The organism is Streptococcus sp. HF-2466, assembly GCF_015594645.1.
GTDB classification, from domain to species: domain Bacteria; phylum Bacillota; class Bacilli; order Lactobacillales; family Streptococcaceae; genus Streptococcus; species Streptococcus anginosus.
In genome coordinates this window covers 57672-104291 of sequence record NZ_JADNQU010000007.1, presented here as the reverse complement: position 1 = coordinate 104291, position 46620 = coordinate 57672, and the positions used below count along the sequence as shown (strand labels likewise).

Annotated in this window: 48 protein-coding genes and 5 pseudogenes (1 of these 53 cut by a window edge); 39 read left to right on the top strand and 14 right to left on the bottom strand. The window is 37.5% G+C overall.

Annotated features, from left to right (window positions below):
• From IYQ91_RS06990 to IYQ91_RS06955, 8 genes are all read right to left on the bottom strand, one after another.
• Positions 1-158, bottom strand: a 158-nt coding sequence (locus IYQ91_RS06990; protein ID WP_195673440.1) for a helix-turn-helix domain-containing protein, incomplete at its 3' end; no start/stop codon positions are given.
• Positions 159-370: 212 nt separating this feature from the next.
• Complete coding sequence (locus IYQ91_RS06985) at positions 371-2002, bottom strand: FtsK/SpoIIIE domain-containing protein (RefSeq protein WP_062201009.1); 1632 nt, start codon at positions 2000-2002, stop codon at positions 371-373.
• Positions 2003-2008: 6 nt separating this feature from the next.
• Complete coding sequence (locus tag IYQ91_RS06980; RefSeq protein WP_002922355.1) at positions 2009-2419, bottom strand: DUF961 family protein; 411 nt, start codon at positions 2417-2419, stop codon at positions 2009-2011.
• A 35-nt stretch (positions 2420-2454) separates the two neighbouring features.
• Positions 2455-2769, bottom strand: a complete 315-nt coding sequence (locus IYQ91_RS06975; protein WP_062201006.1) for a hypothetical protein — start codon at positions 2767-2769, stop codon at positions 2455-2457.
• A 120-nt stretch (positions 2770-2889) separates the two neighbouring features.
• Positions 2890-3117: a hypothetical protein gene (locus IYQ91_RS06970; RefSeq protein WP_062201004.1), complete on the bottom strand. Its 228-nt coding sequence runs from the start codon at positions 3115-3117 to the stop codon at positions 2890-2892.
• Positions 3118-3122: 5 nt separating this feature from the next.
• A complete protein-coding gene (locus IYQ91_RS06965) occupies positions 3123-3353 on the bottom strand; it encodes a hypothetical protein (RefSeq protein WP_062201001.1) in 231 nt (76 codons plus the stop codon).
• 86 nt (positions 3354-3439) lie between these two features.
• Positions 3440-3718, bottom strand: coding sequence for a type II toxin-antitoxin system YafQ family toxin (locus IYQ91_RS06960; protein WP_062200998.1), 279 nt, complete (start codon positions 3716-3718; stop codon positions 3440-3442).
• Positions 3719-3991, bottom strand: coding sequence for a type II toxin-antitoxin system RelB/DinJ family antitoxin (locus IYQ91_RS06955; protein ID WP_062200672.1), 273 nt, complete (start codon positions 3989-3991; stop codon positions 3719-3721).
• Between the two features lie 150 nt (positions 3992-4141).
• Between IYQ91_RS06955 and IYQ91_RS06950 the strand changes: the two genes are divergently transcribed.
• The 14 genes and pseudogenes from IYQ91_RS06950 to IYQ91_RS10035 all read left to right on the top strand — a co-directional run bounded on the left by IYQ91_RS06950 (position 4142) and on the right by IYQ91_RS10035 (position 14194).
• On the top strand, positions 4142-4309 hold the full coding sequence (locus tag IYQ91_RS06950; protein ID WP_156469071.1) for a hypothetical protein: 168 nt from the start codon (positions 4142-4144) through the stop codon (positions 4307-4309).
• A gap of 645 nt (positions 4310-4954) precedes the next feature.
• Positions 4955-5317: a helix-turn-helix domain-containing protein gene (locus IYQ91_RS06945; RefSeq protein WP_000483806.1), complete on the top strand. Its 363-nt coding sequence runs from the start codon at positions 4955-4957 to the stop codon at positions 5315-5317.
• A 6-nt stretch (positions 5318-5323) separates the two neighbouring features.
• Positions 5324-6175 (top strand): ImmA/IrrE family metallo-endopeptidase, encoded by an 852-nt coding sequence (locus tag IYQ91_RS06940; RefSeq protein WP_070670859.1) that lies wholly within the window; start codon positions 5324-5326, stop codon positions 6173-6175.
• 624 nt (positions 6176-6799) lie between these two features.
• Entirely contained in the window at positions 6800-7555 is a 756-nt protein-coding gene (locus tag IYQ91_RS06935; RefSeq protein WP_062200670.1) for a P-loop NTPase fold protein, read from the top strand.
• A gap of 117 nt (positions 7556-7672) precedes the next feature.
• Positions 7673-8419 carry an alpha/beta hydrolase gene (locus tag IYQ91_RS06930; RefSeq protein WP_049517559.1) on the top strand — a complete coding sequence of 249 codons (747 nt, stop codon included), beginning with the start codon at positions 7673-7675 and terminating at the stop codon, positions 8417-8419.
• Between the two features lie 29 nt (positions 8420-8448).
• A pseudogene (locus IYQ91_RS06925) lies at positions 8449-8613 on the top strand (class I SAM-dependent methyltransferase); the annotation flags it as partial.
• A gap of 92 nt (positions 8614-8705) precedes the next feature.
• Entirely contained in the window at positions 8706-9473 is a 768-nt protein-coding gene (locus IYQ91_RS06920) for an alpha/beta fold hydrolase (RefSeq protein ID WP_004804273.1), read from the top strand.
• Between the two features lie 38 nt (positions 9474-9511).
• Positions 9512-10450: an alpha/beta hydrolase gene (locus tag IYQ91_RS06915; protein WP_049517558.1), complete on the top strand. Its 939-nt coding sequence runs from the start codon at positions 9512-9514 to the stop codon at positions 10448-10450.
• A 55-nt stretch (positions 10451-10505) separates the two neighbouring features.
• Positions 10506-10871, top strand: coding sequence for a hypothetical protein (locus IYQ91_RS06910; protein WP_229311722.1), 366 nt, complete (start codon positions 10506-10508; stop codon positions 10869-10871).
• A 167-nt stretch (positions 10872-11038) separates the two neighbouring features.
• Positions 11039-11857 carry a class I SAM-dependent methyltransferase gene (locus tag IYQ91_RS06905; RefSeq protein ID WP_229311721.1) on the top strand — a complete coding sequence of 273 codons (819 nt, stop codon included), beginning with the start codon at positions 11039-11041 and terminating at the stop codon, positions 11855-11857.
• 148 nt (positions 11858-12005) lie between these two features.
• A pseudogene (locus IYQ91_RS06900) lies at positions 12006-12236 on the top strand (DUF3847 domain-containing protein); the annotation flags it as partial.
• A 13-nt stretch (positions 12237-12249) separates the two neighbouring features.
• Positions 12250-12324 (top strand): hypothetical protein, encoded by a 75-nt coding sequence (locus IYQ91_RS10165; protein WP_080554318.1) that lies wholly within the window; start codon positions 12250-12252, stop codon positions 12322-12324.
• A 104-nt stretch (positions 12325-12428) separates the two neighbouring features.
• A complete protein-coding gene (locus IYQ91_RS06890) occupies positions 12429-13364 on the top strand; it encodes an acyl-CoA thioester hydrolase/BAAT C-terminal domain-containing protein (RefSeq protein ID WP_062200666.1) in 936 nt (311 codons plus the stop codon).
• Positions 13365-13474: 110 nt separating this feature from the next.
• Complete coding sequence (locus IYQ91_RS10035) at positions 13475-14194, top strand: hypothetical protein (RefSeq protein ID WP_062200665.1); 720 nt, start codon at positions 13475-13477, stop codon at positions 14192-14194.
• Positions 14195-14319: 125 nt separating this feature from the next.
• Here IYQ91_RS10035 and IYQ91_RS06880 read toward each other — a convergent pair whose 3' ends face one another.
• Positions 14320-14673 (bottom strand): hypothetical protein, encoded by a 354-nt coding sequence (locus IYQ91_RS06880; protein WP_062200664.1) that lies wholly within the window; start codon positions 14671-14673, stop codon positions 14320-14322.
• A 103-nt stretch (positions 14674-14776) separates the two neighbouring features.
• Positions 14777-15214 carry an AAA family ATPase gene (locus IYQ91_RS06875; protein WP_410468292.1) on the bottom strand — a complete coding sequence of 146 codons (438 nt, stop codon included), beginning with the start codon at positions 15212-15214 and terminating at the stop codon, positions 14777-14779.
• On the opposite strand from IYQ91_RS06875, the pseudogene IYQ91_RS10160 reads away from it, so the two are divergent.
• Positions 15144-15314 (top strand): annotated as a pseudogene (locus tag IYQ91_RS10160) (PLP-dependent aminotransferase family protein); the annotation flags it as partial. The gene IYQ91_RS06875 and the pseudogene IYQ91_RS10160 sit on opposite strands and share 71 nt — an antisense overlap.
• A 647-nt stretch (positions 15315-15961) precedes the next feature.
• Here the strand turns inward: IYQ91_RS10160 and IYQ91_RS06870 are convergent.
• Together IYQ91_RS06870 and IYQ91_RS06865 are read right to left on the bottom strand one after the other, a co-directional pair.
• Positions 15962-16039 (bottom strand): annotated as a pseudogene (locus IYQ91_RS06870) (site-specific integrase); the annotation flags it as partial.
• A gap of 326 nt (positions 16040-16365) precedes the next feature.
• Positions 16366-16947: a TetR/AcrR family transcriptional regulator gene (locus IYQ91_RS06865; RefSeq protein WP_117644824.1), complete on the bottom strand. Its 582-nt coding sequence runs from the start codon at positions 16945-16947 to the stop codon at positions 16366-16368.
• Positions 16948-17407: 460 nt separating this feature from the next.
• On the opposite strand from IYQ91_RS06865, the gene wecB reads away from it, so the two are divergent.
• The 4 genes from wecB to IYQ91_RS06845 all read left to right on the top strand — a co-directional run bounded on the left by wecB (position 17408) and on the right by IYQ91_RS06845 (position 21912).
• The gene (wecB, locus tag IYQ91_RS06860; RefSeq protein WP_324252986.1) at positions 17408-18556 is read left to right on the top strand and encodes a non-hydrolyzing UDP-N-acetylglucosamine 2-epimerase; all 1149 of its coding nucleotides are present in this window, start codon (positions 17408-17410) and stop codon (positions 18554-18556) included.
• Between the two features lies 1 nt (position 18557).
• The gene (locus tag IYQ91_RS06855) at positions 18558-19346 is read left to right on the top strand and encodes a hypothetical protein (RefSeq protein WP_195673439.1); all 789 of its coding nucleotides are present in this window, start codon (positions 18558-18560) and stop codon (positions 19344-19346) included.
• A gap of 143 nt (positions 19347-19489) precedes the next feature.
• Positions 19490-20800, top strand: a complete 1311-nt coding sequence (locus IYQ91_RS06850) for a glycosyltransferase family 2 protein (RefSeq protein ID WP_049534485.1) — start codon at positions 19490-19492, stop codon at positions 20798-20800.
• 8 nt (positions 20801-20808) lie between these two features.
• Entirely contained in the window at positions 20809-21912 is a 1104-nt protein-coding gene (locus IYQ91_RS06845; RefSeq protein WP_106100279.1) for a glycosyl hydrolase family 8, read from the top strand.
• A 186-nt stretch (positions 21913-22098) separates the two neighbouring features.
• Here the strand turns inward: IYQ91_RS06845 and IYQ91_RS06840 are convergent, their stop codons facing one another.
• On the bottom strand, positions 22099-25311 hold the full coding sequence (locus IYQ91_RS06840; RefSeq protein ID WP_195673438.1) for an LPXTG-anchored zinc carboxypeptidase: 3213 nt from the start codon (positions 25309-25311) through the stop codon (positions 22099-22101).
• Positions 25312-25947: 636 nt separating this feature from the next.
• On the opposite strand from IYQ91_RS06840, the gene IYQ91_RS06835 reads away from it, so the two are divergent.
• The 10 genes and pseudogenes from IYQ91_RS06835 (at position 25948) to dnaJ (ending at position 35787) form a co-directional block, all read left to right on the top strand.
• The gene (locus IYQ91_RS06835; RefSeq protein ID WP_195673437.1) at positions 25948-26262 is read left to right on the top strand and encodes a TfoX/Sxy family protein; all 315 of its coding nucleotides are present in this window, start codon (positions 25948-25950) and stop codon (positions 26260-26262) included.
• Between the two features lie 357 nt (positions 26263-26619).
• A pseudogene (locus tag IYQ91_RS06830) lies at positions 26620-26791 on the top strand (transcriptional regulator); the annotation flags it as partial.
• A gap of 111 nt (positions 26792-26902) precedes the next feature.
• Positions 26903-27169 carry an ACT domain-containing protein gene (locus IYQ91_RS06825; RefSeq protein ID WP_126467611.1) on the top strand — a complete coding sequence of 89 codons (267 nt, stop codon included), beginning with the start codon at positions 26903-26905 and terminating at the stop codon, positions 27167-27169.
• 12 nt (positions 27170-27181) lie between these two features.
• Positions 27182-28519: a PFL family protein gene (locus IYQ91_RS06820; protein ID WP_126467609.1), complete on the top strand. Its 1338-nt coding sequence runs from the start codon at positions 27182-27184 to the stop codon at positions 28517-28519.
• A gap of 200 nt (positions 28520-28719) precedes the next feature.
• Entirely contained in the window at positions 28720-29409 is a 690-nt protein-coding gene (locus IYQ91_RS06815) for a histidine phosphatase family protein (RefSeq protein ID WP_106384550.1), read from the top strand.
• A gap of 141 nt (positions 29410-29550) precedes the next feature.
• On the top strand, positions 29551-30246 hold the full coding sequence (locus tag IYQ91_RS06810) for a histidine phosphatase family protein (RefSeq protein ID WP_195673436.1): 696 nt from the start codon (positions 29551-29553) through the stop codon (positions 30244-30246).
• A 266-nt stretch (positions 30247-30512) separates the two neighbouring features.
• Positions 30513-31547, top strand: coding sequence for a heat-inducible transcriptional repressor HrcA (hrcA, locus tag IYQ91_RS06805; protein ID WP_195673435.1), 1035 nt, complete (start codon positions 30513-30515; stop codon positions 31545-31547).
• Between the two features lie 60 nt (positions 31548-31607).
• Positions 31608-32138 (top strand): nucleotide exchange factor GrpE, encoded by a 531-nt coding sequence (grpE, locus tag IYQ91_RS06800; protein ID WP_126467603.1) that lies wholly within the window; start codon positions 31608-31610, stop codon positions 32136-32138.
• Between the two features lie 211 nt (positions 32139-32349).
• Positions 32350-34182, top strand: a complete 1833-nt coding sequence (gene dnaK, locus IYQ91_RS06795) for a molecular chaperone DnaK (protein ID WP_021002037.1) — start codon at positions 32350-32352, stop codon at positions 34180-34182.
• A 468-nt stretch (positions 34183-34650) separates the two neighbouring features.
• A complete protein-coding gene (gene dnaJ / locus IYQ91_RS06790) occupies positions 34651-35787 on the top strand; it encodes a molecular chaperone DnaJ (protein ID WP_195673434.1) in 1137 nt (378 codons plus the stop codon).
• Positions 35788-35799: 12 nt separating this feature from the next.
• On the opposite strand, the gene IYQ91_RS06785 is transcribed toward dnaJ, so the two are convergent.
• Complete coding sequence (locus IYQ91_RS06785; RefSeq protein ID WP_195673433.1) at positions 35800-36279, bottom strand: NUDIX hydrolase; 480 nt, start codon at positions 36277-36279, stop codon at positions 35800-35802.
• Positions 36280-36408: 129 nt separating this feature from the next.
• Between IYQ91_RS06785 and truA the strand changes: the two genes are divergently transcribed.
• The 10 genes from truA to IYQ91_RS06735 form a co-directional block, all read left to right on the top strand.
• Positions 36409-37158, top strand: coding sequence for a tRNA pseudouridine(38-40) synthase TruA (gene truA, locus IYQ91_RS06780; RefSeq protein WP_022526566.1), 750 nt, complete (start codon positions 36409-36411; stop codon positions 37156-37158).
• Positions 37148-37921: a bifunctional hydroxymethylpyrimidine kinase/phosphomethylpyrimidine kinase gene (locus IYQ91_RS06775; RefSeq protein ID WP_195673432.1), complete on the top strand. Its 774-nt coding sequence runs from the start codon at positions 37148-37150 to the stop codon at positions 37919-37921. The genes truA and IYQ91_RS06775 overlap by 11 nt, the downstream gene beginning before the upstream one ends.
• Positions 37899-38366, top strand: a complete 468-nt coding sequence (locus tag IYQ91_RS06770) for an ECF transporter S component (protein WP_195673431.1) — start codon at positions 37899-37901, stop codon at positions 38364-38366. Before IYQ91_RS06775 ends, IYQ91_RS06770 begins: the two co-directional genes overlap by 23 nt.
• A 97-nt stretch (positions 38367-38463) precedes the next feature.
• Positions 38464-39027, top strand: coding sequence for a TIGR01440 family protein (locus IYQ91_RS06765; protein WP_106100290.1), 564 nt, complete (start codon positions 38464-38466; stop codon positions 39025-39027).
• 120 nt (positions 39028-39147) lie between these two features.
• Positions 39148-40431, top strand: coding sequence for a trigger factor (gene tig, locus IYQ91_RS06760; protein ID WP_003026190.1), 1284 nt, complete (start codon positions 39148-39150; stop codon positions 40429-40431).
• A 237-nt stretch (positions 40432-40668) separates the two neighbouring features.
• Complete coding sequence (gene rpoE, locus IYQ91_RS06755) at positions 40669-41256, top strand: DNA-directed RNA polymerase subunit delta (protein ID WP_003031757.1); 588 nt, start codon at positions 40669-40671, stop codon at positions 41254-41256.
• A gap of 182 nt (positions 41257-41438) precedes the next feature.
• The gene (locus IYQ91_RS06750; protein ID WP_126467591.1) at positions 41439-43049 is read left to right on the top strand and encodes a CTP synthase; all 1611 of its coding nucleotides are present in this window, start codon (positions 41439-41441) and stop codon (positions 43047-43049) included.
• A 230-nt stretch (positions 43050-43279) separates the two neighbouring features.
• Positions 43280-43966 carry a B3/4 domain-containing protein gene (locus tag IYQ91_RS06745; RefSeq protein WP_195673430.1) on the top strand — a complete coding sequence of 229 codons (687 nt, stop codon included), beginning with the start codon at positions 43280-43282 and terminating at the stop codon, positions 43964-43966.
• 166 nt (positions 43967-44132) lie between these two features.
• The gene (locus IYQ91_RS06740; RefSeq protein WP_195673429.1) at positions 44133-46109 is read left to right on the top strand and encodes a peptide ABC transporter substrate-binding protein; all 1977 of its coding nucleotides are present in this window, start codon (positions 44133-44135) and stop codon (positions 46107-46109) included.
• A 197-nt stretch (positions 46110-46306) separates the two neighbouring features.
• Positions 46307-46620, top strand: the 5' end (the start) of a protein-coding gene (locus tag IYQ91_RS06735; RefSeq protein ID WP_195673428.1) for a peptide ABC transporter substrate-binding protein. It continues 1666 nt past the right edge of the window; the window shows 314 of its 1980 coding nt (coding positions 1-314); its start codon is at positions 46307-46309; the stop codon falls past the right edge of the window.

The following is a 46620-nucleotide window of genomic DNA, read 5'->3' as shown; positions in this document are numbered from 1 at the left end:
AAGTGAAAGAGTGTTTGTTCAAATTCCTTGGTCATCTTTCGTTGACCCTGTTCAATGTTTCGGTAGTTGTAGTAACTATAACCAATCATCGTTGCCATTTTGCGTTGGGTAAACCCTAACTCAAGCCTGATACGTTTTAAATCGGTATTGCTTATCATTCTTTTTCCACCTCCTTTTTGTGTTTGTTCTAGTGACGGGAAGAATAGGGAATCTAACAGCCTTTTAAGGGCTTGTGTTAGTTTTAACCCCCCTATTAGTATCGGGTGGTTAAGCCCTTTTGGGGCGTGCCTACGGCACACCCCAAAGCGCCATGCTTGTCAGCTCGGTCGGGCAGGTCGGACGGGCTACGCCCTGACCTTGACCTTCGTGCCTACGCTGGCTCAGTAGCTGTAAAATGCTCTAAGACGACCTGCTTATAAGATAAGCCTGATTGTTCCTTTTCCGTTAATAATTCCTCCAATAAACTAATATCCGCCTTATCTAGCATAATACGATTGTCTGCTCTTGTAAATGTATAGTCCTGTTCTTCTATATATTTAACAAGATTTCTTAGCGTTGAAACGGATATTTCAGCGTTTTTCGCAAATGTATTGAGAGATAACAATTTGTCCTCTGTTTCAACTGTGTTAGATAGATGGTTAGCAGGTTGGGTGATTGCCAAAGGGTCTTCAAGGGGAGGCAACTTTTTAAACTCATCAAAGAAAGAAAAGCCATCATCAAGTGGTACAAGAGGAGAATAAAATTCTCTAGCAATTTCCCCGCCATTGGCAATATAGCCACGACCAGAAATTTCTTCTCCGTCAATCTCATCTATTTTCTTGAAAAGTTTATTAACGTTGGCGTCTCCGAACATCATCTTATAGCCAACGTCTTCTAAGTGACCAACTGAAATTCGCTTCATGAATTGGTCACGCAAAGAGGTTTTTAGATATTCCCCGTCAGGTCTTTGCATGGCAGAAATCATATAAACCCCTGATTGACGACCTTTGAGAATCAGCTCTGTTAAATACTCAATAAAGGCACTAGCAGAAGCATAGTCTCGCTCTAGTTTAGCAGCTAAAGCAGCTAGTTCATCAATGATGATAAAGCGAGGCTTCAAACCGTAGGCAAAATATTTTTTCCCTGCTTGATAATCAGACTGACTTGTCATGTAATCAAAGCGTCTATCCATTTCCTGTTCCGCTTCTTTAAGACAATTCAGCATATCTTCTTTTTCCCAGAAAACACGTCCTTTAAATACAGGGATATTTTTTAAGCCGACAAAATCCGAACGTTTGGGGTCAAGGATTTCAACATAACCAATTTGAGCTAAAATCCAGACTAAAACCATAATAAGAATGGTTTTACCTCCACCAGTCCCACCACCGATTAGCAAGTGTGGGTGTTTATCAAAATCCCAATAGACACCTTTCATAAGGCGGATTCCCTTATCTGTCATCTTCACATCAAAGATAGACAAGCGCCCTGAAAATTGGTCAATCGCAATGGTATAAGAGACGTAGCCGTTGGTAAATTGCTTATTCATAAAATCCCCGTCAAACATAATTTCTAGAGATTTTTCAAGGGATATAAAGCGTTCTTGAAATCGGCTTCCTTGAAGCTGAAAGGTCACGGTGACACTAAAGCGGTCACGTTTGAGATACACTTTAGGCAAGCTTGTTCGTTCAATAAATCCTTTTTCTGTTTTGATTTTCTTGACCAGCACTAAGTTATTTTCTATCAAAAAGTGGGAAATAATTCGCAAGCTATCTAATCGACCAAAAAAGAGTAACTTCTGGTAACAAATTGCTTGAAGAAGAAGCAGAAGGAGTATGACTATTAAAAGACTTACTCCTAAGCTAATACCATAAGGAAGAGGGGACTGTTGAAGCTGAACCTGATGAGCGTAAATAAAAAAGCCAAAACCAATTAGGAATGGTAGTAAAAAAATAAAGAAGGTGGTTCTTCTAATCTTTTCATGGTATTTTTTGACACGAACACCACGATAGGTGAACAGCTTCATAGCTTATCACCCTTCCTTTTTAGCTTCGGGTTTATTGAGCAGGGACACATCTTTAGCACGGATTTTTACACCGCTTGATACAACACGGTTGCCGTTAATGGTTTCCGTATTTGTCCAGAAACGAGCAGTAGGAGCAACTAGCACCACTTCATCATTGTAGTTCTTTTCAGCGGTCATTTGGGCTACCTTTGCTTCAGGCGGAACCGTTACTGTAATATCCCCATTTACGGCAGAAGAATAGAGTTTGACATCAACTTCTTCCACAAAATCTGTTTCCCGACGTTTTTCTTCGCCTGTTGCTTCATCTACATAATCTTCCCATTTTTTGTGAAGAATCGTTTCTAGGAAGTTTAGCGTTCCTAGTGTTTTTTCAGTATCAAATGTTTCAATTACATCAGTCGCATATTTTACAGTCATATTTATTCTCCTTTATTTAGCTATTTTCTAGGTTTTTATTTTGTTTTAATAATCCGCATTTCTTCAGCTACAAAGACATTTTCACGTTTTCGTTTTCCTCCAAAGCGGAAGTTGCGGCGCTCAATTGCAATCCCACGAGGGAAGACAATTTTTTGACGACCTTCAGGGACATCTGACATTTTAAAGCCTTCTACAATCAAGAAAGCGGATGGCTCTTTACGGCTTGAAATTTCAAAGACACGATAAGAGGCAGGATTATAGTCATTGGCACGAATTTCTTCCATACCTGATACAAAGACCTCATTTCCAAGGACAGTGTTTTGGTCAACATAAACTTTTGTAATTTCCATTGATTTTTACCTCATTCATTTGTTTTTCAGACCTTTTCATGACTTGTCTAGGTCAATTTAAGTAATAATTGGTTCAAGTTTTAGTGATTTGGTGCTCTTACTCTAGTCATTTCTATCTCCTCATATTCCTAGATAGGCTTTTTTGACTTTGCGTTGAAAAGCATTCTTACAGTCCAGAAGCTTTTTAGCAAATCGGTCATGGTTATCATGGCGCAAAAAAAGACTGTCCATTTCACCTAGGCAGTCTTGGTAGCAGGTTTCACGGCGTGAGGAATCATAACCGTAAATTTTAAGAGAAAAAAGAAATTTCTCATAAATCTGTTGGAATCGTTCTTCAAAGTAACTCATCTATCTTAACCTCCATTCATCATGTAATAGTGTTGTACTTTAAATTTGTAGTGGTTTTTCCATTGTACTAAGGGATAAAGTGGCAATTCTAACTTTCGGTAGTGTTCAAATACGGTATCTATCCTTTCTAAAATCTGATGAAGTAAGAGTTTTTGGTAGTATTCATCAGGATATATTTTTAAAGAAAAAACGAAGCTTTCATAGATTCGTTGAAAACTTCGTTCATAATAGTTCATATCAGTTCCTCCTTTTTTATTATTTTAACGGTTTCATCAGCTTAAAAGAGTAGAAAATAAAAAAGACAGCTCATAATGAACTGTCTTTACATCTTAAACAAATCCGCATGACTGCCCGTGTCGGCTAAAGTAAGGGTTAGAATATCGTCTTCAATCAGATAAATCAAGAGCCAATCAGGTTTGATATGGCATTCCCTAAAGCCAACAAAGTTTCCTTTCAATTCGTGGTCACGGTATTTTTCTTCGAGTGTTTGCCCTAGGCGAAGTTTTTCAATCACTTCATCTAGAAGGGCTATATCTAAGCCTCGTTTTTTCATTCGTTTATAGCTTTTTTTAAAAGCAGAGGTAAACTTAATTTGATACATTTAGGCTTCCAGAGCTTTCTTTAAATCTTCCATATTGTCATAGGAGGCTACAGAATTATCACGAGAAATCCGTTTCGCTTCAGCAATAGCTTCTAGCGTTTTTGCATTGTAGTTTGGCACTTCAACCGTGAAGGGAATTCCTCCACGTAAGACACATTGGCGAAGAAAAATATTAACTGCGCTAGACATATCCATTCCTAAATCATTAAATAATGAAGTTGCTTGCGCTTTTACGGTCTCATCAATCCGAATTTGAGTTGGTACAGTTGCCATCAGCGTCACCACCTTTCATTATTTATTATAATACGATTAGTTTACATTGTCAATCATTTGTATTTGTTTTAGATGTTTTCTACTCTTTTAAATAGATGATTCCTGCTTAAAAGAGTAGAAAATGATATGATAAAAATAAAGGAGCAAATTATGTCTGGTTCAAAAAATAAAAAACGTATTGCCCTACGGTACTCAGAACATCTAAGCAAAATGAAAGATAAAGATAAAAAAATACTGAAGAAAAAAAGACATAAAAAGAAAAATCCTTCCTCAACCTCATCAAATAAAAAAATCCATATCCCATACAATATCAAATAACCATTTTCTATTCTTCTAAACAGAAATATATCTGTCTAGGCGTGCTCGTATCTTCGCAACGCTACTTTCGTTATGTCTCACGACAAAACTACTCACTCGAATAAGTCACGAATTTTGCCACAACTCAATGTACCATCTTTCTCACCTTATCCATTAGCAAATCTCTTAGATTCACATACCGCCCGCATATAGTTCTACTTAGCTATCCGTCTCTCTACATTTTTACTAAATAGTGCCTCCACCTCTCGGTAGCAGTTCCCCTTTGTTATTCGGTCAAGAGGGGCAAAAAGCCGAGTGCGTGAGATAATATCATTCCATTCTAGGTTCATCTACTCCAACCTCCTTGACTTTTTGCGATAAAACCGTTACAATAATAGTTGCTAAACAATATTGTGTGTTGGTCAGCTAAGCTTGAGTGAGGTTGTCTGACGCACTTTTTTATTCAATTTTCAAAGAACAAATTTAAATCTTTTTGTTAATATCGACCTTTTTCATACTTTATTAAATTTATCTATTTCATAATTTTAGGTTTAGTATTAACAAGACTTACACAACCTTCAGGTTGTAAATATATAATACAACTTATAGGTTGTATTGTCAAGAGTTTTTTGTAAAAAAATTAAAAATTTTTAAAGAGGTACAAAAATGTTTCCTGAACGCTTAAAAGCTCTGCGTTTAGAAGCCAATCTAACACAAAGCGATGTAGCAAAAGAATTTGGGATTTCTCAGCAAGCCTATGCTAAATGGGAAAATGCTAAAGCTAACCCAACACAATCAGTTATTACTAAATTAGCGAATTTTTACAATGTATCCATTGATTATTTAATGGGTAAATCTGACTACAAAAATTCAGATGAGATTGATTTATCAACATTTGAAGTTCTATATCGGAAAACTTCTAAAAATTTATCTGATGAAGAGAAAAAAATACTAGAAGAAGATTTGAGAGAATTTCTGTTAGAGAGAGAAAAAGCCATTAGGGCTATGAATAAAGAAAAGAAAGACTGATGTTTCGTGCAAAGAATTTACTTTAATGTTTGGAATCGTGTCAAACAAACACTTTATCCATTCATGAAATTAAATAAAGTACATCCTCTTTATTATACTTTTCAGGATTACTTCAATTATGAAGTTGACAAGAAAAATATACTTGTTATTCCTCACCATATCCGAATAGATATAGCAGGTTTTAATATCAATGATGGTGTTTTAACGATTTCCTATCAAGATAGTGATTCTATTACTCGTCAAAATTTTACAAAATGTCATGAATTAGGGCACATCTTATTACATCACAGTGGGCGAGTATTCACTGATTTTCATGATGATTCTCTACAAGAAAGAGAGGCTAATTTTTACTCAGCTTTTCTTTTAATGCCTGATATTGTGCTTCTGACTAAGATTTTTTACCAGCAAATGGCTTTTCAAGAGGTAGAAGTAGCACTACAAGTTTCTGCTCAAGCTCTCAAAACTCGTTTGACAGACTTCTTAAATTTTGAATTAGACATCAATAGACTATCTGCAAAACAAATTGTAGAAGATTACCTAACCAGAAAAAACAAACACATCATCGGTTACTTTGACCAAGTCAAAGACTATATCATCTCTGATTACAATGAATTTGAACCTAGTGCACTAGATAAGTTCAACTATTTAATAAATCAATCAAATTTCATTTCAGATATTGACTTACCAGAGCTAGCAGATACTCAATTCATCTCTTTGGTAAAACAATGTTATCCAAAATTTAAGGTTTGGGGTTTGTATGACAAAGGACAGTCCATTAACTATGCTTGGAATCCTAAACAACTGACAGAAGTAGCAGCTAAACGACATGCAAAACTCCTTCTAACAACAAGAAAATGACCTAGAGAAAATCTCTAAGTCATTTTTTCTATCTGTCGTAACCATACTTTTTCAGAGCCTTTTTGTAGGCGTTACTATCTTTTTTATAGTATTCTCTTTTAACTCCCGTTAAATTAGCTGTAAAAACACCATCTTTATAAGAATAGTTTTCAGTTGTTCCAAAAGAAGTTTAAAAGTTTTCTTATCTGTATTTAAAGTGATAGTGAATCCCCATTACTCTCAACAGTTCCACTGTCATAATCTTTTCATTTCGATTATCACTAATCCAATAATAATCCCCATCAAGGCTTTTTTGTTTTGAGCATGGTATTAAGAATATGGTTGCTAAGCCAAATAGAAGGATACTAACTATCTTTTTCATTACTTCCAGTTTCAAATGCCTTAGAATCTGGGAATAAAAACGTCAGGACCTCTCAGTATATAGGACAACAAACTAGCCGTTTGGGTAGGTTAGGACTTATTTAAGCCCACACCTATATATTATAAATAATGCTAAAACTTTTCTTTTTCATAGTCTCCTTGAAACAGTCAATATATTGTTACTAGCTGTTTCTTTTTTTCTTTGATTAAAAAGTATATGATATACTAATATTAACAAAGCGATACTTAAAATAGGAGTTCGATATGAAAGAAATCAGATTTGATAAAGTTTCAACAAAAGTTGCTGAAGAAACATTTTCTAAGATTATTTTACAAAAATTGCAAAATACAGAAGAGGATATCTTTCAAACTTTTTTTCTAAATGGTGTATGGGGGAGTGGCAAAACAACTTTCCTAAAAAAAGTGGAAGGGCAAGCAAAAAGCACTAAATTTATTTACTTAAAGCTTTGGGAAGCACATGATGAGAGAAGTGTGACTGCGATAGCTTTTAGTCTCTTACATCCATTTTTATATTATCTACTTAGATTTTTAATTGTGATTGCAGTAGTTACTAGTGTCTTAATGACTCCTGCTATAAATTTAGGATTACTAAGTTATTTAAAGGACTTATTAATCTTTTTAGGTCTACCAATTTATTTTCACAATTTTCTCATCATACTTAGCACTATAATTGCTTTAATAGTTACGGTTTATCAACTTTTAAAAGTAAAATCTGATTCAATGTATATATGTCTTTTGCCAAAATTTTTGTCAAATAATAAGGTGCTTGTAATTGATGATTTTGATAGAATCACGACTGATAGACAGAATGAAGCCTATAAATTATTTAACATACTACATGGAAAACTTCCAATAATATTTGTAGGAGACTATCAAAAGATTGCTAAAAGTGATGATGAAAGCGGAAAGTTTTTACAAAAAATTATTGATGAATTTTATCAGCTAATCACATCTCTAATTCGTAAAGAAGAAAGGTTAAGTATCAAAAAAGGTGCTTAACCTTTCTTTGTAAAATACCGTTATGTAACATGAAAAGCCGATATAGAAAAAATGGCTTAAAAATGATAAAATATTATTAGTTAATGTAGACTAACTTCCGTTTGTGAGGTGTTCAAAATGGAATATATTGACATAAATAAAGATAAAGAAAAAATAGTTTTACTCATACATCCGATGCTTTCTTCTGCTGAGGGAATGAAAAAGTTAATTGCCGATAATATTGGAAATGAGTATAGATACATTATTCCGGATCTGTCTGCTCATGGTAAATTGATAGATAGGAAGTATTTGTCGGTAAAACAAGAAAGTGAGAATTTATACAATTATTTTAAAGAAAATGATATTGCTGAAGTTTCTCTTGCTTTTGGAGCATCAATAGGTGGAGTAGTGTTATTGGAATTATTAAAGCATAAGGATATAAAGATAGTTAAAGCCTTATTTGAGGGCTGTAGTTTATGTCAAAATGCGAGTGTTTTAGAGTTTATCATAAGAAATATTGTTCTATATGAACGAAAAAAAGCTATTAAAAATAGTGACTCAGCTAATAGAAAAATTATAAGCATATATGGAGAAACAAAGGGACGAATGATGACTGAAAATCTAATCAGAATAGATAAACAAAGCATTAAAAATATCTGCCATGATTGTGCATTTGTAGATCTTCCGAAGTTATCAGAAGCAGAACAAAAGAGGTGCATATTCTGTTATGGATCCAAAGAAGTTAATTTAAAATATGCAAAGAGAGTTATTTCAAAAGAATATCCATATGCAGCGTTAAGAATATGGAAGGGACAAAACCATTGTACAAAGATAACAACGAATGTAGAAGAGTATTGCAAAATGATAAAAGCTGAGATTGATTAAAACATATTGTTGAAAAGAGGGTGTTAGCAGTGAATGATAAAAGCAATAAAAAGTTTTGGAATAAATTCGCCAAGCTGTACGCTCCTTTTATGAAGAAGGATAAAGGAGTTTATGATAATGTTTGTGAGTATATTCGTCCTTACTTGAATAGAAATATGAACGTACTTGAACTTGCTTGTGGTTCAGGGCAACTGAAATGAATTTGATACATGTAGGGCTGGCACCCATCGGCGTTATGATTGCTTATAAAAAGTAATATTAAAATTGGGATTTTGGAGGAGAGTTAGTGAACATACATGAGTTTGGAGCTGATAAAAATAAAATAATTGTGTTGATTCATCCTTCATTAGTCATGTGGGACTATTTTGAATACATTTTATCTATACTTAAAGAAGAGTATCATATTATTGTTCCTGCACTTCCCGGATATGATGAGGAAAATCCAAACGAAAATTTTACAAGTGTAGAAGAAATTGCCGATAATTTATTAGGATGGCTGAAAGAACATAAAATTGAGAAAGTTGATCTTTTGTATGGTTGCTCTATGGGCGGTTCTATCGCTTTAAAAATGTTCTCCAATCACGGAATTAAAATAAGGAACATTATTTGCGATGGAGCAATAACACCATATCAGCTTCCTTGGATTGTTACAAGAATGATTGCCATAAGAGATTTTCTTATGATTTCTATAGGTAAAATTGGAGGGTTAAAGCTTCTTGAAAAATCATTTTCTACAGATGAATACAGCGAAGAGGAATTGAAGTATGTTGCTAAAGTCCTTAATTTTATTAGTTATAAAACGATATGGAGAACATTTGAATCTTGCAACAACTATGTTATGCCAAAGAACGTGTCAGAACATAGCGGTCGTATTCAATATTGGTATGGTGATAAAGAGTCTAAAGCCCGTGCATGGGATATCAAATATATGAAAACTTACTTTCCAAATACTGAGTTTATTAAATTTGAAAACATGGGACATGGTAGCATGGCAAGTCTTTATCCTGTGAAAATGGCTAATCAATTCAGAGATTTAATGGAAGTTAAGAAATAAAATAATTTGCCATTTTTGGAATTAAGGAGGTATGCATTGTGAGTGTTAAATATAAATTAACGGAATTTTTATTTCGTCATACTGTAAAACCTATGATGAAAAAAGCAATAAAAAATCTGGATGAATGTTTTGCTAAACAAGAAAAGAAACAGAAATCTAAACTCCCTCTTGAAAAACTTCATAAATCTTATGATTTTGAAGAAAAGTGTACAAGCGGAACTTTGTATTATGTCGTCAAACCAAAAAATAAAGTGGCAAATAGGCTTGTATTATATTTCTTTGGTGGTGGATATACCATTCCGGGAGATTCCGGTGATTTTGAGTTTGCTCAAGATATGGCTAATCAAAGTCAGGCTGAAGTTTGGCTTGTATGGTACCCGCTTTTTCCAAAAGCAACTGGCTTGCAAATTATCGACGCAGGTCTAAACGTTTATAGCGAGGCACTTAAGGCGTTTAATGCAGATGATATTATATTTTTTGGTTTATCAAGTGGAGCAAGCCTTGCACAAAATATATGTTTGCATATTCTTGAAAACGACATGAGATTATCAATGCCAAAAAGATTGATTATGCACTCTCCGACCTTTCGTATTCCTCCAACTAAAGAACAGATGAAAGAGATGGAGAGACTTGATAAGTTTGATTGCATTATTCCGGCTTGCTACATGAAAGAACAAGATCAAGTAATGCAAAGAATAAATTTAAATAATGTGGAATATATGAAATCGCCAATTGAGTACTCATGGAAGGGGCTACCTGACATGTATATCATTTATGGTTCTTATGAAGTGTTGATAGCAGAGCTGCCGGAGGCAAAAGAAAAAGCTAAAATGGATGGCGTGGTTATGAAAACATACATAGGAGAAAGAATGATGCATGCTTGGGCAGCGGCAGGATTTTTACCTGAGGCAAAGGAAGTAAGAAGAAATATATATGCCGTAATAAGGGGAGATAGAAATGACGGCTTTCTCTTGTAATATTCTACAGGTAGTTTTCAGAAGAAAAGTGGATATTGTGTGGTGATTGATAATTATGTATATGACGATACTGCTTGCCGTTATTATGATGATTGGATTGTTCTTATTGCTGTGGGCAGGAGTTGGATTTATTCAAAACAAAGACTTCTTTTCTTCGTGTCCTAAAGAAGTGTTTGATGTTATTGAACCAAAGGAAAAACGCTTTCGTGGTCAGAGTTTAGTTGGATGGATATTAGCTATTATTGCAATACTATTCATGGGGAGTTCAATTATCGTTGGTGCAGTGGATGGTGTTCAAAATAACTTTACTTACATTCAGTTTTTCATTAGATTTCTGATGATACTTCTTTTGTTGAAAGCCTTTGATATTGTATTTTTTGATTGGATACTTTTGTGCAATCGAGGTTTTAGTTTTTTTTGAACATTATTATCCGGAAGTGGTAGATAAGCTTAGTCCTAAACTCTTTGGATATAACAAAAAGGAACACATTATTCAAGTGTTATTTATGATTATCGGATCGTTAGTCATTGCATGGATATGCACATTATTTTAAAAACTAAATTCAAATTAGTAGGGGGTGTTTATACTTGGAAGAAATAAAAATGCAAGAAAAAATAAAACCTATTTTGAATGGTGCTGCGGAAACGATGCTTCAGAGTTTTTATGCAAGAGCACAATATTCCAAGAGCAAAAGACATAAATTTTATGATGCCAAAGCGGTGGAATTGGTTGAAAAAATTGATTACGATTTTACTGTCGCCACAAATGATTCCCTTATGAGTTATGGCGTGATTGCAAGAACGCTTGTATTTGATGAACTGGTAAAAGAGTTTATTGACGAAAATCCAACCTGTACAGTCGTAAATATTGCTTGTGGACTTGACACGAGATTTTATCGCATGGATAACGGAAAAATCACATGGTACAACCTTGATTTGCCTGAAACAGTTGAGGTAAGGAATCAGATTTTTGCAGAATCCGGCAGAGTTTCAAACATCGGTATTTCAGCAACGGATTCGGCGTGGGCAAAAGAAATAAAAGCAGATGGGAACATTCTGTTTATCATTGAGGGCTTGTCAATGTACTTGACAAGGGAAGACAATGCCCAAATGCTCAGAATTATTCGAGAGAATTTTGACAATGCTTATGTTCTTATGGAGTGCCTGTCAAAAAGGTGGGTGGCGAAAGAAAATGTTGAAAAGTCCATACAAAAAACCGGAGCAAAATTCATATTTGGAGCGGATTCCTTTGATGATATTAAGGATATTGCAAGAGGTTTCCGTAGTGTAAAGGATGATGATATTACAAGGGGGATGTCTGCTTTATTTCCTGTGCTTAAGCTTATTAACTGGTTGCCGATTGCTCACAAACTATCACAGAAAATCTTGATATTTGAGAAAGTGTGATGTTATCGTTTTGGTTGCCATCATGAAGTACACACTGCGATAGGTAAATTATAGCTTATATAACTAACAACTAATATGAAAACAGTGAATTGAAAGGAACAGTTTACTGTTTTTTTATTTGAGAAAAATTGAAACGGAGGAATGAAAAATGAAGAAAGAGAACACATTACAGGAAGTACAGGAACAAATTTTTGAACTTCAGCAAGAAAGACAAAAGTGCGATGTAAAGCTGAAACAATTACAAAATCAAGGTAAGAAATTAGAAAAACTTGCAAACGAAAAGGAACGAAAAAGAAGAAATCATAGACTCATACAAAGAGGATTGATAGTAGAAAGAGTGGTTAAAAATCCTCTTATGTTTACCAATGAGGATATAGACCTTTGTAACAGAGATATATTTTGACAAAAAGAGCAAGGAAACATTTCAAGATAAGTTATTCAAGGTAATACATTCAAAGGGTAAATAGTAGTGAGTAGAGAAATATGACAGTAGAAAAATATCGAAAAAAAATGCTATAATATTAGTCAATATAGATAAACAAATTTGAAGTTGAAGAGGAGAAACTTTCCCATGAAGAAAGAAATCAAAACAATAGAGAAAGATGGATATAACGGCGTATACTGGCCGAATCCGAACGGCAGTAAATATTGCATGATTGCCATGCTTGGTGATGATACAAAAGACATGATGGCAAAGGGTGGCGTCAAATGGCTTCAAAAGAAAGGTCTGAACGTCCTCACAATGTCACCGGCCCCAAAAGATTACGGTCACCATAACTATCCACTCGAACGTTTTGAGAAGGCACTTGCATTTCTGAAGACGATGGGCAATGAAGAAATCGGTATTATGGGTGCCTCGACAACTGGTATGCTTGCGCTTGTCGCAGCGTCATGCTTTTCGGAAATAACGCTTACGATAGCCATTTCTCCTTCTGATTTTGTGATGGAAGGTTTTTATCAGGATGGGAAAGACGGGGCTCACGAACGTCCGGGAGACGGAGAGTCATCTGTTTCATATCACGGTAAGCCGCTTCCTTATCTGCCCTATGCGTATCGCCATCCGGAATACTGGCAGAAAATATCTGAGGAAACCAAACGGCGTGGCGCGATGGTTGCCAGTCGCGATTTGTTCGATGAATCGGAGAAAAGGCATCCCGTGCAGGAAGCCGAGAAAATAAAGGTGGAGAATATAAAGGGTCGCATTCTGCTGATTGGTGCGGAGGATGATGTACTTTGGGATACCTGTAAATACATTCGTAGAATGGAAAACAGGCTGAAAGAAAGGGACGCGGATAACAGTGTAGTTCTCATGACCTATGAACATGGAACGCATTTTATTTTTCCGCAGACCATGTTAACAGGCATTCTTCCTGTGGGTTCCGGGCTGTTTATCAGCATGGCTTTTAAGGAGGCAAAGCAGTATCCTAAAGAGTGTAAGCAGACGAGGATTGAAGTTGATGAGCGCTTATCGGAGGAACTAAAGCAGTGGATAAATTCGGCTCGATAAATCCCAGTTTGTAGAACTAACAACTTAATAAAAATTACCACAGGAACAGTAAATCAAAAAAGGTTTACTGTTTTTCTTTACTCAAAATTAGAAAGGGAGGAAACGAGAAAATGAAAAACATTGAAGAAAAAATCTTAATGGCAGATGAAGAAATCAAGCAGTTACAAAACAAAAGGAAAAAGCTCATCAGTCAGCAGAAACAGGAAGAACGAAAAAGAGAGATAAAAGGATATATGAAAAAGGGGCAGTCTTTGAAAGTATTCTCTGATTTATTAAATTATGAACTTTTTAAAAGAGGAAAGAGAGAACTAGTTGATGTTAAACAGCTAATTACGATAGATTATATTTTTTTATTTTATCCAAAATATTACCTCGAATTGAAGGATTTTGGTATGTTGCTTTTGGATGAAGATATCGAAGAAATTCGTCTTGTTGAAACTATGCATTCCTCACAAAATCGCAAAAAAGATATAAAGGATATTTCTTTGTTAACAAAAGAATCAAATGAAATGCTTCATAATCAAGAAAAATTATCTTCTGAGAAATATAAACCTTATATATACTTTCTAATAACTAGAACTTTTGATGGATACAAAGAAAAGGAAGATGATGTTAAACATTTGATTGATGAGCTACCTGATAACGAGTTCATTCAATATTGGGAATTAATGAGAATGATAAGAGGCAATACTATTTATACAAATTCACTCGATTTTGATACAGGCAATAGAAAAAATTACTACGAAATTTACGAACTAAATAGAGAACGATTTAAAAGCATAGCTGATAGAAAAGGAATTATTTTTAAAGTTGATACTCAAACTGTCTGATGATTTTGATTTGTATATTTCTAATCCACACGAACCTTTATTGTAACAACTGACAGAAGTAGAAGCCAAATGGCATGTGAAACTCCTTTTAATAACAAGAAAATGACCTAGAGAAAATCTCTAAGTCATTTTTTTATATTTTTCTTATAGGCTTCACTATTTTTTTTATAAACTGTTTGTTTATTTCCTCCTGTTAGGAAGTTTCCTGTATCAAATGTTAAAGTCCCATCTTTTTTAATATCATAGGTTGCAACATATTCTCTTCCAGAAGCTGAAAAAGTAAATGTTTTATTTTGAGAATCTACATTAGTTATCGGATGATTGTGATTTTCATGATATGTTCCTTGATTTCCTTTAATTTCAAGTACTAGATAATCATATTGGTTATAATATTCTCCGTCAAGAGTATTTTGCTTGGAACAAGATATTAGAAATATAGTAGCAATTCCTAAAAGTAATAGACTAAGTAATTTTTTCATTTTCCAAACCTCCTTTTATAATATTATACTAGAAAAATATTACAATTATGATACGATATGAAAAATAAGCAAGTAGTAGCTACAACTCTTGCTTATTTTTATTCTAAAGAAGAAATTGTTTTAATTCTTCCAATTTTGAATTATTATCATAAACGAATAATGGAATCTTTTCTAATCGAGCAAATTCGATTACTCGCTTTTGTTCTCTGGCTTGAAAAGAATCAATCAAATCTTTGTCCCAATGACTGTTATCCCTCTTCATCAATCGCTTTTGAATAGTGGAAGGAACTTCTATCTTTAAAATGATTCTATTAATTTTTAAACCATCAAAAGTAGAATATGGAAGTTCAACTATCTGTCCTAATGAATCTAAAAGCGTAAAATGACCATCTAGTATAACTATTTCATCTTCATGAAATGGATAAGCTGCTAGCTCTTGTTTCCATAGCTCTTGATTATTAGCTATGTTCTTTGAGAAGCTTGCCAAACAAGAGGGGATTGAAGTTTTATGTGCAGAACGTTTCTTTACGGGTAGTTTGATAGAGCAATCAACCATACGTATAGCCATTCGCTCTCCAGACACTGTAGAAGAACTGGAGGAAGGATTAATCACCCTAAAAAATCTGTATTCACAATTATAAAAGAGACAGAGCAGTATCAGTCCAAGAAAACTTTGCCCTTCAGCAGTATTGCGACAGATACTGAGGTTCTTTCAACTATTCAATCCTAAGTCTTTCGTCCAATCACTGTGTCAAACTATTTTTCCAAATATATTAAAACAAGGCTGGGTATAACATCCCAACCTCAATTTCTTATCTGGGAACTTTAAATTTTTTAATTAGTGTGTCTTGTCATTATTTTTGGTCAATTTTTAAAATTTCAATGCTATTAAGTAAGTGACAAAGCCCTGCCAACTCTCAATTTTTTTGTTTTAAGCAACTTTATATTTAATCAAAATAAAAAAGGCATCTTGTCTAGTAAGATAACCTCTAGCCCAGTATTCTATTTTTTGAAGTGTTGAGAAATTTACCTTATTTAAATGAAATTATTTGAAATTATATAACATAAAGTGAAAAGTGCATAGTGATAAAAGTGCAGAAATAAAGGCTTTTAGTATTTAAAGAGATGTAGGTGCCACCAACCAGGTCTTAAAAAGGCTCGTAAAGCTAGCCAGTTCTCAAAACGTTAAGAAACGGCTACAATACAGACTTTACAACACTTCATGGTTCAACACCATGGGGTGTTTTTTTAATGTTCCTTGAGAAAAATTCCCACCATTCTCCCACCATCATTTCTTCAAGTTACGGTAAGCAATCTCTCCAACAGCCATTGGAACGATGTTAGAGGTATTGATGTAGTTTTTAGTTATGCAGTTGTATTTATGAAGTTTTACCAGAGTGCTTCCTATTTTACACACTATTTTTACGCTAATGTTTGTCATCATCAGTCATATAAGTAGTAAATTGTAGTCTGATGATTACTTCAAAAGTAGATAAATCATTTCTTTCTTTGTTGAATTCTAAATTATATGAAAGTCAGAGCACTATTTAAATGTTGCTGTTACAAACCAAGGAAAAAGAGATACAAAAATAGCCTCTACAAACATATTGATTGTATGGGCTATTCTGTCAAAAATTACCAGCTAGGAAAAATAGCTATATTCTAAAAGCTCGATTTTTCGGGCTCTTTTTTCTAGTCTATATGATTATCTTTGTCTAGTGAGATGTATTGGTCAAGAGAAGAATGAACGAGGGTTAAAAATTTTTCTTTGAAGACTTGTGGTGGGAGTGGATTTTCTTGGGTTAGCCACACTTCAATGTTGGCAATCACATAATGAACCAGTAGGGAGATGATAAAATCATCTGGCAAATCAATAAGGGATTGATTCGGTTTGATATTTTCAAGTGCCCATTTTGTGTAAATCTTTTTTAAATAATTGGTCCAATAAGGATCTGTTGAGCTAGAATACAGCATTTTTAGCCATTTTCGATTTTCATAAAGAATAGGGAAAATGTTATCTGCAATGAAAAGAAATGGGTCTTTATTTTCGAGAGTATCATATTCTAAAAACATTTCGTAAATGGGCTTATCAATACTTTCATGAATGGATTCAATGATGTCGTCAACACTATTGAAATGATGTTTATAAATTGCTTGGCGTGAAATACCAGCTTTTTTGGCAAGGTCACTCATTGAGAGATTGGCTTCATTGGGATTTTGCATTGCTAAGTCATAGAAAGCATCCAAAATCTTTTGTTGATTACCTTTTACCATATAAAACAACTCCTCGCTCTTTTTAGTATAATGAAAAGAGAAAAAGATTGCAAGAAAAAGTGAGTAATAAAAACGTTAATGCAGTCCTTTTGAAATTGCTATTTATTAAGTTTAACAAAAATAATATTTGTCATGAATCTATGTTTTGTTTGAGATAGAATTAACATCTGTGAATGGTATTGTAAAAATAGGATAAGCAAAAATATTGATAGAATAGTCTAATTATGATGTAATAGTAAAAGTGCACTATTTTTAATACATAATAATTTTACTATTATAAAATAGTGCTGAATAAGAGGATAAATTTTACATAAATAATAGGACAAAATCATAGAGAATGTATACTAAAATATTGACGGTATAAATTTAAAGCGGTACAATATTAGTGTATAGTAGGGGGTGGCTGTCTTATTTTAGCTAGGCGTTTTTATTTGTGTCATTCTGTTATAAGGAGGAAAACGTGAAAAAAATAAAGGTAATGGTCGTTTTTGGTACAAGACCTGAAGCTATCAAGATGGCTCCACTTATTCTTCAATTGAAAAAACAATCAGAAAAATTTGAGACCATGACAGTTGTGACTGCCCAACATCGACAAATGTTAGATCAGGTATTGCAAACCTTTAACATTGAACCAGATATTGATTTGGACATCATGGGAAAAAGTCAAACATTAACGGATATTACAGTAAAAATTTTAAACCAACTGGACAAACTTTTAAAAGAAGTGAAACCTGACATCATTTTGGTACATGGAGATACAGCGACAACATTTGCAACAAGTTTGGCAGCTTTTTATAATCAAGTTCGAATTGGACATGTGGAAGCTGGTTTGAGGACATGGGAAAAGTATTCTCCATTTCCAGAAGAAATGAATCGTCAAATGACAGATGCTGTAACAGATCTTTATTTTGCTCCAACGATGCAAAGTAAAGAAAATCTCATTAAGGAAAATCATGATGAAAAAAACATATTTGTTACAGGGAATACAGCGATTGACGCTTTAAAATTGACTGTTCAAGAGAATTATCATCATGATGTTTTGGAGCAAATACCATCAAATCATCAGCTTATTCTCGTTACCATGCACCGTCGTGAAAATCAAGGAGAACCAATGCGTCGTGTGTTTAGAACCTTGCGGCAAGTGGTCGAAGCGCACGGTGATGTTGAGGTCATTTATCCTGTTCATTTAAGTCCAGCCGTTCAAGAGGTAGCAAAGGAAATTCTTAGCAATCATCCGCAGATTCATCTAATTGAGCCTTTAGATGTTGTGGATTTTCATAATATTGCAGCGAGAAGTTATTTCATTATGTCTGATTCTGGAGGTGTCCAAGAGGAAGCCCCTTCTTTGGGAAAACCGGTGCTGGTATTGCGTGATACGACAGAGAGACCAGAAGGCGTGACTGCTGGGACATTGAAGTTAGTTGGAACAGAAAGTGAGAATATTCGCGAGGCTATGGAGACATTGTTGACAGATGAGACTGTTTATCATCAAATGTCTCAAGCTAGCAATCCGTATGGTGATGGCAGAGCATCTGAGCGAATTGTAGAGGCGATTGCGCATTACTTTGGTTATGCAGCCAGACCAAAAAATTTTGTGATAGGAGAATAAGATGTATCGAAAAAAAGAACTGGAATGGACAATTGCTTTACTAATTATCGTAATTTTAGCAATTGTTGGTTATAGTTTCTATTTTGCGAGTAGTATTTTTTATGTTGAAATTATTTTGATTGTTCTTGCCATCTTGAGTGTATTTGTCTTACCAGATATGTTGCTGACTTGGCTGTTAATTTTTAGCGTTGTATTAGCAACTTTGTTTTTAGTGGCAGGTGTTGTGTATATACCAGCAAATCAGCGTTTCTTATTATTGATTACTTTTCCAGTAGTTCTGAGAATAGCCAAGCAAGTTAATATTCATCGACGAACCTATCTTTCTATTGTCAAAGACTATAGTGAGCAAGCAAAAGAATTGTATGAAAGCCATTTACAGGCGGTTCGAGATGGACGGGAAGAAAGCTTTCAAGCCTTATTAGTCCATTGGGCGCATAATGATTATTTTCAACAAATTTATCCAAAAGAATTTCGTTGGATGTTGGTGCGCCTCTATGCAACTTTAAAGAAATGCATGCAAGAAACAGGAACAGTTTATTATCTTTCAAATGGAAATTTTCTCATTTTATCTTCAGGAGAAGGACAGTCTCTAGTAGAATTATTTCAGCACAGCATACTTGCTAAATTGTTACTGTTGCGTTTTAAAACCAGTAAGAGTGTGCAAGAAGTTCAATACAAATCAGGCTATTTGCTGATTGATTCAGAGAGTTATGAAAAGTTTTCTGATGTTGATGACTTTATGAAAAATCTAGAAAGACAGCTTGAGACAGACATTATTGTAGAATACTAGGAGGGAATCTGTGATCATAACCAATATATTTTTTGGAGTAGCATTGGCAATTAGTATCTTTTTTGCTGTATGCTTTGTTGTGCTGTTTATTTGTTATTTAGTCATTTATAACAGAGTGAATAAAAACTTTAAGGCGGTGAAACATGATTAGTCAGTTGATTATGATTATCACTCTGGTATCCATTTGGTTATCCTTGGTTTGGAGTTTAGTTACTTTGAGTTCAGGTGTTCATTTTTGGCTAAAACATAGCGACTTTAAAGTAGATACTAGTCCTTTAGAGAGCTATCCGATGGTTACAATTGTGGTACCAGCCCATAATGAAGATGTGGTCATTGCGCAAACAACAAGAGCTATTTTGGATATGAATTACCCACATGACAAAGTGGAATTGCTTTTATTTGCGGACAATTGTGAAGATACTACTTATCAAGAAATGTTAAAAGTAAAAGCGATGCCAGAATATGCTACACGAGATATTACCATTACAGACCGGAAGGGGACTGGCGGAAAAGCAGGCGTTTTAAATGATGCTCTGAAAATGGCGAAGGGTGAATATATCTGCGTTTATGATGCAGATGCTATGCCAGAGAAAAATGCTCTTTATTTTCTGGTTAAGAAAGTTCTGGAAGATCCAGAACGCCACGTGGCATCTTTTGGGCGAAATAAGACGCGAAATGCGAATCAAAATTTCTTAACACGTTGTATCAATCAAGAGATTGTCGTGACGCAACGAATTCAGCATGTTGGTATGTGGCATATGTTTAAAATTGGTCGCATTCCTGGCACAAACTTTATTATCAACACTGAATTTGTAAAAAGCATTGGTGGGTGGCGAAATGGCGCCTTGACAGAAGATACGGATATTTCTTTTAAAATTATGCAAAGTGGGAAATTGATTGCTTTGGCTTATAATTCTGAAGCTTTCCAACAAGAACCAGAGACAGTTAAAAGCTATTATATGCAGCGGAAACGTTGGGCTAAAGGAAATTATGAAGTTGTGATTTCAAATTTCAAGCATTTGTTTGACAAGAGCAATTGGCGTGTGAAATTAGAAGTTGCATATTATTCCTGTGTTTTCTTCTGGTTTAATGCAGCAATAATTTTATCAGATATTGTCCTTTTGTCAAATGTGATTGCTATTATTGTTCATCTATTTGTTCCAAGTGTTCATATTCCTTTTACATTTGATTCAAATAATATTTACATTGCGCAATTGATGTTGTTTAATTGGCTTTTGATGATTATGCTATATCTCTTACAAATCAATATCGCTCTAGCCTCCCAATTTGGTCAAGCGACTTCTAAGCAGATTTGGTTAGCTTTGATTTCTTACTTTACTTATTCGCAGCTATTCATCATTGTTTCAATTGATGCTGTAACTTCTGTGACCTTGGACAAACTCTTCCATCGTGACGGAACCAAGTGGGTTAAAACGAAGCGATTTGCAGGATAGGAGGAAACGTGAAAAGAACAAATTTAAGATATGTTTGGTTAGTTGCTATTTTATTGGCAATCATTACTATTTTTACTTATGTTAGATTCAATAGTACAGGTCATTTGAAGAATCAGATTTACCAACAATGGTCAAAAAATTATGTAGTTCAGCAAAAAGACAAGGCCTACGTCAAAACAACGAACGATAAGAAAAAAAATGTTGTGCTGTCTGAATCGCAGGGCTATGGAATGGTGACTGCGGTTGAAGCGGCAAAGCAAGGGTATGCCAGCCAGAAAGATTTTGAACGTTTGTACAATTATTATTTGGCACATCGTATGAAAAATACGCAGCTGATGTCATGGCGACAAACAGTCAAGAATGGTGTCGTTACAGCCGAAACCAATAATGCAACAGATGGCGATCTTTATATTGCGTATGCTCTGATTCAAGCAGCTAAATTATGGCCACAGAAGGCTGCCGTTTATAATGCGCAGGCCAAGGCAATCTTGAAGGATATTTTGACTTATAATTATAACAGTACAACAGGAGTGCTGACGGTTGGAAATTGGGCAACTTCAGACTCAAAATACTATCGTTTAATGCGAACATCAGATGTTCTTCCAGCTCAGTTCCAAGCTTTTTACAAGTTGACAGGTAATAGGCAATGGTTAAATATCAGATCAAACATGCTATCTAAATTGGAAATGATGAGTGCTAAATCAAAAACAGGTCTACTTCCTGATTTCCTTTGGGTGGAAGCAGATACAGTTCGGGCAGCTGAGAAAAAAGCTGTTGCTTCTAAGTATGACGGTGATTATTATTACAATGCTTGTCGCTTGCCATATAATTTAGCGCAAAGTCGGGATAAACAAAGCCAGAATATATTGAATAAAATGATGAATTTCTTTATGAAACAAGAAGTGCTTTATGCTGGTTATACGTTAAAAGGTAAGGCTCTAAATCATTATCAGTCTGCTAGTTTTGGCGCTCCGATTTTCTATGCAGCCAGCCGAAATTCAGCATATCGAAAACTGGTTCAGCAAAATAAATATATTTTTATGCAAGATTTGTCAAAGGAAAATTATTACGAAGCAGCCATGATTACCCTTGTTGCACTAGATGCTTTATAAACTAAATAGAAGTGGACACAAATTGGTATTTCGTAAGAAATTGATTTTGTCGCCCCACCCTATAGGGTTGAGTTGGTGGTATTAGTTAGGGATTACTTAATTACTGCATATTGAGTTTTATTTTAGAAGAAAGTAAACGAGTCTGGGACATTTTTGTCTCAGACTCGTTTTTACTAGTAGAGTATTCTATTCTTCTTTTTTCTTTAAATGGAGCAAGTAGCCACTGACAAGAATGAACATGCTAGCAATAACCAAGCTGCTTTGATTTTCTTTGCTTCCTGTTTGTGGAAGTTGAGCTTTTCGAGTAGCGTTCATGATTTGAGGTTGAGGAGTATAGCGTAGGGTTGTAGCTTGACCAGCCTGAGGTTTTTGATTGATGATTTCAACAACTTCAGTAGAAGGTTTTTGTTCTTTCTCAAGATCTTTCAGTTGAGCTAATTGACTGCCAAAGATAGCATTGGATACCCAACGGTAGAAATGAATCGTGTGAAGACGGTTTGTTGGGTTGCCAGCATAAATAAAGAGTGGTTGTTCTTTGTAGCTACCAGAAATAGCTACAATTTTATTGGCTAACTGTTCATTACCTGGCCACCAACCAGCGATATAATAGTCACTGCCAGCAATCGAAGCTAATGTCTTGAAATTTGCAGGTATCTTAGCAATCCAATTTCCAGAGTTAGAATAGAAAAGATCATTCTTATTGTAACCACTAGTCAACGGATCTTTGTCATCAATGATCGCTTTCATCAAGCCTTCATAATCACCACCATTTTTGAGTTGTTCTGCGTCAAAGCCGTCAACCACACCGAGTTCTTCAAGGCGTTGCATAGCAGTTCCACCAACTACAATGGTTGGTTTCAGACCAAGGAGAGACTTGTCAAAGTTGTCACTTTCTAAAACAATCACATCAGCTTCTTCAGGGGTATTGACAATGTCAAATCCTAAATTCTTCAAAGCAAGAGCGGTATGAGCAGGAGTATCCACACCAGCCCAATAGTATTGATGAGGCGGTGCATAAACTTTTAGAGCTTTTAAGGTTTGCCCTTGAGGAGTTTTATAAAGGTCATCTCCATAGATTGCATAGTTTTTCAGCAGGTTGGCAAAAGTAGGTGTATCCACGATGTAGCCATCGTCTGTCAAATAAACTTTCTTACCGTCTCGGATTGCACGATTGACAGCGCGAACGGCACTTTCTGAAGTATTGGCAATGACATAATATGGTGCTTTGTGGTCAATTTCGCTAGTCCGAGTAGCACGAAGAGCAGTTACTTCACCGAGTTTACCGTCAAAGAGTTTTTCTTTAAAGATTGCTACTGCTTTGAATCCTCTCATATCTGGGAAATTAACCAGCAATTCTGCATACATAGCGGCCCAAGCAGATTCGTTGGAGCCCTTGTAGAGGATATGGTTGGCATAGCCACGTTTAGCTTGTGCCATGTCAACAACCAAATCCCCCTTCTTATAACCGCCAGTGTCTTCCTTCAATTCTTGAACGACAACGCCGTTTCTCTTGAAGTATTCAATCATATTATAGGCCTGTTGGGAGTCATTGCTCTTATCAAGTCCCATTGGAATCACATAATAATCGGGGAAGAATTTCTTTTGTCCATGTTTGATACGACCGACTACTTTACCGTCTGGTCCAACTAATTCATTTTCAGCTTTTGGATCTTCAACCTTGTTGATGCCACGGAGATAGAAGTTGAGGCGCATTTCCATGAGTTTATCAGGATTTTGAGATAAGTAGTCAATTCCTCCCAAAACAGCATGGAAACCAGCCTTGTAAGATTCTTGATTTCCTTGAGGGATTTCAATAGTGTGTCCTAGAATGCCATGATACATGCCATAAACACCAGTATAACCAGAAAAAGAGTCGTCCCAACCGTCGCCCCAGTCTAACTTCGGAATGATGTAGTGATCATAGTTAGAATTGGCAACACCAGCACGTCCCATGTGATGAGCATTTTCTAGCATGAGGTCTGCCAAAAGGTCATATTCAAAGTTTGGATCGTGCGGTGGAGTAGCTGGCTCAATCAGGAAGTCCTTGACAAAGCCGTGGATGTCGTAAAGTGCAATTGGATTCCATTTGTTGATGAGTCCAGCAACAGTCCGGGTTTCTGGGTTGGCCTGATAGCTAGTATCGCGGTTTGGATCGATTCCGTTAGCTAGGGCACGGGTATTGGCAACATCTCCGTCAGGATTTTCAGTAAAGTCAAAGAGGAAAATGAATTTCTTGAGGAGTTCTTTGACACTGAGTGTGACAGTCTTAGCATTGCCATTGGCATCGGTGGTTTGGAAAGAAATTTGATCTTTGGTCGCAAAAGTATTGAAGAGTCCAGTGATGATGTCGATAGCAGGTTGTTCATCGGCGTGGGTATTGTTGATAAGGACTGGCAGTTTATAGTCCAGTGTGCCATTTTTCAGAGCTGCTAACATTTCATCTGGTTTAGTGAGAGCGAGTCGATTGGTTGTATTGAGATAGTCGTCAATGCTCTTTTGATCGGAACTGATGATACCAAGTTTAACATCGCGTCCTTGAGCGCTTTTACCAGTCGTTTCGATTTTGACAAGACGATCCGTTTTAGCATCCTGCCGGCTCTTTTCGATAGCTGCCAGCATTTCATCATGGGTATGGAAGTTTTCATACGGTCGGAAAACAAGTGTTTTTCGAATCGTCAGACCGGATTTTTCGTTTGTTCCAACGAGCTCATGATTTCCTATGAATTGTCGATAGGTTCTGCGGATATTGTTTGGTGTCCGAAGACTTAAGTCATTTCCAAATAATTCATTGAATTTGAGAGAAAGTTTGAGGTCAGAGCCATTAGTCGTTTCCTCAATGGTGACAAAGGAATCTCCTGAAAAATCTCCCTTCTTCATGTTCCAAGTTTTCCATTCAGTGATTGGCTTATTATCTAATTTCCAAGTCACCTTGCCAGCAGCGGCTCCTTGTTCCTGTACAGTCTCAGTAATGGTAGCTTTTTCAGACATATGGACTGTACTATCAGCTAATTGAACCTTCTTTTCTTCTGTTCCAGCTGCTCGTGTTTCTGGTTTTGCAGGTGTTGCAGGAGTCACTGTTTCGGATTCGTTTGTAGTAGAAGTCGAACTGTCTATTGAAGGAGCGCTTTCTGATTTTTGTGCTTCTTCTTGATTGGTTGTTGTGGGAAGCTGAACTTCAGCTGGTGAAGAATCTGGCGTTGCTGTCGCTTCTGTTGCGTTTGTTTTCGCACTTGACTTTTCGGCAGGGACTACCGTTTCTGTCTTGTTAGTAATAGGCTGTGTCTCCGTGCCATCTTGCGTATCTGCAGCAGCATTTCCTTGCGTTAAAACTGCAACAAGAACGGCAGCTGACAAGCTGAGAACATTTGTGTACAATCGTTTCTTATATGAATTTTTCATAAGAAACCTCCTTTATGAAATTGAGGGCAGCAAAAAATAACGAAAATAGCTCTTAGTTATTCTCTGTTATTTTTCTCCCCTTATTTATTTGAAGTATACAAAGATAGTATACCAGAAAGTGTAAACGGTTTCAATCAAAAGTGTAGACAAAAAATAGAAATATATCAAAATAAATAGATATGTAATGAATTTTGGTGGGAATTGAATGGCAGAAAATCCCAAAGCACACACTAAAGACTATCAACGAATAAACTTCACCTCGAAAGTCTGACAATGTTCTAACGAAGAAGGTTAGAGGTAAGACTTTTGCAACTGAAATATTCTTTAATCCCTAGAGAAAGGAAACCTTTTAAGACAAGTTGTTAAAGGTAAGATATTTTGAAAAGAATGAAGAAAAAGTAGGTTGTTTTTGTATCGATTTCTGGGAATGAGTAGGAAATTTGACGATGAGGAAATTGTCTTAAAAGTGGTATAATATCATATATATTAAAGATTTTAGGAAGGTTGAATATCATGAGAAATTCACTATGTGAAAAAATAGTATGGTATGACTCTCGGTTTTAGAGTTGACAGCAATCAATAAAGGAGTAATAGTGAAGCGGCGTAAATAAATTAGAATTTGTGGGAGGAATCATAGTGAATGAATTTAACGAATATATACGTGAATGTTTTTCTACAGTTGGTGATATTGCCATAAAATCCATGATGGGCGGATACCTTGTATATTTTAATGGTAAGCTGATAGGTGACATTTGTAATAATGAACTGTTTTTAAAGAGAACGCCGACATCGGACAGACTTCTTGCAGATTCAGAACTGCGTTATCCGTATGAAGGATCAAAGACCCTGATGCACGTATTCGACAAATTTGAGAATGCGAATTTGATTGTAGGATTACTGGGAGGAATGTATACGGAACTGCCCGAGAAGAAACCTAAGAAAGCCAAATGAGATTGACAAACTTCAGTTTGTTGAAATTAAATAATTAAATAAAAACAATAATATAGCAAATTACAAAACAGTAAATCAAAATAGGTTTGCTGTTTTTTTGTTGCTCAATTTTCAAAAAATCATCCATAAACATAAAAAGGTACTTGACAAAATGCTTTAGGGCAGAGCACATCAGTTTTCAGTCAAGTTGTCCGACCCTCAGACGAAGCAAACCAGTTTTCAGTCAGCCCGTCTGAGTCTCGGATGAAGTAAACGAGTTTTTAGGTGGCCCGTCTGAGCCTCGGACGAAGCGAACCAGTTTTCAGTCAGACTGTCCGACCCTCAGACGAAGTAAACGAGTTTTCGTTCAGTCCGTTGACCGAGATGACGAGCTTATCTTCGCCGAGTATCACGACAAGGCTAACCAGCTTTTGAAGAAGGCCAGCAGGCAACCAAGATTTTGATTGACCAGATTGAGGGGCATCATCAAGAAGAAAAACAACAAGTGCTGGATTGTAGTGTTCATTGGAAAGAATCAACAATCAATTGATAACGATTAGGCAGAGCTTAAGGGATAAAAGTCGTATTTTTCTCTTTCGGTTTATGCAAATTTCCTTTACTTATGCTACAATAGGGAAAAGCATGTTGATTGGAGTAAAAAATGAAAGCAATTATTACGGTTGTTGGCAAGGATAGAACGGGGATTGTGGCAGGAGTGTCTAGCAAAATTGCAGAACTTGGTTTGAATATTGATGATATATCACAGACTGTTTTAGATGAATTTTTCACTATGATGGCGGTTGTTTCTAGTGAAGAAAAGAAAGATTTTACAGAATTGCGCAATGAATTTGAATCCTTTGGCAATACACTCAATGTTAAAATTAACATTCAAAGTGCAGCGATTTTTGACGCTATGTACAATATCTAATAGAGGTGAAAAATGGATATAAAGCAAGTTACTGAAACCATTTCCATGATTGAGGAGCAAAATTTTGATATTCGGACGATTACCATGGGGATTTCACTTCTCGACTGTATTGATACGGATATTGAGCGAGCAGCAGAAAAAATTTATCAAAAGATCACAAGGAAAGCTAAAAATTTGGTGGCAGTTGGTGATGAAATAGCTGCGGAGCTGGGTATTCCCATCGTGAACAAACGTGTATCGGTGACCCCGATTTCCTTGATTGGTGCTGCGACAGATAGTGATAACTATGTGCTTCTAGCAAAAGCGCTGGATCGAGCAGCAAAAGAAATCGGTGTTGATTTTATCGGTGGTTTTTCTGCACTGGTGCAAAAGGGCTATCAAAAAGGGGACGAAATCCTCATCCGCTCCATTCCGCGAGCTTTAGCGGAGACTGATAAGGTTTGCTCATCTGTTAATATTGGATCCACCAAGTCAGGAATCAATATGACAGCAGTTGCAGATATGGGACGTGTCATCAAGGAAACTGCAGAACTTTCTGACATGGGGGCAGCGAAATTAGTTGTTTTTGCCAATGCGGTCGAGGATAATCCTTTTATGGCAGGTGCTTTTCATGGCGTTGGCGAAGCTGATGTCGTCATCAATGTAGGCGTTTCTGGTCCTGGTGTCGTCAAACGTGCCCTTGAAAAAGTTCGTGGCGAAAGTTTTGATGTAGTGGCGGAAACAGTCAAGAAAACAGCCTTTAAAATCACTCGGATCGGTCAGCTTGTCGGACAGATGGCTAGTGAGCGGCTGGGTGTTAAATTCGGGATTGTTGATTTAAGCTTGGCGCCAACACCTGCTGTCGGCGACTCTGTTGCCCGTGTTCTGGAAGAAATGGGCTTGGAAACAGTCGGTACGCATGGCACAACGGCAGCCTTGGCTCTACTCAATGACCAAGTGAAAAAAGGCGGTGTTATGGCTTGTAATCAAGTTGGCGGTTTATCTGGTGCTTTCATTCCAGTTTCAGAAGACGAAGGTATGATTGCAGCGGTTCAAAACGGATCTCTCAATTTAGAAAAATTAGAGGCCATGACCGCGATCTGCTCGGTTGGATTGGATATGATTGCCATTCCGGCTGACACGCCTTCTGAAACGATTGCAGCTATGATTGCAGACGAAGCCGCTATTGGGGTTATCAATCAGAAAACAACAGCGGTACGGATAATTCCTAAAGGAAAAGAAGGCGACGTGATTGAGTTTGGCGGTCTTTTAGGGACTGCGCCAGTGATGAGAGTCAATAAAGCTTCATCAGCTGATTTTATTGCGCGTGGTGGACAAATTCCAGCACCGATTCATAGTTTTAAAAATTAAAATGAGAGTGGGACAGAAATCAGTAGTTTCGTAGAAACTTGATTTCTGTCCCACCTCCGCACGGTTAAGTAGGGCTGTAAAAGTTGATTTATCAACGTATTAGGGTCCACTCAGCCACTGCGTCTTATAATTATGACTATATAAGCAAAGGAAGCTGAGCACTTTTGTCCCAGCTTCTTCTTTTGAAAAGGGGGATTGAAATGGCAAAAACGAAATTATACATTATTCGTCATGGAAAAACGATGTTTAATACAATTGGTCGGGCACAAGGTTGGAGTGATACGCCACTTACAGCTGAAGGGGAACGTGGCATTCATGAATTAGGAATTGGTCTGCGAGAATCAGGACTTACATTTACAAGGGCTTTTTCTAGCGATTCTGGGCGGACGATTCAGACCATGGGGATTGTCCTTGAAGAGCTCGGCTTAACCGGCAAAATTCCTTATACCTTTGACAAACGGATTCGTGAATGGTGTTTTGGCAGTTTTGACGGTGCTTATGGTGGCGATCTGTTTCATGGTGTGATCCCACGAGTGCTGGATGTAGAAGACTATAAGAAACTAACCTTGCAGGAATTGGCAGACGGTCTAGTCGAAGTGGATACAGCTGGCTGGGCAGAGCCTTGGGAAAAGCTGAGTGGACGTATTTTAGAAGGTTTTACAGCCATTGCAAAAGATGTAGAGGCTTCTGGCGGGGGCAATGCTCTTGTCGTCAGCCACAGTATGACAATCGGTGCCTTTGCTTGTTTGATTGATCCGTCTATTATTTTAAATCCTGGCGTACAAAATGGCAGTGTAACGGTCGTGGAGTATGAAAATGGGAAATTCACCATTCAAGCGTTAGGAGACATGTCTTATCGCCAAGTAGGTGCTAAGATATTGGAAGAATAGAAATAATCGCAAAAACAGAAATGTGAGAAAAGTTATTTTTTACAAATGGTGACTTGTGTCTTACTCCCGATTTTTCTTTCATTCTCAAATGCTTCTCTGCAAAAAAATGATATAATATAGTAAGAAAAACGGAGGTAAAATATGGCAAAAACAAGATTATACATTGTTCGCCATGGGAAAACCATGTTTAATACCATCGGTCGGGCGCAAGGCTGGTCTGATACGCCTTTGACTGCTGTGGGGGAACGTGGAATTCGTGAGCTAGGAATTGGACTTCGCGAGTCGGGGCTGCAATTTGCAAAAGCTTTTTCTAGCGATAGCGGGCGGACGATTCAAACCATGGGAATTATGCTAGAGGAACTCGGATTAACCGGACGCATTCCTTATCGCACAGACAAACGACTTCGCGAATGGTGTTTTGGTAGTTTCGATGGAGCTTACGACGGTGAGCTGTTTATGGGAGTGATGCCCCGTGTTTTCAATGTAGAGCATGTTCATCAATTGAGTTATCCTGAGTTGGCTGAGGGTCTGGTAGAGGTTGATACAGCTGGTTGGGCTGAGAGCTGGGAAAAATTGAGCAGCCGCATTTGGGCAGGATTTTCAGATATTGCCAAAGAAATCGAAGCTGCTGGTGGTGGCAATGCACTGATTGTTAGCCACGGTATGACCATTGGAACATTTGTGTACCTCATTGACCAAACAAGACCGCATGGTTTAGACAATGGTAGTGTGACCGTCATTGAATACGAGAATGGTCAGTTTACAGTTGACTGCATCGGAGATATGTCTTACCGCACTGTTGGCAAAAAATATTTGGATGACGGTGAGCAAGAGTAGTTTTTAGTAGTGCAATTCGTGTGAATTTGCTGCGGTTTTATTTAACATTGAGGAAAGCTTAAGATTTATAACATCTTCTATAAGATATTTTGTAGGTCCTCGGACCGATTTTTAGCACTCTTGCAAAAAGAGTGCTAATTTTTTGAGTTTTTGTCTTGACTTTGGTGTGGAAGAGTGTATAATAGAATCATGAGTTAGCACTCGGGTGTGTAGAGTGCTAAACAAAAAATCTCATATTCCAGCTCAAAGCTGAAAGGGGTGATGTCATGGTAACGGAACGTCAGAATGAGATTTTAAACTTGATCATTGACATCTTTACAAAGACCCATGAGCCAGTCGGCTCCAAATCCCTACAAGAATCAATCCAGTCTAGCAGCGCGACGATTCGTAATGACATGGCTGTTCTTGAAAAACAAGGTCTTTTAGAAAAAGCACATACATCAAGCGGGCGCAAACCCAGTGTGGCAGGTTTTCAATACTTTGTCAAACATTCCCTTTCCTTTGATCGTCTTGCTGAAAATGAACTCTACGAAGTAATTAAGGCATTTGACCATGAATTCTTCAAATTAGAGGATGTTCTTCAACAGGCAGCAGACGTTCTTTCAACGCTAAGTGGATGTACGGTGGTAGCACTTGATGTAGAACCAAGTCAACAACGCTTGACGGCTTTTGACATTGTGATTCTCAGCCAGCATACAGCTTTAGCAGTCTTTACTTTGGATGAGTCCAATACGATTACCAGTCAATTCATGATTCCCCGTAATTTCTTGCGAGCTGATTTGATTCAGCTGAAGGAATTGATACAAGAGCGTTTCTTAGGACAGACAGTTCTTGATATTCACTATAAGATTCGGACAGAGATTCCGCAGATTATTCAGCGTTATTTTACAACGACTGATAATGTTATGGATCTTTTTGAGCATATTTTTAGTGATATTTTCAAAGAAAATGTCATTGTATCTGGTAAGGTGAAATTGCTGAATTTTTCAGATCTAAAGAGTTATCAATTCTTTGATCAACCGCAAAAAGTGGCTTTTGAAATTCGAGATAGTTTAGCTGAAGATCAAATGCAGACGGTGCGCGTGGCAGACAGCAGAGAAAGCAGTCTGGCGAATTTGACGCTCATCTCTAGCAAATTTCTCATTCCTTACCGAGGATTTGGCATGCTAGCGGTCATTGGACCAGTCAATTTAGATTATCAGCGAGTTGTCAGTCAACTCAATGTTGTCAATCGCGTTTTAACGATGAAGCTCACAGATTTTTATAGATATCTGAGTAGCAATCATTATGAAGTGCATTAAGGCGACAGAGCTGATAGTTATAGATAGAAAAATACTTAAAATACCATAAGGAGGTGCCTAGTGGCAGAAGAAAAACAGCAAGAAGAAGCAAAAAAAGAGGACGTTTCGGTAGAAGAAATGTCTGAAGAAACAACAGAGGTAGCTCCTGAGAAGTCCGAATTGGACTTGGCGAATGAGCGCGCAGACGAATTTGAAAACAAATATCTTCGTGCAGCTGCTGAAATGCAAAATATTCAGCGCCGAGCAAATGAAGAACGTCAACAATTGCAGAAATATCGTAGCCAAGACTTAGGGAAAGCAATCCTTCCTTCGTTGGACAACTTAGAACGCGCCTTGGCTGTTGAGGGATTGACTGAGGATGTCAAAAAAGGCTTGGAAATGGTTCAAGAAAGCTTGATTGCCGCTCTTAAAGATGAAGGAATTGAAGAAGTTCCGACAGACGGTGAGTTTGATCACAACTTCCATATGGCTATTCAGACGGTGCCGGCAGATGATGATCACCCAGCTGGAAGCATCGCACAAGTCTTCCAAAAGGGCTACAAACTCCATGAACGTCTCCTAAGACCAGCTATGGTAGTAGTAGCAGAATAAAAAATCTCGTCCGAAACGACGGTAAACTATGAAGAAAGAAAATATATTTTCGCTCTACTAAACCGTGAGCGAAGTGAACAATTGGCGACACTCTTCACCGTGGTGCTCTCTGCGCAAATTTTAATAAAGAGATTGGCTTAGCTAGGCTCTGATGGCGTCGCCACTTAAGAAGAGTATCAAAAAAGAAATTCTAAATAAAGAGGAAAAAATAATGAGCAAAATTATTGGTATTGACTTAGGTACAACAAATTCAGCAGTTGCAGTTCTTGAAGGAACTGAAAGCAAAATTATCGCAAATCCAGAAGGTAACCGTACAACACCGTCTGTTGTGTCTTTCAAAAACGGTGAAATCATCGTTGGTGACGCAGCAAAACGTCAAGCAGTGACAAACCCTGATACGATTATCTCCATTAAATCAAAAATGGGAACTTCTGAAAAAGTTTCAGCAAATGGAAAAGAATATACTCCACAAGAAATCTCAGCTATGATTCTTCAATACTTGAAAGGCTATGCTGAAGATTACCTTGGTGAGAAAGTAACCAAAGCAGTTATCACAGTTCCTGCTTACTTCAACGATGCGCAACGTCAAGCAACTAAAGATGCTGGTAAAATTGCTGGTCTTGAAGTAGAACGGATTGTCAACGAACCAACAGCAGCAGCCCTTGCTTATGGTTTGGACAAGACAGATAAAGAAGAAAAAATCCTTGTATTTGACCTTGGTGGTGGTACATTTGACGTGTCAATCCTTGAATTGGGTGATGGTGTCTTCGACGTATTAGCAACTGCAGGGGACAACAAACTCGGTGGTGACGACTTTGACCAAAAGATTATTGACCATATGGTAGCTGAGTTCAAGAAAGAAAATGGTATTGACTTGTCAACTGACAAGATGGCTCTTCAACGTTTGAAAGATGCGGCTGAAAAAGCTAAGAAAGACCTTTCTGGTGTAACTTCTACTCAAATCAGCTTGCCATTCATCACTGCGGGAGAAGCTGGACCTCTCCACTTAGAAATGACCTTGACACGTGCGAAATTTGATGACTTGACTCGTGAGCTTGTGGATCGCACAAAAGAACCTGTTCGTCGTGCATTGTCTGACGCTGGTCTTAGCTTGTCAGAAATTGATGAAGTTATTCTTGTTGGTGGTTCAACACGTATCCCAGCCGTTGTGGAAGCAGTAAAAGCTGAAACTGGTAAAGAACCAAACAAATCTGTAAACCCTGACGAAGTGGTTGCTATGGGTGCTGCTATCCAAGGTGGTGTGATTACTGGTGATGTTAAAGACGTTGTCCTTTTGGACGTAACACCGTTGTCACTTGGTATCGAAACTATGGGTGGTGTATTTACAAAACTTATTGACCGCAACACAACTATCCCAACTTCTAAATCACAAGTCTTCTCAACAGCTGCAGATAACCAACCAGCTGTGGATATCCATGTTCTTCAAGGTGAACGCCCAATGGCAGCAGATAACAAGACACTTGGACGTTTCCAATTGACAGACATTCCTGCTGCACCTCGTGGTATCCCTCAAATTGAAGTAACATTTGATATTGACAAAAACGGTATCGTGTCTGTTAAGGCTAAAGACCTTGGTACGCAAAAAGAACAACATATCGTTATCCAATCGAACTCAGGTTTGACAGATGAAGAAATTGACCGCATGATGAAAGATGCAGAAGCAAACGCCGAAGCAGATAAAAAACGTAAAGAAGAAGTAGATCTTCGCAACGAAGTAGATCAAGCTATCTTTGCGACTGAAAAGACTATCAAAGAAACAGAAGGCAAAGGCTTTGATGCAGAACGTGACGCTGCTCAAGTTGCTCTTGATGAATTGAAAAAAGCCCAAGACAACAACAACTTGGATGACATGAAATCAAAACTTGAAACACTCAATGAAAAAGCGCAAGCTCTCGCTGTGAAACTTTACGAACAAGCAGCTGCAGCCCAACAAGCTCAAGCAGGAGCGGAAGGAGCCAGTCAAACAAATACAGGCGACAACAAAGGTGATGATGTCGTAGACGGTGAGTTTACTGAGAAATAAGACGCCAAAGCAAAATGGCTACTCGAAGCAGTTCATCTGCTAACGCTTGCCACTATAAGGCGGTCGAGCTAGGCGGCTTACTAGCTCGAAAACAAAGAAAAAATCGTCTTTGTCTTCTCCCGTCGTAACGATGAGGAGTGCCTCAGGAAAATCCTAAAACCTCCTTTGTCACATCTTGGAAAGAACGATTGCGGATTATAATTTAGTGCTTGCTCAATCTTACTTGTAGCCGATTTGTAACAGATAAATTCAGGGGTTGATAAACCAACCTCTGTTTTTGGATAAAGAGGAACTGAACCCGACATAAATATTGGTTCGTTTCGTAACAATAACAGAAAGGAACAAAGAGTGTTCATGGAATTGAACACGAGCGGAAAGCTCGGAAATTAGATAAACCTCTTAAGAAATCAGGATTTCTTGTCGGTTTCCTAAATTTCAGTCGCTTTCTGTTCGCTCTTAGTATCTTATATGAACAATACAGAATTTTACGACCGTTTAGGCGTTTCTAGAAATGCATCTCAGGATGAGATTAAGAAAGCCTATCGGAAATTATCAAAAAAATATCATCCAGACATCAATAAAGAACCGGGTGCTGAAGAGAAATACAAAGAAGTCCAAGAAGCTTATGAAACCTTGAGTGATGAGCAAAAACGGGCAGCCTATGATCAATATGGTGCTGCGGGAGCTAACGGAGGCTTCGGTGGCGGAGCTGGCGGTTTCGGAGGCTTTGACGGTTCTAGCTTTGGTGGCTTTGAAGATATTTTCTCTAGCTTCTTTGGTGGAGGTGGTGCAAGTCGCAATCCCAACGCACCTCGTCAAGGAGATGACCTTCAATATCGGGTCAACCTTAAGTTTGAAGAAGCGATTTTTGGTACAGATAAAGAAATTAAATACAATCGTGAGGCGACCTGCCATACTTGTCACGGTTCGGGTGCGAAACCAGGAACTAGTCCAATAACTTGTAGTCGTTGTCACGGATCTGGTGTCATCAATGTGGACACGCAAACTCCACTTGGCATGATGCGTCGTCAAGTCACTTGTGATGTCTGCCATGGGCGCGGACAAGAAATCAAAGACCCTTGTCAAACCTGCCATGGGACAGGGCATGAAAAACAAGCCCATAGTGTTCATGTGAAAATCCCTGCAGGTGTTGAAACTGGTCAACAAGTTCGTTTGTCTGGTCAAGGTGAGGCTGGTTTCAATGGTGGACCGTACGGAGATCTATATGTTGTCGTTCAGGTGGAGTCAAGTGATAAATTTGAGCGGGATGGCTCGACCATTTATTACAAACTGAACCTCAACTTTGTTCAAGCAGCCTTAGGTGATAGCGTTGAAATTCCGACTGTTCACGGAAATGTGGAATTAACTATTCCAGAAGGGACGCAGACAGGCAAACGATTCCGTCTGCGGGGCAAAGGAGCTCCGAGCCTACGCGGTGGCAGTATGGGAGACCAATATGTCACGGTCAACGTTGTGACACCGACAGGACTTAATGACAAACAAAAAGCAGCCTTGAAAGATTTCGCTGCTGCTGGAAATATAACCGTTACTCCTAAAAAGAAAGGCTTCTTTGATAAAATGAAAGATGCCTTTGAAGGAGAATAAAATAAATGGGGATCAGTTTTTCTGTTCTCCATTTTTTGTAATGATATGCTGTATTCCCATATCTAATCCTTTTAAAATCTGTGGAATGAAGGTTGGAAATACCCTGTGGTTTTCTAATTCTTGAATAGGAATCCAGTGAACTGTTTCGTCCTCTATTTGACTTTGGAATTGTTTCCCTTTTGGTTTCATAAGATAGTATAGGCAAATTTCATGGCAATCTAACCCTCTTAAGACACCGTTTGAATTTGAAAAGAAATTTTCATGAAGACAGACCAAGCGGTCAATTTCATATTGCTGTCCAGTTTCTTCTATAACCTCTCGAAGAACAGCTTCTTCGGTTGTTTCGCCAAATTGAACAGCTCCACCAACGGAGTAATGATAGTCTTCGGAAGGACTGCTCATGAAGCAAATAGCTCCCTCTTCAATAATGATAGCGGCTGATCGATAGCGAAAGCGTTGATGCCCATTTGTGTAACTAATATCTTCTGCCATTTGGTTCCTCCTTAGCTAAAGCTAATTAAGTGTATAGTCTTTCGTCAGTCTTGTCAAGTCCAATCTGTACCCGGACAGTTTTGTTTTTACAGTCTTGCGAGGGGCTTTTTTTCTTGTTACAATAAACACATGACACGATATAAAGCGATTATTTCTTATGACGGTCATGATTTTGCTGGTTTTCAGCGGCAACCTCATGCTCGCAGCGTCCAAGAAGAGATTGAAAAGACTTTAACCAAAATCAACAGGGGAGAACTGGTAATCATTCATGGGGCTGGACGCACCGACAGCGGTGTTCATGCTTTGGGGCAGGTTATTCATTTTGATTTGCCGCAAAAAAGAGATGAAGAAAAGTTGCGTTTTGCGCTTGATACGCAAACACCGGAGGACATTGATTTTATCAGTGTAGAAGAGGTGGATGAGGATTTTCATTCCAGATATTGGAAGCACAGCAAGACCTATGAATTTATAGTAGATATTGGGCGCCCTAAAAATCCCATGATGCGCCATTATGCAACCCATTATCCTTATCCGCTTGATCTGAGTTTGATTGAAGCAGCTATTGCAAAGTTAGAAGGAACCCACGATTTTACAGGTTTCACAGCTTCAGGGACTAGTGTGGAAAATAAAGTTCGGACGATTACAGAAGCACGCTTAGACTTTGATGAGAAACGCAACTTTCTGATGTTTACTTTTTCTGGCAATGGATTTTTATATAAGCAAATCCGCAATATGGTCGGAACGTTGCTGAAGATCGGCAACGGTCGAATGCCAGTTGAGCAGATTGATAGAATTTTAACAGAGAAAGATCGTCATTTGGCTGGGCCGACTGCAGCACCAAACGGACTTTATCTAAAGGAGATACGATATGAAGAATAACTTTATTTTAGCTATATCAGGAAATGATATTTTTAGTGGTGGCGGACTGCATGCTGATTTAGCAACCTACACGGTCAACCAACTGCATGGTTTTGTGGCGGTGACTTGCTTGACCGCTATGACAGAGCAAGGTTTTGAGGTTATTCCTGTAGACACGACCGTCTTTGCTCAGCAGCTCAATTCTCTTAAGGATGTACCTTTCTCAGCCATTAAATTGGGGCTTCTGCCCAATGTAGAAGTGGCAGATTTGGTTTTAGATTTTGTGAAAGCTCATGCAGAAACTCCTGTTGTGTTAGACCCTGTCTTAGTTTGCAAGGAAACCCATGATGTGGAGGTTTCGGCACTTCGAGATGAGCTCATCAAGTTTTTTCCTTATACAAACATTATCACGCCTAATTTACCAGAAGCTGAACTCTTGGCTCAAAAAGAGTTGCGAACATTGGAGGATGTCAAAGAAGCGGCTAGACATCTCTATTCTTTGGGGGCTAAATCCGTTGTTATCAAAGGAGGAAATCGCTTAGATATTCAAAAAGCAATTGATGTTTACTATGACGGAAAACAATTTAAAATTTTGGAATCGCCTGTTTTAGACAAAAATAATACCGGAGCGGGTTGCACCTTTGCTTCCAGTATTGCCAGTCAGTTATTACTGGGAAAATCAACTTTTGAAGCAGTTCAAATTTCAAAAGAATTTGTTTACCGAGCTATCCAACATTCAGACCAATATGGAGTTGTTCAATATGAAAAAGAATCAGACGCATAAACTTGTCCTTTTATCTATGATTGCTGCTTTGACAGTTGTTTTGGGATATTATTTAAAAATTCCAACCCCAACAGGAATTTTAACTTTTCTTGACGCAGGAATTTTCTTTACCGCCTTTTATTTTGGCAGAAAAGAAGGAGCAATTGTTGGCGGTTTAGCCGGATTTCTTATTGATTTGATTTCGGGTTATCCACAGTGGATGTTTTTTAGCTTGCTCTTTCATGGTTTGCAAGGCTATTTTGCTGGTTTTAAAGGGAAAAGTCGCTATCTCGGTTTGGTGTTGGCTACGCTTGTTATGGTAGGAGGTTATGCTCTCGCTTCCACGATTATGCATGGTTGGGGATCAGCTTTTCCAGAAATATTTCCCAACTTTTGCCAAAATACCTTGGGAATGATTGCCGGAGCTATCTTGAATAAATTGTTGGCAGATGTTTTGAAAAAATAAAGTAAATAAGGGGCGCTGTGCCCTTTTTACTTTTAAGAATTTCAGTTTGTAAAAGCAATAAAAATCATTTATAATACAATTAAAACGAGGTGAGATCATGAATTTACAAAAACTTGGAGAACAAACACAAATCATTTTAACAGATGTTTTAGAAAAATCAGCTCTTTCTTCCGGTGATATTTTTGTACTGGGCTTGTCTTCCAGTGAGGTGATTGGAGGACATATTGGAAAAAATTCCAGCCAAGAAGTGGGAGAAGTTATTGTAAAAACTATGCTGGAGTTGTTATCCGAGCGTGGTCTTTACTTAGCTGTTCAAGGATGCGAACATGTGAATCGCGCTTTGGTTGTGGAGAAAGAATTGGCGCAAAAACGAAACCTAGAAATTGTCAACGTCCTACCGACTCTGCATGCCGGTGGAAGCGGTCAATTGGCTGCATTTAAATATATGAATAATCCAGTTGAAGTGGAATTTATTACGGCTCAAGCAGGGATGGATATCGGAGATACAGCAATTGGTATGCATATTAAGCACGTCCAAATTCCAGTACGACCAATTTTACGAGAACTAGGAGAAGCGCATGTGACTGCGCTTGCCAGTCGTCCGAAGCTAATTGGTGGAGCGCGAGCTGCTTACCAAAAAGATAAAATTCGGAAAGCATAAAGAGCAAAATCAGCAAATGGACGGAAAAATCGTTAAATTTTTCATTAGAAAATTTGTGAAATAACGTGTATTTATGGTATAATTGATTGTATTCAATAAATTTTAAGGAGAAATGACAGAATGTCTGTATCATTTGAAAGCAAAGAAACAAATCGCGGAGTTTTGACATTTACAATTAGTCAAGAACAAATCAAGCCAGAATTGGATCGCGTGTTTAACTCAGTTAAGAAAACTCTGAATGTGCCAGGTTTCCGTAAAGGTCATCTTCCTCGTCCGGTGTTTAACCAAAAATTTGGGGAAGAAGCTCTTTACCAAGACACACTGAACGCCCTTCTCCCAGCTGCTTATGAAGCTGCAGTTAAAGAAGCAGAAATTGAAGTTGTTGCCCAACCACAATTTGATGTGGCGTCTATGGAAAAAGGTCAAGATTGGACCATTACTGCGGAAGTGGTTACAAAACCTGAAGTAAAATTAGGTGAATATAAAAATTTAGAAGTGTCTGTTGATGTCTCTAAAGAAGTATCTGACGCAGATGTAGACGCAAGAATTGAACGTGAGCGCAACAATTTAGCAGAGCTTGTATTGAAAGAAGACAAGGCTGCTAATGGCGACACAGTTGTGATTGACTTTGTTGGAACAGTTGACGGTGTTGAATTTGATGGTGGTAAAGGAGATAACTTCTCACTTGAACTTGGAAGCGGTCAATTCATTCCAGGTTTTGAGGATCAATTAGTTGGACATGCTGCTGGTGAAACGGTAGAAGTAAACGTGACATTCCCAGAAGACTATCAAGCAACAGACCTTGCAGGTAAAGATGCTAAATTTGTGACTACGATTCACGAAGTCAAAGAAAAAGAAGTTCCAGAACTAGATGATGAACTAGCGAAAGACATTGATGAAGATGTTGAAACACTTGACGAATTAAAAGAAAAATACCGCAAAGAATTAGCTGAATCAAAAGAAATTGCTTTTGATGACGCAGTCGAATCTGCAGCGCTTGATCTTGCAGTAGAAAATGCAGAAATCGTTGAGTTACCAGAAGAAATGGTTCACGAAGAAGTTCACCGCTCTGTAAATGAATTCCTTGGAAACATGCAACGTCAAGGTATTTCACCAGATATGTACTTCCAAATTACTGGTACAACGCAAGAAGATCTTCACAAACAACATGAAGCTGACGCTGAAAAACGTACTAAGACAAACCTTGTGATTGAAGCTGTTGCGAAAGCAGAAGGATTTGAAGCAAGTGATGAAGATATTGAAGCAGAAATTGCTTCTCTTGCCGCTGATTACAATATGGAAGTAGAACGCGTTCGTCAACTTCTTTCAGCAGATATGTTGAAACATGATATTGTGATTAAAAAAGCCGTTGAATTGATTACAAGTACTGCAAAAGTAAAATAATCGAGCGATAACATAAGGCAAGTTCAGTCAGAGAATTGGCTGAATTGCCTTTTTGCTTCTTTTTATATAAAAGCAGAAGTCATTTTGGTAAAAATGGTGATTTTCTTGAATAGAGGATAAAATTCTTTTGACGAAAGAAGATTTTTATCGTACAATAAAAAGTAGCGAAAAATTCAATAAATTAAATATTTGAGAGCCAACAGGGCAGAAGCCCTCAGACTTAAAAGGAGATTGACTTTGGAATTAGAAGTATTTGCTGGACAAGAAAAAAGTGAACTTTCTATGATTGAAGTAGCGCGTGCTATCTTAGAAACACGTGGTCGCAATCATGAAATGTATTTTAATGATCTTGTCAATGAAATTCAAAATTACCTTGAAAAATCAAATAGTGATATTCGTGAAGCCTTGCCACTTTTTTATACAGAGCTAAATGTAGACGGCAGTTTCATTCCTCTTGGAGATAACAAATGGGGCTTGCGTTCATGGTATGCGATTGACGAGGTGGATGAAGAAATTATCACACTTGAAGAAGACGATGAAGAAACTCCGAAGAAACGGAAGAAGAAACGTGTGAACGCCTTTATGGACGGTGATGAAAATGCTATTGATTACAGTGATGATGATCCAGAGGATGAAGACTCATACGAAGCTGATCCTGCTCTAAGTTACGACGAGGACAATCCGGACGACGAGAAGAGTGAAGTTGAAGCGTATGATGCTGAAATCAATGAAATCGCACCTGATGATTTAGGTGAAGAAGTCGAACTCAATGAAGAGGACGAAGATTATTCTGACGATGAAGTAGATGGAGAAGATGAAGAATAGTCAAATTTAATGATGTATTCTTATTTTCTTATTTGACAAAAGTTTTATTCTGCGATATTATAATATCGGGCACTTCTTTTAAGAAGTCGAAGCTCCCTAGCTCTAGGGAGCTATTTTTGTTTTGCTATTCATGAACACGTCTTAAAAAGCAATGGACGTTGTATTTTAGATAAGGAGTATTTATGGCAACAAAATATATTTTTGTTACAGGTGGTGTAGTTAGTTCGATCGGTAAAGGGATTGTGGCAGCAAGTCTTGGTCGTCTCTTGAAAAACCGTGGCCTTAAGGTGACTATTCAAAAGTTTGACCCATATATCAATATTGACCCAGGAACGATGAGTCCTTACCAACACGGGGAAGTATTTGTGACGGACGACGGTGCAGAGACAGACTTGGATCTGGGGCACTATGAACGCTTTATTGATATTAACCTAAATAAATATTCAAATGTCACAACAGGTAAGATTTATAGTGAAGTTCTTCGCAAAGAACGTAAAGGTGAGTATCTTGGAGCAACTGTCCAGGTCATTCCACACATTACAGACGCTTTAAAAGAAAAGATTAAACGTGCTGCAACGACAACAGACTCTGATGTGATTATTACAGAAGTGGGAGGGACTGTTGGAGATATCGAAAGCTTGCCATTTTTAGAAGCGCTTCGTCAAATGAAGGCAGATGTCGGAGCAGACAATGTGATGTATATTCACACGACCTTGCTTCCTTATCTGAAAGCAGCTGGGGAAATGAAAACCAAACCAACTCAACACTCTGTAAAAGAATTGCGTGGTCTGGGTATTCAACCGAATATGCTGGTCATTCGCACTGAAAAGCCAGCAGGTCAAAATATTAAAAATAAATTAGCGCAATTTTGTGACGTAGCACCAGAAGCAGTGATTGAGTCGCTAGATGTGGAACATTTGTATCAAATTCCGCTGAATTTGCAAGCACAAAACATGGACCAAATCGTTTGTGATCACTTGAAGTTGGACGTGCCAGAAGCAGATATGACAGATTGGTCTGCTATGGTTGATAAAGTCATGAACTTGAAGAAACAAGTGAAAATTGCACTTGTTGGGAAATATGTGGAGTTGCCAGATGCGTATATCTCTGTTGTAGAAGCTCTCAAGCACTCCGGTTATGCCAATGATGCAGAAATCAAGCTGAATTGGGTCAATGCGAATGATGTCACAACGGAAAATGTCGCCGAATTGTTGAAAGATGCAGACGGGATTATTGTGCCAGGTGGATTTGGTCATCGCGGAACCGAAGGAAAGATTGCGACCATTCAATATGCGCGTGAAAATGATGTGCCAATGCTTGGAATTTGCCTTGGTATGCAGTTGACTTGTGTTGAGTTTGCTCGCCATGTGTTAGGATTTGAAGATGCTAATTCTTCAGAATTAAATCCTGATACGAAGCACCCTGTTATTGATTTGATGCGTGATCAGATTGATGTAGAAGACATGGGAGGTACGCTTCGCTTAGGACTGTATCCGTCTAAGTTGAAACGTGGTTCCAAAGCCGCTGCAGCTTATGACAATCAAGAAGTTGTGCAGCGTCGCCACCGCCACCGTTACGAATTTAACAATGAATTCCGTCAACAATTTGAAGACGCAGGATTTGTCTTCTCAGGAGTTTCACCTGATAATCGTCTGGTAGAAATTGTAGAAATTCCAGAAAATAAATTCTTTGTGGCGTGTCAATACCACCCAGAATTATCCAGCCGCCCTAATCGTCCAGAAGGACTTTATACGGCTTTTGTCACAGCTGCGGTTGAAAATAGTGAAAAATAATAGAATGGGACAGGCTTCCATGATTGGTATCACAATCTGGAGCCTATTCCAGTCTTTTTAATATCTTTTATAAATAGAAAGTCTTATCAGTATAACAAATTGGTGCAAGATTTTAAATGAAATCTACAACTAGATTGTCATAAAAAGCAGTGGTTTAGCAATAAAATAAGACTTTTTGCAAAGGATTTAATAGTTAATCAATTCCCTAAATTATTATTTGGAGGTAGACTATGATAAAATTTATACTTGATGAAAGTCTCGTAGCACTTGGAATTAAAAATGTGGTAATTGGCATTGCTAAAAATGTAGATCCACATACGCCTTTATCCGCTTCATTTTTGGAAAAGCAAAAAGAAATGGAAAAGTGGGTCTTGAAATGCAATGTGGATGAAGTGTCTGATGATGCAGTCATTCAAGGCTACAAAGATTTGTTGCAAAGTGTTGGTCGCAGTGTCAAGAAGAATCCTCCCACTGTTTTAGCGCTTATTCGGAATATTCGACATCGTGGTTCTATTCCGCATATTAATAGTATTATTGATATTTATAATGTTGAATCTTTACATTCTTTATTAGCCATCGGTGGGCATGATTTGGACAAAATAGCAGGGCAAATTGAATTTACGGTTAGTCAAAAAGAAGATGTGTTTCTACCGATTTTATCTACGGAAAAACACGTTTCACAGACTGATTATGTTTATCGTGATCAAAAAGGAATTTTAGCATGGCTAGATGTTCGTGACGGAGAAAACTATAAATTTGATGACGAGACAAAGAATGCCATTTTTATCATTCAAGGGAATGCTCATACATCTGTTGAAATGCGTTTAGAAGCACTGAAGCGCATTGAGAACGATTTAGCAGAATGTATGCCGAATCTGGATTTTGAAACGTATGTCATTCACCCAGAGAGGAAATAACCTAAAAAGCAATGTATCCATCAATAGGATACGAGAAGTGAGTCCGTTGTTTGAAAGCATTTCGGCTCACAGCAACGTTTTTTGTTGAAAGATTTGTTTTGAAAATTCTTTACTTTTTAGTAAGATATAGTATAATTAGAATATATCATACTTTTCGGAGGTAACTATGAAAAAAGGTAAAATCATCGCAGTTGCGGGGTTAGCTCTTTTAACTTCTGGCCTTTTAGCTGCTTGCTCGGGTTCGAAATCGAACTCAGCTGAAACAAAATTTGGTTATGTGTATTCTAGTGATCCAGAAACTTTGGATTATGTAACATCAGGAAAAGCAACCACTAGCGATCTTGTGACAAATGGAGTTGACGGATTGTTAGAAAATGACAAATATGGAAATCTTGTACCATCAATGGCTAAGTCATGGACTGTATCAAAAGATGGTTTAACCTATACTTATAAACTTCGTAAGGGTGCCAAATGGTACACATCAGAAGGGGAAGAATACGCAGAAGTTAAAGCGCAAGACTTTGTAACTGGTTTGAAACATGCTGCCGATAAAAAATCTGAGGCGCTTTATTTGGTTCAAAACTCAATTAAAGGTTTAGATGCTTACGTGAATGGTCAAACAAAAGACTTTTCAACGGTAGGTGTGAAAGCAGTTGATGATTATACTGTTCAGTATACATTGAACAAGCCAGAACCATATTGGAATTCTAAGACAACCTCTGCCATTATGTGGCCAATCAATGCCGAATTTTTGAAATCTAAAGGAAATAAATTTGGCCAATCAACAGACCCTAACTCAATCCTTTATAATGGACCATTCTTGATGAAAGCTATCACAGCAAAATCTGCGGTAGAATATGTTAAAAACAAACATTATTGGGATAAAGATAAAGTAAAAGTTGATAGCATTAAACTTGCTTACTATGATGGTCAAGACCAAGACTCATTGGCTCGTAATTTCAAAGATGGGGCATACTCATACGCACGCCTCTTCCCAACAAGTTCAAACTTTGCAACTTTTGAAAAACAATTCAAGGACAATATCTATACAGCAGAAGCAGGCTCTGGAACGGCTGCTTTAGCCCTTAATATTGACCGTCAATCTTACAACCATACGGCTAAGAAAACAGATGAAGAAAAAAATTCAACGAAAAAGGCATTGTTGAACAAAGACTTCCGTCAAGCTTTGAACTTTGCACTTGACCGCGACTCTTACGCTGCACAAGTCAATGGTAAAGAGGGCGCTGCCACAGCAATCCGTAACATGTTTGTACCATCAAATTTTGTTCAAGTTGGTGAAAAATCATTTAGTGATGTTGTAGAAGAAAAATTAGCAAGCTATGGCGATGACTGGAAGGGTGTCAAACTAGCTGATTCACAAAATGGCTTGTACAATCCAACAAAAGCAAAAGCAAAATTTGCAAAAGCAAAAGAAGCTTTGCAAGCTCAAGGTGTGAAATTCCCAATCCATTTAGATGTTCCTACTGTAGAAACTTCTAAGAACTATGTTGCTCGTATGCAATCTTTGAAACAGTCTGTTGAAAAAGTACTTGGTAAAGAAAATGTTGTCATGGACTTGAACATGATGTCAGAAGATGACTTTAACAACGTCACTTACTATGCTCCAAATGCAGCTGGAGAAGACTGGGATATCTCAGGCGCTGTTGGTTGGAATCCCGACTATCAAGATCCATCTACTTATCTTGACATTTTGAAATCAACAGCTTCTGATAATACGAAAACTTGGTTTGGATTTGACTCTGGTAGTGAAAATGCTGGTGCTAAAGCAGTTGGCTTGGACGAATATAATAAATTAGTCGATGAAGCAGGTGCAGAAACAACAGACATTGCAAAACGTTATGAAAAATATGCAGCAGCACAAGCTTGGTTAACAGACAGTTCACTTGTCTTACCAACAATGGCTTCAACAGGTGCCGGAACTTTTGTGTCACGCATTCAACCGTTCTCAGGTGCATTTGCGCAAACAGGTAGTAAAGGTAGCTCAACCTACTTCAAATACATTAAAGTCGGTAACGATACTGTCACTAAGAAAGACTATGAAGCAGCTAAGAAGAAATGGCAAAAAGAAAAAGCCGAGTCTAATAAAAAAGCTCAAGATGAATTAGCTGATCATGTAAAATAATACATTTATAAAAGCAGGTAAAACTCACTTAAAAGTGGGTTTCATCTGCTTTTTTCTATCTATAAAATTGTAAGATTAATATAATCCCTTTGATACTAGGTCTAAAAAAATATGTCATAAAATTTAGAAAATTCTATTTACTTTTTATATTTTGTGTGCTAGAATGTATAAAAATAATGATTTTGGGAGGAATATTCATGAAGAAAAGTAAAATCATTACCCTTGCAGCGCTAGCCTTGCTTGCAACAGGAATCCTAGCAGCTTGTTCTAGCTCTAAAACAAGCTCGGGGAACAAAACATTCTCATATATTTATGAGCAAGATCCAGATAACCTGAACTATTTGACAACTGGGAAAGCAGCTACTGCAAATCTTACCAGTAATGTCATTGACGGACTCTTGGAAAATGACCGTTACGGAAATCTAGTTCCTTCTGTAGCGAAGGATTGGACAGTCTCCAAGGATGGCTTGACTTATACTTATACACTTCGTAAGGGTGTGAAATGGTACAC

Coding starts and splice junctions, on each gene's coding strand:
- IYQ91_RS06985 (WP_062201009.1), bottom strand. CDS start 2,002: ATGAAGCTGTTCACCTATCGTGGTGTTCGTGTCAAAAAATACCATGAA.
- IYQ91_RS06980 (WP_002922355.1), bottom strand. CDS start 2,419: ATGACTGTAAAATATGCGACTGATGTAATTGAAACATTTGATACTGAA.
- IYQ91_RS06975 (WP_062201006.1), bottom strand. CDS start 2,769: ATGGAAATTACAAAAGTTTATGTTGACCAAAACACTGTCCTTGGAAAT.
- IYQ91_RS06970 (WP_062201004.1), bottom strand. CDS start 3,117: ATGAGTTACTTTGAAGAACGATTCCAACAGATTTATGAGAAATTTCTT.
- IYQ91_RS06965 (WP_062201001.1), bottom strand. CDS start 3,353: ATGAACTATTATGAACGAAGTTTTCAACGAATCTATGAAAGCTTCGTT.
- IYQ91_RS06960 (WP_062200998.1), bottom strand. CDS start 3,718: ATGTATCAAATTAAGTTTACCTCTGCTTTTAAAAAAAGCTATAAACGA.
- IYQ91_RS06955 (WP_062200672.1), bottom strand. CDS start 3,991: ATGGCAACTGTACCAACTCAAATTCGGATTGATGAGACCGTAAAAGCG.
- IYQ91_RS06950 (WP_156469071.1), top strand. CDS start 4,142: ATGTCTGGTTCAAAAAATAAAAAACGTATTGCCCTACGGTACTCAGAA.
- IYQ91_RS06945 (WP_000483806.1), top strand. CDS start 4,955: ATGTTTCCTGAACGCTTAAAAGCTCTGCGTTTAGAAGCCAATCTAACA.
- IYQ91_RS06935 (WP_062200670.1), top strand. CDS start 6,800: ATGAAAGAAATCAGATTTGATAAAGTTTCAACAAAAGTTGCTGAAGAA.
- IYQ91_RS06930 (WP_049517559.1), top strand. CDS start 7,673: ATGGAATATATTGACATAAATAAAGATAAAGAAAAAATAGTTTTACTC.
- IYQ91_RS06910 (WP_229311722.1), top strand. CDS start 10,506: ATGTATATGACGATACTGCTTGCCGTTATTATGATGATTGGATTGTTC.
- IYQ91_RS06890 (WP_062200666.1), top strand. CDS start 12,429: ATGAAGAAAGAAATCAAAACAATAGAGAAAGATGGATATAACGGCGTA.
- IYQ91_RS10035 (WP_062200665.1), top strand. CDS start 13,475: ATGAAAAACATTGAAGAAAAAATCTTAATGGCAGATGAAGAAATCAAG.
- IYQ91_RS06880 (WP_062200664.1), bottom strand. CDS start 14,673: ATGAAAAAATTACTTAGTCTATTACTTTTAGGAATTGCTACTATATTT.
- IYQ91_RS06865 (WP_117644824.1), bottom strand. CDS start 16,947: ATGGTAAAAGGTAATCAACAAAAGATTTTGGATGCTTTCTATGACTTA.
- IYQ91_RS06855 (WP_195673439.1), top strand. CDS start 18,558: ATGTATCGAAAAAAAGAACTGGAATGGACAATTGCTTTACTAATTATC.
- IYQ91_RS06850 (WP_049534485.1), top strand. CDS start 19,490: ATGATTAGTCAGTTGATTATGATTATCACTCTGGTATCCATTTGGTTA.
- IYQ91_RS06840 (WP_195673438.1), bottom strand. CDS start 25,311: ATGAAAAATTCATATAAGAAACGATTGTACACAAATGTTCTCAGCTTG.
- IYQ91_RS06825 (WP_126467611.1), top strand. CDS start 26,903: ATGAAAGCAATTATTACGGTTGTTGGCAAGGATAGAACGGGGATTGTG.
- IYQ91_RS06820 (WP_126467609.1), top strand. CDS start 27,182: ATGGATATAAAGCAAGTTACTGAAACCATTTCCATGATTGAGGAGCAA.
- IYQ91_RS06815 (WP_106384550.1), top strand. CDS start 28,720: ATGGCAAAAACGAAATTATACATTATTCGTCATGGAAAAACGATGTTT.
- IYQ91_RS06810 (WP_195673436.1), top strand. CDS start 29,551: ATGGCAAAAACAAGATTATACATTGTTCGCCATGGGAAAACCATGTTT.
- hrcA (WP_195673435.1), top strand. CDS start 30,513: ATGGTAACGGAACGTCAGAATGAGATTTTAAACTTGATCATTGACATC.
- dnaK (WP_021002037.1), top strand. CDS start 32,350: ATGAGCAAAATTATTGGTATTGACTTAGGTACAACAAATTCAGCAGTT.
- dnaJ (WP_195673434.1), top strand. CDS start 34,651: ATGAACAATACAGAATTTTACGACCGTTTAGGCGTTTCTAGAAATGCA.
- IYQ91_RS06785 (WP_195673433.1), bottom strand. CDS start 36,279: ATGGCAGAAGATATTAGTTACACAAATGGGCATCAACGCTTTCGCTAT.
- truA (WP_022526566.1), top strand. CDS start 36,409: ATGACACGATATAAAGCGATTATTTCTTATGACGGTCATGATTTTGCT.
- IYQ91_RS06775 (WP_195673432.1), top strand. CDS start 37,148: ATGAAGAATAACTTTATTTTAGCTATATCAGGAAATGATATTTTTAGT.
- IYQ91_RS06770 (WP_195673431.1), top strand. CDS start 37,899: ATGAAAAAGAATCAGACGCATAAACTTGTCCTTTTATCTATGATTGCT.
- IYQ91_RS06765 (WP_106100290.1), top strand. CDS start 38,464: ATGAATTTACAAAAACTTGGAGAACAAACACAAATCATTTTAACAGAT.
- tig (WP_003026190.1), top strand. CDS start 39,148: ATGTCTGTATCATTTGAAAGCAAAGAAACAAATCGCGGAGTTTTGACA.
- IYQ91_RS06750 (WP_126467591.1), top strand. CDS start 41,439: ATGGCAACAAAATATATTTTTGTTACAGGTGGTGTAGTTAGTTCGATC.
- IYQ91_RS06745 (WP_195673430.1), top strand. CDS start 43,280: ATGATAAAATTTATACTTGATGAAAGTCTCGTAGCACTTGGAATTAAA.
- IYQ91_RS06740 (WP_195673429.1), top strand. CDS start 44,133: ATGAAAAAAGGTAAAATCATCGCAGTTGCGGGGTTAGCTCTTTTAACT.